49 protein-coding genes, 3 tRNA genes and 1 riboswitch (1 of these 53 running past the window's edge) are annotated in these 57,671 nt (G+C 57.8%); of the genes, 29 read left to right on the top strand and 23 right to left on the bottom strand.

Translation table 11 applies throughout. From position 1 onward, the window contains the following. Positions 1-93: 93 nt before the first annotated feature. Positions 94-169, top strand: a tRNA-Lys gene (locus tag J3352_RS07005). 156 nt (positions 170-325) lie between these two features. On the opposite strand, the gene J3352_RS07010 is transcribed toward J3352_RS07005, so the two are convergent. The 6 genes from J3352_RS07010 to J3352_RS07035 all read right to left on the bottom strand — a co-directional run bounded on the left by J3352_RS07010 (position 326) and on the right by J3352_RS07035 (position 6,228). Then, positions 326-799 carry a tyrosine-type recombinase/integrase gene (locus J3352_RS07010; RefSeq protein WP_005934843.1) on the bottom strand — a complete coding sequence of 158 codons (474 nt, stop codon included), beginning with the start codon at positions 797-799 and terminating at the stop codon, positions 326-328. A gap of 292 nt (positions 800-1,091) precedes the next feature. Then, positions 1,092-2,921, bottom strand: a complete 1,830-nt coding sequence (locus J3352_RS07015; protein ID WP_156066755.1) for an alpha-amylase family protein — start codon at positions 2,919-2,921, stop codon at positions 1,092-1,094. Positions 2,922-2,924: 3 nt separating this feature from the next. Then, complete coding sequence (locus J3352_RS07020; RefSeq protein ID WP_156066753.1) at positions 2,925-3,857, bottom strand: carbohydrate kinase; 933 nt, start codon at positions 3,855-3,857, stop codon at positions 2,925-2,927. A 43-nt stretch (positions 3,858-3,900) separates the two neighbouring features. Further along, positions 3,901-4,518 (bottom strand): hypothetical protein, encoded by a 618-nt coding sequence (locus J3352_RS07025; protein WP_015564179.1) that lies wholly within the window; start codon positions 4,516-4,518, stop codon positions 3,901-3,903. Further along, positions 4,505-5,155 (bottom strand): YesL family protein, encoded by a 651-nt coding sequence (locus tag J3352_RS07030; RefSeq protein ID WP_154277085.1) that lies wholly within the window; start codon positions 5,153-5,155, stop codon positions 4,505-4,507. Before J3352_RS07030 ends, J3352_RS07025 begins: the two co-directional genes overlap by 14 nt. A 17-nt stretch (positions 5,156-5,172) precedes the next feature. Then, positions 5,173-6,228 carry a LacI family DNA-binding transcriptional regulator gene (locus tag J3352_RS07035; protein WP_156066751.1) on the bottom strand — a complete coding sequence of 352 codons (1,056 nt, stop codon included), beginning with the start codon at positions 6,226-6,228 and terminating at the stop codon, positions 5,173-5,175. Positions 6,229-6,587: 359 nt separating this feature from the next. Between J3352_RS07035 and J3352_RS07040 the strand changes: the two genes are divergently transcribed. The 7 genes from J3352_RS07040 (at position 6,588) to J3352_RS07070 (ending at position 14,706) form a co-directional block, all read left to right on the top strand. After that, positions 6,588-7,535, top strand: a complete 948-nt coding sequence (locus J3352_RS07040; protein WP_154277086.1) for a sugar ABC transporter permease — start codon at positions 6,588-6,590, stop codon at positions 7,533-7,535. Further along, on the top strand, positions 7,519-8,454 hold the full coding sequence (locus J3352_RS07045; RefSeq protein ID WP_156066749.1) for a carbohydrate ABC transporter permease: 936 nt from the start codon (positions 7,519-7,521) through the stop codon (positions 8,452-8,454). The genes J3352_RS07040 and J3352_RS07045 overlap by 17 nt, the downstream gene beginning before the upstream one ends. Positions 8,455-8,530: 76 nt before the next feature. Continuing rightward, positions 8,531-10,204 carry an extracellular solute-binding protein gene (locus tag J3352_RS07050; RefSeq protein ID WP_156066747.1) on the top strand — a complete coding sequence of 558 codons (1,674 nt, stop codon included), beginning with the start codon at positions 8,531-8,533 and terminating at the stop codon, positions 10,202-10,204. A 24-nt stretch (positions 10,205-10,228) separates the two neighbouring features. Next, positions 10,229-11,704 (top strand): glycoside hydrolase family 32 protein, encoded by a 1,476-nt coding sequence (locus J3352_RS07055; protein ID WP_156066745.1) that lies wholly within the window; start codon positions 10,229-10,231, stop codon positions 11,702-11,704. Between the two features lie 318 nt (positions 11,705-12,022). Next, positions 12,023-13,222 (top strand): GTP-binding protein, encoded by a 1,200-nt coding sequence (locus tag J3352_RS07060; protein WP_005934830.1) that lies wholly within the window; start codon positions 12,023-12,025, stop codon positions 13,220-13,222. A 31-nt stretch (positions 13,223-13,253) separates the two neighbouring features. Beyond that, a complete protein-coding gene (locus J3352_RS07065) occupies positions 13,254-14,216 on the top strand; it encodes a GTP-binding protein (protein WP_005934829.1) in 963 nt (320 codons plus the stop codon). Between the two features lie 28 nt (positions 14,217-14,244). Beyond that, positions 14,245-14,706, top strand: a complete 462-nt coding sequence (locus J3352_RS07070; protein ID WP_097773149.1) for a hypothetical protein — start codon at positions 14,245-14,247, stop codon at positions 14,704-14,706. 56 nt (positions 14,707-14,762) lie between these two features. Here J3352_RS07070 and J3352_RS07075 read toward each other — a convergent pair whose 3' ends face one another. After that, positions 14,763-15,617, bottom strand: coding sequence for an NAD(P)/FAD-dependent oxidoreductase (locus J3352_RS07075; RefSeq protein ID WP_156066743.1), 855 nt, complete (start codon positions 15,615-15,617; stop codon positions 14,763-14,765). Positions 15,618-15,902: 285 nt separating this feature from the next. On the opposite strand from J3352_RS07075, the gene J3352_RS07080 reads away from it, so the two are divergent. From J3352_RS07080 to J3352_RS07090, 3 genes are all read left to right on the top strand, one after another. Further along, positions 15,903-16,910, top strand: coding sequence for an asparaginase (locus J3352_RS07080; protein ID WP_156066741.1), 1,008 nt, complete (start codon positions 15,903-15,905; stop codon positions 16,908-16,910). A 339-nt stretch (positions 16,911-17,249) separates the two neighbouring features. Beyond that, positions 17,250-18,767 carry a sodium/proline symporter gene (locus J3352_RS07085; RefSeq protein ID WP_156066739.1) on the top strand — a complete coding sequence of 506 codons (1,518 nt, stop codon included), beginning with the start codon at positions 17,250-17,252 and terminating at the stop codon, positions 18,765-18,767. Between the two features lie 376 nt (positions 18,768-19,143). Further along, a complete protein-coding gene (locus J3352_RS07090) occupies positions 19,144-20,517 on the top strand; it encodes an MFS transporter (RefSeq protein WP_242699908.1) in 1,374 nt (457 codons plus the stop codon). A gap of 99 nt (positions 20,518-20,616) precedes the next feature. On the opposite strand, the gene J3352_RS07095 is transcribed toward J3352_RS07090, so the two are convergent. Together J3352_RS07095 and pckA are read right to left on the bottom strand one after the other, a co-directional pair. Continuing rightward, entirely contained in the window at positions 20,617-21,279 is a 663-nt protein-coding gene (locus J3352_RS07095) for a helix-turn-helix domain-containing protein (protein ID WP_117535875.1), read from the bottom strand. A 170-nt stretch (positions 21,280-21,449) separates the two neighbouring features. Continuing rightward, positions 21,450-23,054 (bottom strand): phosphoenolpyruvate carboxykinase (ATP), encoded by a 1,605-nt coding sequence (pckA, locus tag J3352_RS07100; protein WP_156066735.1) that lies wholly within the window; start codon positions 23,052-23,054, stop codon positions 21,450-21,452. A gap of 448 nt (positions 23,055-23,502) precedes the next feature. On the opposite strand from pckA, the gene J3352_RS07105 reads away from it, so the two are divergent. The 4 genes from J3352_RS07105 to J3352_RS07120 all read left to right on the top strand — a co-directional run bounded on the left by J3352_RS07105 (position 23,503) and on the right by J3352_RS07120 (position 26,147). Then, positions 23,503-23,577, top strand: a tRNA-Glu gene (locus J3352_RS07105). Between the two features lie 41 nt (positions 23,578-23,618). After that, positions 23,619-23,695: transfer RNA gene (locus J3352_RS07110), tRNA-Asn, on the top strand. Between the two features lie 202 nt (positions 23,696-23,897). Further along, a complete protein-coding gene (trpS, locus tag J3352_RS07115) occupies positions 23,898-24,959 on the top strand; it encodes a tryptophan--tRNA ligase (protein WP_005934814.1) in 1,062 nt (353 codons plus the stop codon). 198 nt (positions 24,960-25,157) lie between these two features. Next, complete coding sequence (locus J3352_RS07120) at positions 25,158-26,147, top strand: helix-turn-helix domain-containing protein (RefSeq protein WP_156066731.1); 990 nt, start codon at positions 25,158-25,160, stop codon at positions 26,145-26,147. A 46-nt stretch (positions 26,148-26,193) separates the two neighbouring features. Here the strand turns inward: J3352_RS07120 and J3352_RS07125 are convergent, their stop codons facing one another. The 8 genes from J3352_RS07125 to J3352_RS07160 all read right to left on the bottom strand — a co-directional run bounded on the left by J3352_RS07125 (position 26,194) and on the right by J3352_RS07160 (position 35,045). Then, the gene (locus J3352_RS07125) at positions 26,194-26,346 is read right to left on the bottom strand and encodes a hypothetical protein (protein WP_197036539.1); all 153 of its coding nucleotides are present in this window, start codon (positions 26,344-26,346) and stop codon (positions 26,194-26,196) included. Then, positions 26,339-28,129 carry a threonine--tRNA ligase gene (gene thrS, locus J3352_RS07130; protein WP_156066729.1) on the bottom strand — a complete coding sequence of 597 codons (1,791 nt, stop codon included), beginning with the start codon at positions 28,127-28,129 and terminating at the stop codon, positions 26,339-26,341. The genes J3352_RS07125 and thrS overlap by 8 nt, the downstream gene beginning before the upstream one ends. A 368-nt stretch (positions 28,130-28,497) precedes the next feature. After that, on the bottom strand, positions 28,498-29,778 hold the full coding sequence (locus J3352_RS07135) for a chloride channel protein (protein ID WP_097773162.1): 1,281 nt from the start codon (positions 29,776-29,778) through the stop codon (positions 28,498-28,500). Positions 29,779-30,022: 244 nt separating this feature from the next. Then, entirely contained in the window at positions 30,023-31,765 is a 1,743-nt protein-coding gene (locus J3352_RS07140; protein WP_097773163.1) for an ammonium transporter, read from the bottom strand. Between the two features lie 245 nt (positions 31,766-32,010). Further along, positions 32,011-32,427: a DUF1622 domain-containing protein gene (locus J3352_RS07145; protein WP_035394646.1), complete on the bottom strand. Its 417-nt coding sequence runs from the start codon at positions 32,425-32,427 to the stop codon at positions 32,011-32,013. 174 nt (positions 32,428-32,601) lie between these two features. Beyond that, entirely contained in the window at positions 32,602-33,132 is a 531-nt protein-coding gene (locus tag J3352_RS07150; RefSeq protein ID WP_005934722.1) for a DUF697 domain-containing protein, read from the bottom strand. A 432-nt stretch (positions 33,133-33,564) separates the two neighbouring features. Beyond that, positions 33,565-34,200, bottom strand: coding sequence for an RpiB/LacA/LacB family sugar-phosphate isomerase (locus tag J3352_RS07155; RefSeq protein ID WP_005934719.1), 636 nt, complete (start codon positions 34,198-34,200; stop codon positions 33,565-33,567). Between the two features lie 68 nt (positions 34,201-34,268). Then, complete coding sequence (locus tag J3352_RS07160; RefSeq protein WP_242699909.1) at positions 34,269-35,045, bottom strand: SDR family oxidoreductase; 777 nt, start codon at positions 35,043-35,045, stop codon at positions 34,269-34,271. Positions 35,046-35,207: 162 nt separating this feature from the next. Here J3352_RS07160 and J3352_RS07165 point away from each other — a divergent pair, with 162 nt between their 5' ends. Then, positions 35,208-36,128: a sugar phosphate nucleotidyltransferase gene (locus tag J3352_RS07165; RefSeq protein WP_156066725.1), complete on the top strand. Its 921-nt coding sequence runs from the start codon at positions 35,208-35,210 to the stop codon at positions 36,126-36,128. Positions 36,129-36,888: 760 nt separating this feature from the next. Here J3352_RS07165 and J3352_RS14390 read toward each other — a convergent pair. The 4 genes from J3352_RS14390 to J3352_RS07185 all read right to left on the bottom strand — a co-directional run bounded on the left by J3352_RS14390 (position 36,889) and on the right by J3352_RS07185 (position 42,408). Then, on the bottom strand, positions 36,889-38,748 hold the full coding sequence (locus J3352_RS14390) for a leucine-rich repeat protein (protein ID WP_156066723.1): 1,860 nt from the start codon (positions 38,746-38,748) through the stop codon (positions 36,889-36,891). A 198-nt stretch (positions 38,749-38,946) separates the two neighbouring features. Beyond that, a riboswitch (cyclic di-GMP riboswitch) is annotated at positions 38,947-39,022 on the bottom strand. A 241-nt stretch (positions 39,023-39,263) separates the two neighbouring features. Next, on the bottom strand, positions 39,264-40,313 hold the full coding sequence (locus J3352_RS07175) for a putative ABC transporter permease (RefSeq protein ID WP_156066721.1): 1,050 nt from the start codon (positions 40,311-40,313) through the stop codon (positions 39,264-39,266). 1 nt (position 40,314) lies between these two features. Further along, positions 40,315-41,067, bottom strand: a complete 753-nt coding sequence (gene trmB / locus J3352_RS07180; RefSeq protein ID WP_156062267.1) for a tRNA (guanosine(46)-N7)-methyltransferase TrmB — start codon at positions 41,065-41,067, stop codon at positions 40,315-40,317. Positions 41,068-41,223: 156 nt separating this feature from the next. Beyond that, entirely contained in the window at positions 41,224-42,408 is a 1,185-nt protein-coding gene (locus tag J3352_RS07185) for an alanyl-tRNA editing protein (RefSeq protein ID WP_156066719.1), read from the bottom strand. A gap of 125 nt (positions 42,409-42,533) precedes the next feature. On the opposite strand from J3352_RS07185, the gene malQ reads away from it, so the two are divergent. The 3 genes from malQ to J3352_RS07200 all read left to right on the top strand — a co-directional run bounded on the left by malQ (position 42,534) and on the right by J3352_RS07200 (position 45,565). Then, complete coding sequence (gene malQ / locus J3352_RS07190; RefSeq protein ID WP_156066717.1) at positions 42,534-44,075, top strand: 4-alpha-glucanotransferase; 1,542 nt, start codon at positions 42,534-42,536, stop codon at positions 44,073-44,075. Positions 44,076-44,269: 194 nt separating this feature from the next. After that, positions 44,270-45,064 carry a diguanylate cyclase domain-containing protein gene (locus J3352_RS07195; protein WP_156066715.1) on the top strand — a complete coding sequence of 265 codons (795 nt, stop codon included), beginning with the start codon at positions 44,270-44,272 and terminating at the stop codon, positions 45,062-45,064. Between the two features lie 60 nt (positions 45,065-45,124). Continuing rightward, complete coding sequence (locus J3352_RS07200; protein WP_005934706.1) at positions 45,125-45,565, top strand: hypothetical protein; 441 nt, start codon at positions 45,125-45,127, stop codon at positions 45,563-45,565. A gap of 16 nt (positions 45,566-45,581) precedes the next feature. Here J3352_RS07200 and J3352_RS07205 read toward each other — a convergent pair whose 3' ends face one another. Together J3352_RS07205 and ychF are read right to left on the bottom strand one after the other, a co-directional pair. After that, positions 45,582-46,265 carry a 5'-methylthioadenosine/adenosylhomocysteine nucleosidase gene (locus J3352_RS07205; RefSeq protein ID WP_098924142.1) on the bottom strand — a complete coding sequence of 228 codons (684 nt, stop codon included), beginning with the start codon at positions 46,263-46,265 and terminating at the stop codon, positions 45,582-45,584. A gap of 67 nt (positions 46,266-46,332) precedes the next feature. Further along, positions 46,333-47,466, bottom strand: coding sequence for a redox-regulated ATPase YchF (gene ychF / locus J3352_RS07210; RefSeq protein WP_097771383.1), 1,134 nt, complete (start codon positions 47,464-47,466; stop codon positions 46,333-46,335). Positions 47,467-47,642: 176 nt separating this feature from the next. Between ychF and J3352_RS07215 the strand changes: the two genes are divergently transcribed. The 10 genes from J3352_RS07215 to J3352_RS07260 all read left to right on the top strand — a co-directional run. Further along, positions 47,643-48,923, top strand: a complete 1,281-nt coding sequence (locus J3352_RS07215) for a serine dehydratase subunit alpha family protein (protein ID WP_156058744.1) — start codon at positions 47,643-47,645, stop codon at positions 48,921-48,923. A gap of 136 nt (positions 48,924-49,059) precedes the next feature. Then, positions 49,060-49,758, top strand: coding sequence for a response regulator transcription factor (locus J3352_RS07220; RefSeq protein ID WP_005934701.1), 699 nt, complete (start codon positions 49,060-49,062; stop codon positions 49,756-49,758). Beyond that, positions 49,758-51,272, top strand: a complete 1,515-nt coding sequence (locus J3352_RS07225; RefSeq protein ID WP_097773171.1) for a HAMP domain-containing sensor histidine kinase — start codon at positions 49,758-49,760, stop codon at positions 51,270-51,272. Before J3352_RS07220 ends, J3352_RS07225 begins: the two co-directional genes overlap by 1 nt. 254 nt (positions 51,273-51,526) lie before the next feature. After that, the gene (gene rpe, locus J3352_RS07230; protein WP_005934699.1) at positions 51,527-52,177 is read left to right on the top strand and encodes a ribulose-phosphate 3-epimerase; all 651 of its coding nucleotides are present in this window, start codon (positions 51,527-51,529) and stop codon (positions 52,175-52,177) included. Positions 52,178-52,190: 13 nt separating this feature from the next. Further along, positions 52,191-53,195, top strand: coding sequence for an RnfABCDGE type electron transport complex subunit D (locus J3352_RS07235; RefSeq protein WP_156068762.1), 1,005 nt, complete (start codon positions 52,191-52,193; stop codon positions 53,193-53,195). Continuing rightward, entirely contained in the window at positions 53,192-53,911 is a 720-nt protein-coding gene (locus J3352_RS07240) for an Rnf-Nqr domain containing protein (RefSeq protein ID WP_097771378.1), read from the top strand. Before J3352_RS07235 ends, J3352_RS07240 begins: the two co-directional genes overlap by 4 nt. Continuing rightward, the gene (locus J3352_RS07245; protein WP_227610946.1) at positions 53,908-54,516 is read left to right on the top strand and encodes an electron transport complex protein RnfA; all 609 of its coding nucleotides are present in this window, start codon (positions 53,908-53,910) and stop codon (positions 54,514-54,516) included. Before J3352_RS07240 ends, J3352_RS07245 begins: the two co-directional genes overlap by 4 nt. Positions 54,517-54,542: 26 nt before the next feature. Beyond that, positions 54,543-55,652, top strand: coding sequence for a putative glycoside hydrolase (locus J3352_RS07250; RefSeq protein ID WP_156066711.1), 1,110 nt, complete (start codon positions 54,543-54,545; stop codon positions 55,650-55,652). A 33-nt stretch (positions 55,653-55,685) separates the two neighbouring features. After that, a complete protein-coding gene (locus J3352_RS07255; protein ID WP_156066709.1) occupies positions 55,686-56,984 on the top strand; it encodes a DUF1015 domain-containing protein in 1,299 nt (432 codons plus the stop codon). Beyond that, positions 56,981-57,671, top strand: the 5' end (the start) of a protein-coding gene (locus J3352_RS07260; protein WP_156066707.1) for a DEAD/DEAH box helicase. 1,244 nt of this gene lie beyond the right edge of the window; the window shows 691 of its 1,935 coding nt (coding positions 1-691); it begins with the start codon at positions 56,981-56,983; the stop codon falls past the right edge of the window. Before J3352_RS07255 ends, J3352_RS07260 begins: the two co-directional genes overlap by 4 nt.

Genomic DNA, 57,671 nt, shown 5'->3' on the forward strand with positions numbered 1-57,671 from the left:
TCGTGCCCAAGATAGTTCGCTGGAAACGGCGCGTGAAAATAGGTAGTCGCCGACTCAAATGTCGGGATGTTTGAAACCGCATCTCGACAATATGCACCTCTAGCTCAGTTGGTAGAGCAACTGACTCTTAATCAGTGGGCCCAGGGTTCGAGTCCCTGGAGGTGCACCAGATATTGAACGTCAAATCGTAAGATTTGGCGTTCTTTCTTTATGTGGGAAAGCGGCTGCACACTTTCTGCACACCGTTTACACATTTGCCCGAATCAAGGGCGTTTCTGCGCAAGGTTTGCACAGCCTGCTTTCCTTTGCATAAAAAGAAGAAATTTTAGGCGAACAAGGCTCTCGTCAATTCTCTGCGTTCGTCTGCGTCCATCAGCCGGATGGCTTCAAGGATCTCCCTACCGGAGATTTTTGTTGCCGCCGGCTTTTCGTTTTGCCGGGGCTGGGATGCTGCCGAGGTCAGGTCTTGGGAGTAGAAGTTTGCTTCGATCTTCTCGGTCAGCTCCAACCGGGGCTTGTCCTGCGTGTGAGCGTAGGCGTCCATCAGGACAGATGCCGTTGCATGACCTGTGTTGCCCTGCACCGACTTGAAGTCACCGTCCGACTGCAAGAGCTGGTAGGTGGCACTGGAGTGCCGCAGACCATGGAACACGATCTGCTCAAACTCCGGGTGCTCGGCTCTCCACAGGCGGTACCATTTCGTCAGCAGCTCCGGTGCAATGGGCAAGCCGTCCGGCAGCCGGAACAGCTGCCCGCAGTTGCTGTATTTCTCCGGGGTGTTCTGCTCGTCCTGCTTCAACTTTTCAAGCTATGCCAGCAGTTCTTCCTTTATCCCATGCAGACGGTCATGCGGTTGTCAAGGTACGGTGCTGAATTTGGCAATAAAAAAATCGCCACACAACAACCTGAACCTGACCATCCTTTCCGGGATGGCCTTGGCTCGGGTTCGTTATGTAGCGATCAGAAAGTTAAAAACTTGCTCCACTGCGCTGCGCAAACGCGCACTTTTGAAAACACGCCACTTTCGGCAGTTTGTAAGAAAAAACAAGGGAGGCTTTGGCGAAAAGAGAGAGCTGGATGACTCGTTTTACTTATTTGTTTTTTACCAACAGTGCCTGGTACGGCTCCAGCTCCACATCTGCCAGCCAGACGGAAATGCCCTCCGGGGTGTGATACTCGCCACCCAGAGCGTCCAGACTTGCCCCTGCCGGGTACTCGGTAAAGTTGAACAAGCCCACCAGCGTTTCTTCGCCGCGCTTGCGTACCAGTGCCAGCACGCCGGGGTTGTGGCTGTCCCAAGTTGTTACCCACGCATCCGGGGCAAAGCAGGGGTCTGCCCGCATTTTGCGCAGCTGCTCCATGCCCTGCCACAGCTGGTTTTGCAGCGTGCCCTTTTGGGTGCGCTGCTTGGCATCCTCCCAGTTGAATTTTGTACGGTGCAGGTTGCGGCTGTCCTCCACACGGTCGGGGTCGTTTTTGTAGTCCCAGCCATTGAGCTGTGCAATTTCATCGCCGCAGTTCAGCATGGGGAAGCCCTGCAAAAATGCCATAGCAGTGTGCAGCAAAAGGTCACGCTTCACGGCGTAGTCCAGTGCGGTTTTATCGCCTTTATCCAGTGCCTGCTCCACGCCGCACAGGCTGGCGGTGGTGCCGCAGCTGCGGGCGTCACCGGTGGCAGGGTCGTAGTTGTACAGCTCGCCCTTTGCCCAGCTGCCGGGGAAATTGCCCTCATAGAAGTGGTACAGATATTCTTTATGTTTCTGGGGGTCAATGCCCAGCCGGTTTTCCACCGCCTCGTCCAGACCCCAGCCGATGTCATCGTGGCAGCGCAGATAGTTCACGAACCAGCAGTTCTTCGGCAGAGCGTGGAGGGCATCCAGCTGGGCTTTCAGCAGCCGGGTGTCCCGGCTGGCAAGGGCACCCCACAGGTTGACCATGGTGGACACGTTGTAGAGCATATGGCATTCCGGCTTTTCCGGGGTGCCGAAATAAGCTGCCAGCTCCTTGGGAGCCATGACCACCTCGCCCTTGAGGATGACCGCCGGGCAGACGCATTCCAGCACCATGCGGAGCATCCGCACGATGGTGTGCACCTGCGGCAGATTGCGGCAGGTGGTGCCCAGCTGCTTCCAGATATAAGGCACTGCATCAATGCGGAACACTTCCACACCGAGATTTGCAAGGTGCAGAATACTCTTGGTCATGTCCACGAACACCGCCGGGTTTCCGTAGTTCAGGTCCCACTGGTAGTCGTGGAAGGTGGTCAGCACCCACTTGTGCATCTCCTCGCACCAGGTGAAGTTGCCGGGGGCGGTGTTGGGGAACACCTGCGGCACAGTCTGCTCGTACTGGTCGGGGATGGTGCGGTCGTCATAGAGATGGTAATACGCCTGAAACCACGGGTCGCCCGCCTTTGCCGCCATCGCCCAGCGGTGGGTGCTGGCGGTGTGGTTCATCACAAAATCCAGACACAGGCTGATGCCGGCTTTCCGCAGCTCCCGGGTCAGGTTTTCCAGATCTTTGTTGGTGCCAAGGGCCGGGTCTACGGTATCGAAATCCTCCACCGCATAGCCGCCATCGTTGTGGGGATGGGGCATCTGCAGAAGGGGCATCAGGTGCAGATAGGTCAGCTTCTGCTCCTTGAGGTAGGGCAGCTTCTTTACCAGCTCTTTTAAATTTCCGGCAAAGAGGTCGGTGTACATGGTCATGCCGAACATATTGCCCCGCTTGTACCACTCCGGGTCGGCAGAGCGCGCCTTGTCCAGTGCTTTCAGCTCGGCGCTGCGGGCGTTGTAGGCTTCTGCCATCTCCCGCTCCAGAACTTCCAGCCCGTCCCGGTTGTGGTACAGTTCCATGAACAGCCATTCCAGCTCGTCCTTGTGCTTGGCAAACCGGGACTCAAATTCCTGCTTTACTGCCATGGTTCAGCCCTCCACTTCTGCAAGGGTGGGCATGGCGGGGATAGCGCCGTGGCGGCTGGTGGTAATGCTTGCCGCCTTGTTGGCAAAGGCCAGAATGCCTTCCAGCTTGTCTACGGTTAGGGTGTCCAGCTCCTCCTTGCAAAGCTTGGAAAGTGCCGCACCAAAGAAGGTGTCGCCTGCGCCGTTGGTGTCGCCCACCTTGCAGGGCACGCCCGCCACATGGCCAGTTTTCTCCCCAAAGCGGTAGAATACGCCGTTTGCACCCAAGGTGACAAAAATCAGTCGGATACCGTTCTGTGCCAGCTGTGCCGTGCCGCTTTCGCAGTCGGTGGTGCCGGTGAGCAGGGGCAGCTCCTCATCGGAAACTTTCAGGATATCCACCAGCGGCAGGGGTGCTTTCATCTGAGCAATGGCATCCTCTTTGTTCTTCCAGAGGTTGGCACGGTAATTGGGGTCGTAGGTGATGGTAGCACCCAGCTTTTTGGCGCGGGCGGCAGCATCCAGCGTAGCGGTGCGGGAGGGGTCAGCGGTCAGGCTGACCGAGCCAAAGTGGACGATTTTGGCAGCTTTCAGAGCGCCCTCCGAAATGTCCTCTTTGCACAGCATCACGTCAGCGTTGGCGCTGCGGTAGAAGCTGAAATCCCGCTCGCCGGTGGCATCCACTGACACGACGGCCATGGTGGTGGGATGGTCTGCATCCACCGCCATGCCGGAAACGTCCACCTTGTTCTCTGCCAGAACCTCTTTCAGGTAGCGGCCAAAAGCATCCGCACCCACCTTGCCGATAAAGGCGGTCTGTGCGCCCAGCCGGGCGGCAGCCACAGCCAGATTTGCCGGGGCACCGCCGGGGTTTGCGGCAAATTGAGGGATGCCGCGGGCATCCTTGCCGGTCTGGGTCAGGTCGATCAAAACTTCACCAATCGTTAAAATGTCCATACGTTTTCTCCTTATTTTTATCCTATAAGCTAAAACCCAACGATCACCGCTGGAACAGATAATGAATGTAAGCGGCTGCACGCTCCGGGTGCGGTGCATTCTGCACTACTCCAAGATAGACCTTGCCAGAAAAACCTGCCTGCCTGACAAACGGCGTGTCCGAAATATCCAGCACGGTCCCACCGGCGTTCAGACCCGACAGTGCATGGAAAGACGCATCCAGTGTCCGCAGATCGAGAAAATAATCATCTGCCAACAGTCGATCCCGTGCATATTCGTCCATCAGAACAACATCTAACCGCTGGGCACTGACTGCACCCAGCAGCTTCATCTCTGAAGCATATACATACTGCTCCTCTGCGCGTTCGCTTTCGCTGAGCAGCAAGCCGGACAGCAGATCGACCTGTTGCTTTTTGGTCAGACCCTGCGCCTCGGCAAAGCCGGTGGTAAGCTGTTCCGTCAGATCAGACCCGGCAGTGATATTTACCAGACCAAGGTAAAGCACATCCTCTTTTTTCGTCACATGGCGGTAGGCTGCATAGCCAAGGATATAGACGACGATGAGCACGATCGCAATGGGCAGCTTGTAATATGCCCAGATGTGCTCCCACTTTTTGCGCCCATGGAGGGAGCGGAGCGTATCCCGGTCAGTTTTCGTCATGGTCGTATTCCTCGTGTACTGCATCAGGGTCTCCACCGATCAGATAGAGGATCCGAAGCATCAGAAAGGAGCAGAGCATGGCGCAGAAGCCCATGCCCAGCAGGAATGCAGGCGTGAACACAAACACTATGACGTACCCCATGATGCCATAGATTGCCGCCATCAGCAGGGTGCAAAACAGATACCGGACACCCACGAGAAACGCTGTTTTCAGGATGCCGAAGGTGGTGTTTTCAAACCGTGCCAGCAGAGGAAAGGCATACAGCAGAACGATGCCGTACAGAACTGCCGCACCAATAAGCACTGCAGTGAGCAGCGTCCAGAAAATGTTTTCGCTCCACATTCGGCGCAGCACAAAGCCATCCGCAGCCAGGAAGCTGCCGACTGCCAGCAGGATAAGCCAGAGTTTTGTGGCAGGCTTAAAATTTTCCCGGAACGCCTTAAAAAACATCCGGGTCAGACCATCGTCCCGATCTTCCGCCATTTTGAGCGTGACGTAGAACAAGGCGGTCGTAGAAGCCCCTATGGTAACGATGGGCAGGCTGCACACGAGCCATAAGATGTTCAGGTAAGCACTGTAAGTCAATTTCGTCAGCACAGCAAACAGCGGCTTGTCCGTATTGAACAGGTCACGCATGGGGGTTCTCCTTTCGCTCAATCTCCTGTGGATTCGCGCAGGATCAGGTTGGTTTCCGTATAGACGGTGCGATAGTTCAGCGATGGCTCTTCGATGCGGGTCATAAGCAGATTGGCAGCGGTGTAGCCCATGATCTGTCCATGGATATGGATCGAAGTCAGACGGGGGGCAAAGTAGGAAGCCTCCTGACTGTCATCGAAGCCGCAGACCCAGATATCATCGGGAACCGAATACCCCAGCTCATCCAATGCCTTGACCAGATCCATGGCAACAAAGTCATTGGCGCAGACAAAGGCATCCGGCATCGTTTTGAACCGACGGATGATTTCGTACAGGGATGCCGGATAGTTCTGCTGTCCAGATGGCATCGCACAGGTGCTCAGGCCCTCTGTCAGACCAAAGTGCTCCACTGCATCCCTATAAGCCATATAACGCTCAAAGAAGGACTGACAGTGGTTTTTATCCCCCGCAAAGCTGATGCGTTTTTTGCCGCGCTGGACCATGTGGGTCACCGCATTCTGGATCTCAATGCGGTTTTCCATATAAAGGCGGTCAGCTTTAAGAGGAGGACGCATATTCATCACAGGGCTGTCTACAAACAGCAGCGGAAGATCCAGATCGCACAGCATCTGTGCGTAGTCATAGTCGAATACTTCAAAGCAGATGATGCCGGCTGTGCGCTGGATGTTGAGAGAAGATGGAAGTTTTTTCTCTTTCAGCTCTATGGGAGAAATGCGATGAATGGTCATGCCGCTGTGCAGATGGTTGATTTCCGACTGGAAACGATCCAGCATCGTGGAGGAAAAGTGAGAGCTGCTCAGAAACTGGGTCGTCAGCATGGCGATCTCCCGTTTGTCACTCGGCAGAATGAAAGGCTCTGCTGCTTTTGCAGCGTCTTCCTGAAACAGCGGCAGATAGGCGAACTGCTTATAGCCCATTTCGGCGGCTTTGCGCAGGATCTTCTCCCGTGTGGCATCTGCCAGCACACCGGTGTTGTTGATGGCCTTTGAAACTGTGTTGCGGGAAAGCTGCAGTTCGTTTGCAATATCCTGAATGGTGACCTTGGTTGCCATAAGTCATCCTCTTTCTTTATAATATAGGAGCGGATGTTCCTTCTTTTATAGATAAAGTCTGGTGACGGATCTTGTTCTTTATGACTCCAGTATAGTGCAAATGCACAAATTAGTCAAACGTAAAAATGCAAATCATCATTTTGCATATTTGCGCACTTTCGAATTTGTGCATCTGTACAAATCCACAGTATTTCTTGATATATACTATGAATTATCGTTGACATTCGCTTGCTTGCGTGGTATAAATGAATTACAGAGTTTTACATTTGCACAATCGAAGTAAAAAGCGCAAGGTTCAAAGGTGCAAATGTAAAATGCAAATCAAGCGGCAAACAAATCAAAAAGGAGGAGAATGATTCATGAAAGCAAAGACAGCCTCGTCGGAAACGGCTGTGCTGGCAGCAGAACGCAAGCTGCACAACACATGGGTCTACATCAAACGGCATTGGCAGCTTTACCTGTTGTTCCTGCTGCCTGCCGTGGTGCTGACGCTGGTGTTCAAGTACGCTCCCATGGGCGGTGTGCTGATCGCGTTCCAGAAGTACAATCCCTTCAAAGGTATCTGGGGCAGCGAGTGGGTAGGCTTCAAAAACTTTACCCGCTTCATGTCCTCGCCGGACTTCCAGCGCTATCTGATCAACACCCTGAAGCTGAGCGTCTACGGCCTGCTGTGGGGCTTCCCGATCCCTATCCTGCTGGCATTCCTGCTCAACCGCATCGAGAGCAAGAAGATCAAGCAGAAGGTGCAGCTGGTGCTGTATATGCCCAACTTCATCTCGGTCATCGTGCTGTGCGGCATCGTCCGGGTGCTGCTGAGTGTCACCGGCCCGGTGAACGGCCTGCTTCACACCAGCATCAACTTCATGACGCTGCCGGAAGTGTTCCGCCCCATCTACATCATCAGCGGCATCTGGCAGGGTGCCGGCTGGGCATCCATCATGTACACCGCATCCCTTTCTAACGCCAGCAAAGATCTGAAGGAAGCTGCGATGATCGACGGCGCAAACCTGATCCAGCAGATCATGACGGTGGAGTGGCCCGCCATTAAGGATATGGTCGTTATTCAGTTTATCCTGCAGGCAGGCAACATCATGAGCATCGGTTTTGAAAAAGCCTATGCCCTGCAAACCGACCTGAACCTGAACACTGCAGAGATCATTGCAACGTACGTTTATAAAAAGGGCCTGTTGGACGGCGATTACAGCTTTTCCACGGCAGTCGGTCTGTTCAACACCGTTGTCAACGTCATCCTGCTGATCGCAGTGAACAAGATCGTTGCCAAAATGAACGATGGCAAGGGCTTGTAAGGAGGGGTTTACCATGGCAAAACAGAAAAAATCAAAAATGGCCCTCTACACCAGACAAGATAAGATCATCCTGTACTGCGGCTACGCACTTCTGGGCTTGTTCCTGCTGGCGATCATCGTTCCGATGATCTACATCGTCATCGCGTCCTTTATGGATCCGGTCACTCTGCAAAACAAGGGCATCTCCTTTGATTTCAGCAAGTGGAGTCTGGATGCTTACCAGCGTGTCGTTTCGGACAAGCAGATCTGGGTCGGCTTCAGGAACGCAGTACTTTACTCGATCATCTTCACCATCGTCTCGGTCGCTGTGACGATGCTTGCCGCTTATCCCATGTCGCTGCCGGACTTCAAAGGCAAAACGATCTTCAACACCTTGTTTGTGATCACGATGTTTTTCAGCGGCGGTCTGATCCCCACCTACCTGCTCATCAACAATCTGGGTCTGCTGGATTCCATGTGGGCGGTCATTCTGCCGGGAGCATTCAGTGTGTGGAACATGATCATTGCCCGTACCTATTATCAAGGCATCCCGCGTGAGCTGCGCGAAGCTGCGGATGTGGATGGAGCCAGCGAGATGCTTTACTTCTTCAAGATCCTGCTGCCCGTCTGTATGCCGGTGGTGGCAGTTCTGGCCCTGTGGCAGTTCGTGGCAATGTGGAACAGCTACTTTGATGCCATGATCTACCTGAACAGCGCATCGAAGCAGCCGCTGCAGCTGGTGCTGCGTTCCATCCTGATCCAGAGCCAGCCGGAATCCGGCATGATCGCAGATATCCAGAGCACTGCCGAACGTGCGAAGATGGCAGAGCTGCTCAAATATGCAACCATTATTATTTCCAGTCTGCCGCTGCTGGTAATGTATCCCTTCTTCCAGAAGTATTTTGATGCCGGCATCATGGCTGGTTCCATTAAAGGCTGAGGATATTCCAGAATTTTATGAGCCGGTTCGCTCATCTGCTACACGAAAAAAGAAACACGAAAAAGGAGAAAATACCATGAAAAAGCTGATCTCTCGCCGCAACTTCCTCAAGGTCTGTGCTCTGGCGGGCTCTGCCGCTGCTCTGTCTGCCTGTGGCGGCGGCAAATCCACCGGCAGCAGCAATTCTGCTGCCGCAGCTGTGGACACGACCGGTGCCGTTACATTTCCGCTGTCCGAAAAGGTCACCTTTACCGGTATGACCAGCTTCCCCGTGGGCAGCGAATCCGAGCCGAACAACCGCACCATCTTCAAGCGTCTGGAAGAGCAGACCAATGTGCACATCGACTGGACCGCCATCCAGTCCGACCAGTGGAACGATAAGATCACCCTGAATATGTCCAACCCCAACACCCTGACGGATTTTGTTTTTACTGCTGATTTTACCGACAGCAATCTGCTGCGCTACGCAGATCAGGGTGTCATCCTCAATCTGGAAGACTACATTGATAACAATATGCCGAATCTCCAGAAGGTCTTTGAGCAGTACCCGGAGTACCGCACCATGTGTACCGACAGCGATGGCCACATCTGGGCACTGCCCTGGATCGAGCAGCTCGGTGCAGAAAAGACCGCCATCCAGACCATTGGCAACATGAGCTTCATCAATACCAAGTGGCTGAACTTCCTCGGTCTGTCGATGCCCACCACCGTGGACGAGTTTGAGCAGGTGCTGATGGCATTCCGTGATAACGCCGCTTCTATCAAGGCAGAGTATGGCATTGACGGCGACATCATCCCCATGTCCTGCATCGTCAACAACGGCGATCAGGACCCCAGCATCCTCATCAATGGCTTTGGCGAAGGCTACGGCGATGCAGACAAAGACCGCCATATCGCTGTTACCAACGACCGGAAAGTCATCTGTGCCGCCACCCAGCAGGGCTACCGTGATGGTCTGGATTGGCTGCACAAGCTGTATGCCGAAAAGCTCATTGACCCGGAGTGCTTCACGCAGGAGTGGTCCACCTATGTTTCCAAGGGCAAGGCTGGCCGTTATGGTGTCTGCTTCAGCTGGGATGTTGCCAACATTGACAACCTGACCGACTGGGAGCCGCTGCCTGCCCTGACCGCTGATACCCGGAATATCACTCCGCAGAACGGCTCTTTCACCAGCGGCTTTGCCCGCGGCAGATGCGTTGTCACCGCAAAGGCGGATAACCCCGCATTGGTTTGTGCATGGCTGGATCAGATGTACGCGCCCCTCCAGTCTCCTCAGAACAACTGGGGTACCTACGGCGATGCGGAAGGCTTTAACATTTTTGAACTGTCCACCAACGATAAGGGCGAGCCCATGCTGAAGCACGCTCCTCTGGGCGATGCTTCTCCCGTGGAAGTCCGTGAAGCGCAGTGTGTCAGCGGACCTCTGGCGGTTCTGGATGATTACTATGGTGTATACGTTACCTGCCCGGACGATGCACAGTACCGTCTGGACTGGATCAAGGAGATCTACACCCCGGATATGAACAACGATTATGTTTATCCCAATGTCTTTATGAGCAGCGAGGACACCGAGCAGGTCTCTAACCTGCAGGCAGATCTGCAGACCTACATGAATACGCAGAAGGCCGACTGGATCATGAACGGCACTACGGATGCAGAGTGGAACGACTATCTGAGCAAGCTGGAAGCCTACGGCCTGTCCGACTATCTGGGCATTATGCAGAAGTATCTGGATGCTTACTACGCATAAGAATTCTTTCCTTTGGAGGATTCCATGAACGATTTGACTTTACAAAAAGCCCGTGCCTACGAGGCCGAGCACGGCGCTGCCATTTCCCCGGCGGAACGTCCTGCTTACCACATGACCCCCTATGTGGGCTGGATGAACGACCCCAACGGCTTCTCCTACTATAAGGGGCAGTATCATCTGTTCTATCAGTATAATCCCTACGATGTGCGGTGGGCGCCCATGCACTGGGGTCACGCCGTCAGCACCGACCTGCTGCACTGGGAGTATCTGCCCTGTGCGCTTGCCCCGGATTCCCCGGCAGACAATGGCCCCGGCTGTTTCTCCGGCTCTGCCACCGAGATGGATGACGGCAGGCAGCTGCTGATGTACACCAGTGTGGTGGCAGAAAAGCAGCCCAATGGGGAGATGCGGGACATCCAGACCCAGAGCATTGCCATCGGTGACGGTCTCAACTACGAAAAGCCTGCCTGCAACCCGGTGCTGACCCAGAAAGACCTGCCGGAAGGCTTCAGCAGGTTCGACTTCCGGGACCCCAAGATCTGGCGTGAGGCCGACGGCACCTACTCTGCCGTCACCGTCTGCCTGACCGAGGACGGCAGCGGCGCAGCAGCACTGTTCCAGAGCAAGGACGGCTTCGACTGGCACTTTGTCACGGTGCTGGAACGCTGCAACAATCAGTACGGCAAAATGTGGGAGTGCCCGGACTTCTTCCCGCTGGATGGCAAGCAGGTCTTGATGCTGGGACCCATGGAGATGCTGCCCAAGGGCGAGTTCCACAATGGTCACAACGTGATTGCCTTCATCGGCAGCTACGACCAAGCCACCCACACCTTCACCAAGGAAAATGTGCAGCTGATGGACGGCGGCATCGACTTCTACGCCACCCAGACCACCCTTGCCCCGGATGGCCGCCGGATCATGACGGCATGGCTGCAGACCTGGTCGGACACCGAGGATAAGCCCCAGGGCTGCAAGTGGTTCGGGCAGACCATCTGCCCCCGGGAGCTGCATATCAAGGACGGACGCATTCTTCAGACCCCCGTGCGGGAGCTGGATGCCGTCCATGGCAAGCGCACCTTCCACGAAAATGTGACGGTGCAAAGCGAAACTTCTCTGGAAGGCATCAAGGGCCGTGTGGCGGACTTGACCGTCACGGTGCAGCCCGGCGAATACCGCTCCTTTACCCTGAAACTGGCCGCCGATGCAGATCATCACACTAGCCTGACCTACGATCCCTACACTTCCGAGCTGACGCTGGATCGCAGCTATGCCGGTTCCCGTGCCGACATCGTTCACCGCCGCAGTTGCAAGGTGCGCAGCCAGAACGGTGCACTCAAGCTCCGCATCCTGTTGGATAAGAACAGCATCGAAGTTTTCGCCAACGACGGTGAGCAGACCATGACCGCATGGATCTACACCCCCCAGTCTGCCGATGGCATCACCTTTGCCGCCGATGGCAAAGCAACTGTTACGGCGGAACAGTTTGAACTGAATCTGTAACCTGATATTCCCATCATTTCTCCTTCATTGAATACAGCCCCGCTTTGGCTTCTCCTTCGCCAAAGTGGGGCTGTGTTTTTGTATGGGTTCTATGCTTTCTGCCCCCGTTCCGGGGGCTTTTTTGTGTCCGGGAGGCAGCGTTTTCTGAAAACGCAGCCAAACTGCAAAAAAAGTTACAATTTTCTCATCAAAAAAGGCGGTTTCCCATTGACAGCCTTGTTATAATAGGAGTGTAAGATTTTTGAGCCAGCACTCTGCGGCTCTGATTGCTGAACGGCCCTTGCGGGCTTTTGGAAAAAGAAAGAGGCATACAGCATTATGACGAATATCGATATTTTCTCCGGCTTCCTGGGTGCCGGCAAGACGACTCTGATCAAGAAGCTCATCAAGGAATCCTTTGCGGGCCAGAAGGTGGTCCTGATCGAGAACGAGTTTGGTGAGATCGGCATCGACGGCGGCTTCCTGAAGGAGTCCGGCATCCAGATCAACGAGCTGAACGCAGGCTGCATCTGCTGCTCTCTGGTGGGCGATTTCCGTGCCGCTCTGCAGCAGGTGGTGGAGCAGTACCACCCCGACCGCATCGTCATTGAGCCCTCCGGTGTGGGCAAGCTGAGCGATGTCACCCGCGCTGTGGAGGGTGTGGCTGAGCATCTGGATGTGAAGCTGAACAGCTTTGTCACCGTGGCCGATGTCAACAAGGTCAAGATGTATATGAAGAACTTCGGTGAGTTCTATGATGATCAGATCAGCCACGCAAGCTGCATCATCCTGAGCCGCACCCAGACCGCCAGCGAGGAGAAGATCGCCGCTGCGGTTGCCATGCTGCGCGAGAAGAATCCCACCGCTACCATCGTGACCACCGCATGGGATTCCCTGACCGGCGAACAGATCCTGAAGGCCATGTCCTCCAAGGACGATTTCAAGGCAGAGCTGATCGCCATGGCTGCCAAGGCCAATGAGAAGCACGCCGAGGAGGACGAGGAAGAAGAGCACGAGCATCATCACCATCATTACGATGAGAACGGTGTGTGCAGCTGCGGCCATCACCACCATGATCACGATGACGATGACGACGATGATGAGGACGAGCACGAGCATCACCACGACCACGAGGACCACTGCTGCCACCACCATCACGACCACGACCATGAGGATGACCATGATGAGCATGAGCATCATCACCACGATGAGGACGGCCACTGCTGCTGCGGCCATCACCACCACCATCACCACGATCACGATGCCGATGAGGTGTTCACCAGCTGGGGTGTCGAGACGGCCAAGAAGTTCAGCAAGGCAGACATCGAGCATGCACTGACCGAGCTGGACGGCGGCAAGTACGGCATGATCCTGCGCTCCAAGGGCATCGTGGACGGCGGTGCCGACGGCTGGCTGGAGTTCGATTACGTCCCCGGCGAGTGGGAAGTGCGTCAGCGCGGTGCCGACGTGGGCGGCAAGCTGGTCGTCATCGGCTCCAAGCTGGACGAAAAGGCCATTGCCGCACTGTTTGGCTGCTGAGCTGCAAGTTGTGTAAGGAGAAAAACCGATTATGGCAAACGAGATCCCGGTTTACCTGTTTGTGGGCTTCCTCGAAAGCGGCAAGACCAAGTTCATTCAGGAGACCTTTGAAGACCCCAATTTCGACTCCGGCGACAAGACCCTGCTGCTGGTCTGCGAAGAGGGTGAGGAAGAATATAACGAAAAGAAGTTCGCCTTCCCCGGCGTGACCCTGAAGGTCCTCGAGGATAAGGCGGAGCTGAACCCCCAGAATCTGGCCAAGCTCGAAAAAGAATCCGGCGCAGGCCGTGTGGTCATTGAGTACAACGGCATGTGGCTGCTGCAGGATCTGGCCAACAACCTGCCCGAGAACTGGATCGTCTACCAGTGCATTGCCACGGCCGACGGCACCACGGCTCTGACCTACGCCCGCGACAACTCCATGCGCTCTCTGCTGCTGGACAAGATCGCCCGCAGTGAGCTGATCGTGTTCAACCGCGCCGAGGCCGTGAACAACGATGCCGCCCGTCAGGAGCTGCACAAGCTGGTGCGTCAGGCCTCCCGCAAGTGCGATATCGCCTATGAGTTCGCCGACGGCAGCGTGGCATATGATGACATCCCCGACCCGCTGCCCTTCGATCTGAACGCCCCGATCGTTGAGATCGGCGAGGACGATTTCGGCATCTGGTATATGGACTGCCAGGACGAGCCCCAGAAGTACGTGGGCAAGACCGTCCGGTTCCTGGCGCAGGTCTGCCAGACCAACCGCGCGGGCAAAAACAGCTTTGTGCCCGGCCGTTTTGCAATGACCTGCTGCGTGCAGGATATCCAGTTCGTGGGCTTCCCCTGCAGCTATGATGGCTACAAGGCACTGGAGCAGCGCGCCTGGGTCACTGTGACCGCCAAGGTCAATTACAAGTTCCACAACATCTACCGCGGCAAGGGCCCGGTGCTGACCGCCATTTCGGTGGAGCCCGCCGAAAAGCCGCAGAACGATGTCGTAACATTCTCTTAATCCTAACTTATACAGGGAGGACTTCACCATGAAAACTCTGTTCCGTGTTTTGGGTGCCGCTGCCGCTGTGGCTGTTACCGGTGCCGCCATCGTCGTGCTGGACAAAGTTCTGAACGACAAGGACCCGCTCCACGTCGAAAACGTGGAGTTCCCCGAGGAAGCTGAAAAGGACCCCGCCGAGGCCGAAAAGACTGCCGAAGCCTACGCCGAGGGCGAGGCCAAGGAGACCGCTCCCGGTGACGCATGGCCCCCTGCCTTTGAAAAGGCTCCTGCCGAGCCCGAGACTGCTCCTGCAGCCCCGGTGGTGGAAGCTGCCCGGGCAGAGGAGACTGCCGAGGAAAAGCCTGCGGCAGAGGAAACGACCGTGAATCCTGTGGAGGCAGGCCCTGCCGTTGCCCCCAAGGATGAGAACGGCAAGTTCGATACCACCAAGATCGCGGAGGCCAGCGATTTCACCGGCATCGAAGAGGAATCCGGCTGCAAGAGCTGAGCAAAGCAATAAAAGGACGCTGTGCCGCAGGGCACAGCGTCCTTTTTCTGTCTGGGTCATCTCCGCAGGGCTTTGGCGGCTTCGGTGCCCGCCACTGCACCCTCGTACACGGCCTTGGCGACCTGCAGCAGCCCGCCGGTGCAGTCTCCGGCGGCATACAGGCCGGGCAGGGTGGTCTGCATGTGGTCGTCCACCACGATCCGGCTGCCGTTCACCTCGGCCCCCAGCTTGCGGGCCAGGGCGGTGCTGCCTGCCACGCCCAGCGCCACGAACACGCCGGAGACTTCCAGCGTCCCGCCGTCTTTCAGCTGCACGCCGGTGACCCGCTCTTCGCCGAGAATGGCTTCCACGGCTTCCGTCCGCACGGCCACTTCCGGCGGGAACTGTGCCGTCAGCGGGGCCCCGCCCGTGAGCAGGGTGACGCTGTGAGCCACGGGCAGCAGGGCCTGTACCTCATGCAGGGCGTACTCTCCACTGCCCAGCACGGCCACATCCCTGCCGCGGTAGAAAAAGGCATCGCAGGTGGCGCAGTAGCTCACGCCGCGGCCCTCCAGCCCGGCAAGACCCGGAATGCGGGGCGCTGCCCGGGAAGCCCCCGTGGCCAGAATGACAGCATCGGCAGGGAAATCCCCGGCCAGCGTCTCCACGGTCAGCTTGTCGGTGTAGGTCAGGCCCACGGCCTCGGTGGTGACGAACTCCACCCCCACGGCCTTGGCACCCTCGATGCCCCGGCGTTCCAGCTCGGCACCGGCGATGGGTTCGGCAAAGCCGTAGTAGTTCTGGATGAGCTCGGCCCGGTCCAGTGCGCCGGGGCCCTTGGTCAGAACGGTGGTCTGCACCCCGGCGCGTGCGGCATACAATGCCGCCGAAACACCTGCGGGGCCGGAGCCGATGATCACAATGTTAGACATGGCAGTTTCTCCTTGTGGTAGGTTTGCTTTTGTCCAACCTCTCAGTCTCGCATCCGCTCGACAGCTCCCCTAGTAGGGGAACCATTGGCATTGCGTAAAGCCTTGCCTCTTTGCCAAGGCCTCTCCTACTAGGAGAGGTGGCATTGCGTAGCAATGACGGAGAGGTTGAGGACTGTTTGATCTTATGATAACTATTATACCTCAACTCCCCGCACTTTTCATCTCCGATGAACTGTGCTATACTGAAAATATCGCAAAAATCGACACCATGGAGGGGAAAAACCTATGTCCAAGCAGCGCCTGCTTTTTATCACCACCGGCGGCACCATTGCCAGCGTGCGCACCGCACAGGGACTCAAGCCTGTTCTGACCAGCGAGGAGCTGCTGGCCCATCTGCCGGAATTGCAGCAGCTCTGCTGCCCGGAAACGCTCAACCTGTGCAGCATCGACAGCACCGACCTTGGCCCGGAGCACTGGCTGATGATGGCCAAGGCCGTGCAGGAAAACTATGCGCTTTACGATGGCTTTATCATCTGCCACGGCACCGATACGCTGGCCTACTCGGCGGCGGCGCTGTCCTACCTTATTCAGAATGCGGACAAGCCCATCATCCTCACGGGTGCCCAGCAGCCCATTTCCAACGAGATCACCGATGCCAAGAAGAACCTGCGGGACAGCGTGATCTGCGCCCTTGACCCGGGCAGCCGGGGTGTGATGGTGGTGTTTGGCGGGCACGTCATTGCGGGCACCCGCGCCAAGAAGAACAAGACCATCAGCTACGATGCCTTTGCGTCGGTCAACTTCCCGGCGCTGGCGCTGGTGCAGGGCGACCGGCTGGTACGGTATGTGGCTTCGCCCTGGCCCACCGGCCCTGTGGAGTTTGGCCGGGCGCTGAACCCCAAAGTGTTCCTGCTCAAGCTGACCCCCGGCCTTGGGCCGGAGCTTATCCCGGCCATCTTTCAACAATATGACTGTGTCATTGTGGAAAGCTTTGGCGTGGGCGGTATTCCCCAGCGGCTCATGGATGCCTTTGCCGAGGAGCTGGGCGACTACGACAAGACCCACAAGATCCTGATCCTGACCACGCAGGTCACTTATGAGGGCAGCGATGCGGGCATTTACGAGGTGGGCAAGCGGGTCAAGAACCGCTTCCGCTTCCTGGAGGCCCACGATATGACCATTGAGGCCGTTGTCACCAAGGTCATGTGGCTGCTGGCCCAGAACTGCGAGAACTTTGACCAGCTCCAGCAGCGGTTCTACCGGCAGATCAATTTTGATACATTCTATCATTGAAACAAACGGGAGATGCCCCACCGGCACCTCCCGTTTCTGTTATGCGAACACCAGCTGCACCAACAGCACATAACACACCGGAGCCCGGTACAGCTTGTATGGTTTTGGATTCTTTCATGTACACTAACCCCCTGGATTAGTAGTATAACAGATTTCCGGGATTTTGCAAGAAAAATCCCGGGGCCGGATGTTTCCTGTCAATTTGAAAACTTTTTGTCCGTCACTCGTGGACTTTTGGCGAATCAGGACAAAGTTTTTTCAAAAGACTTGCACTTTGATGCTTTACTGTGGTAAAATCAAAGCGTACTTTCATTTGGAAAGACAAGGGGGAAAAAGTATATGACCAACATCTGCATCATCGCCACCATCATCATCTATCTGGTGGCAATGCTGTTGGTTGGGTTTGCATACAGCAAGTCCAACAACGACAGCACCGATTTCTACCTCGGCGGCCGCAAAATGGGCCCGCTGGTCACGGCCATGAGCGCCGAAGCCAGCGATATGTCCAGCTGGCTGCTGATGGGAATGCCGGGCCTTGCCTACCTCACCGGCATCGCCTCGCCCGGCTGGACCGCCATCGGCCTGGCGCTGGGCACCTGGCTGAACTGGCTCATCGTGGCCCGGCGGCTGCGGCGGTATTCGGCCAATCTGGAAGCCATCACCGTGCCGCAGTTCCTGTCCCTGCGCTTCCACGACCAGCGCAATCTGCTCAACGCACTGGGCGCGGTGATCATCATCGTGTTCTTTGTGCCCTACACGGCTTCGGGCTTTGCCGCCTGCGGTAAGCTGTTCCACAGCCTGTTCGGCGTGGATTACATGGCGGCCATGGTGGTCTCGGCCTGTGTCATCGTGGGCTATACCATCACGGGCGGCTTCCGCGCCGTTACCACCACCGACCTCATCCAGTCCATCGTGATGAGTCTGGCCCTTGTGGCTGTGCTGGTGTACGGCATTGGCGCGGCAGGCGGCTGGGATGCCGTTGTGGCCAACGCCAAGAGCCTGCCCGGCTACCTGACCATGATGGCCAGCCATAACGCCGCCGAGGGTACGGCCACCTCGTACAGCCTGCTGGACATCGTCTCCACCATGGCGTGGGGCCTGGGCTACTTCGGAATGCCCCACATCCTGCTCCGCTTCATGGCCATTGAGGAGGAAAAGAAGCTGGTACTCAGCCGCCGCATTGCCAGCGTGTGGGTCGTCATTGCCATGACAGCCTCCATCATCATCGGCATGGTGGGCCTTGGCATGACCAAGGCAGGCGCGCTGGAGTACCTGAGCGGCTCCTCCAGCGAGACGGTCATCGTCCGCATTGCAAACCTCATTGCACAGCACGGCATTCTGGCAGCCGTGCTGGCGGGCCTGATCCTGGCGGGCATCCTTGCCGCCACCATGTCTACCGCCGACAGCCAGATGCTTGCCGCCGCGTCCAGCGTCTCCCAGAACATCCTGCAGGAGTTCGGCCACATGAAGCTGACCGAACGCCAGAGCCTGTTTGCTGCCCGCCTGACCATTATCTGCGTCAGCGTGGTGGGCGTGGTGCTGGCCCGTGACCCCAATTCCAGCGTGTTCGGCATCGTCAGCTTTGCATGGGCCGGTTTCGGCGGCGCGTATGGTGCCGTGATGCTCTGCGCCCTGTTCTGGAAGCGCTGCAACTGGCAGGGTGCGCTGGCCGGGATGCTCGCTGGCGGCCTGATGGTCTTTGTCTGGAAGTACCTCATCAGTCCGCTGGGCGGCGTGTTCAGCATCTATGAGCTGCTGCCCGCCTTCCTGACCTCGCTGCTGGTCTGCGTGGTGGTCAGCCTGGTCACCCCCGCCCCCTCGAAGGAGATCGAAGCCGAGTTTGAGGCGGCGAAATAAGAAACAATAGAAAGCAAGGGCCATTGCACAGATTCTCGTGCAATGGCCCTTGCTTTATGCTCGGCGCACAACGCCGTTCTCAACAAAAAAAGATTCGGCTAAGAAAAAATATTTTGCATACAAAAAAAGAAAAGATTGCTTGTGCAGAATCACGAAAATGCTGCACGGATTAAAGAATACAACAAGAAATACTTTTAAATCGTAAATTCTTCAGGCGGAATCGTAAAAAAATTCTAACATTTTGGAAAGAGATGCCGTATCATGGATTTATAAATATGCATACGGCTTGCGGGCGGTGTGCCAAAATTGTCCGGAAAGTTCAGAAAGGAGTATTTTCATGGGGAAATCAACAGTGGATGCGTCTGCAGGGTTTGGATTGCGTGATAAACTTGCATACGCAGCGGGTGACTTTGGCTGCAATATGAGTTTTGCACTCAAAGGCTACCTGACGATTTATTGGACGCAGTTTATGGGGATCGACAACTACCTGATGGCATCCCTTCTGCTGATCGTGCAGATCTGGGACGCAATCAACGATCCGATTATCGGAGCAATGGTAGATGCGGATACGCGCAAATACCGCCGGAACAAGTTCCTTGCCTATATCTGGTTCGGTGCGATCGGACTGACCGTGGCCGGTGCACTTTGCTATCTGCCGTTCCCGCAGGCTCCCGGTATGGTCAAGAACATTCTGTTTGTGGCAGGCTATATGATCTGGGATGCTTTCTACACCGTTGCAAATGTGCCGTATGGCTCGATGCTGTCTCTGATCTCGGATGACCCGATCCAGCGTGCACAGCTGTCTACCTTCCGCTCCATTGGTTCTATGGGCGGTGCGCTTCTGACCGGTATGCTGATCCCGGTGATCATTTATGATAACCAGAACAACCTGCGCGGTGAGCAGATGTTTGTCATTGCTCTGATCATGGGTTTGATCGGTCTGGTCTGCTTCCGCTTTATGGTCACGAACACAAAGGTGCGTGTGGACACCACGATCACTCTGAAAGAGGATGCACCAAAGTTCAACATCATGAAGGCGTTCAACAACTTTATCCATAATCGCCCGGCTGTGGGCGCAACGCTGGCACCTATCGCAACGTTTATTGGTATGTATGGTGCCTCTACTGCAGGTCAGATCCTGTTCCAGGCTTATTTCAAGAATGCAAAGATCTCCGGCATTGTGGGTATGATCTCCTACTTTGGCGTTTTCATCTTCAGTCCTTTTGTGAGCCGTATCGTCAAGCGCTTTGGCAAGAAAGAAGCCGTGACCTTTGGTTCAGTCGTCTGTGCGCTGGCGTACGTCCTGATGCTGGTTCTGCCCATCACACCGGACGGCCGGGGCCTCAGTCTTTATGTCCTGTGTCAGGTCATTGCAATGCTGGGCGGCGGCATCGGAAGCTGCCTGAGCTGGTCTCTGATGGCAGATGCGATCGATTATAACGAGTGGAAATTTGGTGTGCGAGAAGAAGGCACTACCTATGCACTGCACTCCTTCTTCCGTAAGCTTGCACAGGGCATCGGACCTTCTCTGGGCCTTGTTCTGGCAACCAAACTGGGCTATGATGCATCTCTGAAGGCTGCACAGACGATCGAAGTGGCAACCCGGATGCGCTATCTGGTGCCGGTCATGTATCTGGGAAGCTATATCGTGATGATCATTGCGTACGGCGTGGTGTTCAATCTGGATAAAAAGACCCTGGCGCAGATGGAAAGCGATCTGAAAGAACGCCGTGCAAAGAACGAAAAGTAAAGGATCTTAAAATCAGAGGAATATAAGAACGGAAACCTTCTGATAAGATGATAGAAAGCCCTCCTTTCGCCTGAGTGCGACAGGAGGGCTTTCTTTTTTTCAGTTGATCAGAATCGCCATCATCTCAGCGCAGGGGACCACGAAGCCGAACCCGAAGAAGAACAGCAGGTCGAGCACAAACTTCCAGAGCCGGACAGTAGGGGAGCAGAAGTTCATGGAGCGGGTGACGGAGGCACCTATCTCACCCCAGTGTCGGTAGTAGCCGGTCTGCTCAAAGTTGTTCCAGAGCTCCAGCGAGAGAAATTCTATCCCGACGAACAATGGAAAAAACACCCAGGAGGGAAGCCAGCCGTCTGCCTGCAGGTTCCCATTGCTCAGGGTACGCCAGTGGACGGCCATCCGGCCCGGGCAGGCGAGGATGCCCCAGATGGCCAGTGCGGCACTGAGCCAAAACAAAACTGCCCGTACCGAGCGCCAGTCAATGGATTGTTGACGGCGCAGCAGGGTAAAGAAATCTTCCAGCGGGACTTCCGGTGCAATATCTGCCTCCTGCGGGTCGCGGCAGTGCATCAGGTCGGCAAGGGTCAGCCCCAGCGCGTCGGCCAGTGGTTCCAGCGTGTTGATGTCCGGCAGGCCGACCCCGCGTTCCCATCGGCTGACAGCCTTATCTGTTACATGCAGCTGCTGGGCCAGCTCTGCCTGTGTTAATCCTTGTGACTTGCGCATCCGGGCGAGAAATGCCCCGAACGTTTTCGCATCCATTGTGCTCACATCCTTTGGAAAAAGGATAGCATACCACGCACCAAAAGGCAATCGACGCTTCGTTTACAGACGCTGAAACGCAAAAACTCCCCACCCTGTGCTCGGTCAATGAGCACAGGGTGGGGAGCTTCTTTATATGGAGTTCAGAAGAAAAATGCTGGGATCAGAGCTTACAGCTGGGGGCCGGCAGAGACCAGAGCCTTGCCGTGCTCGTTACCCTCGTACTTCTTGAAGTTCTTGATGAAGCGGCCAGCCAGATCCTTGGCCTTCTCCTCCCACTGGGAAGCGTCGGCGTAGGTATCGCGGGGATCCAGGATGCCGGTGTCAACACCGTTCAGGACGGTGGGAACCTCGAAGTCGAAGTAGGGGATCTTCTTGGTGGGCACGTTGTTGATATCGCCGTTCAGGATAGCATCGATGATGCCACGGGTGTCCTTGATGGAGATGCGCTTGCCGGTGCCGTTCCAGCCGGTGTTGACCAGGTAAGCCTTAGCGCCGCTCATCTTCATCTTCTTGACCAGCTCCTCAGCGTACTTGGTGGGGTGCAGCTCCAGGAAAGCCTGGCCGAAGCAAGCGGAGAAGGTGGGGGTGGGCTCGGTGATGCCGCGCTCAGTGCCGGCCAGCTTGGCGGTGAAGCCGGACAGGAAGTAGTACTGGGTCTGCTCGGGGCTCAGGATAGAGACGGGAGGCAGAACACCGAATGCGTCAGCAGACAGGAAGATGACATTCTTTGCAGCAGGTGCAGAAGAGACGGGGCGGACGATGTTCTGGATGTGGTTGATGGGGTAGGACACACGGGTGTTCTCGGTGACAGACTTGTCAGCGAAGTCGATGTGGCCCTCAGCATCCAGAGTGACGTTCTCCAGCAGAGCGTTGCGCTTGATGGCGTTGTAGATATCAGGCTCGGAGTCCTTATCCAGGTTGATGACCTTTGCGTAGCAGCCGCCCTCGAAGTTGAACACGCCGTTGTCGTCCCAGCCGTGCTCGTCATCGCCGATCAGCAGACGCTTGGGATCGGTGGACAGGGTGGTCTTGCCGGTGCCGGACAGACCGAAGAAGATGGCAGTGTTCTCGCCGTTCAGGTCGGTGTTGGCGGAGCAGTGCATGGAAGCAATGCCCTTCAGCGGCAGGAAGTAGTTCATCATGGAGAACATGCCCTTCTTCATCTCGCCGCCGTACCAGGTGTTGACGATGACCTGCTCCTTGCTGGTGATGTTGAACATAACAGCAGTCTCGGAGTTCAGGCCCAGCTCCTTGTAGTTCTCGACCTTGGCCTTGGAAGCGTTGTAAACAACGAAATCAGGCTCAAAGTTCTCCAGCTCCTCAGCGGTGGGCTTGATGAACATGTTGGTGACGAAGTGTGCCTGCCAGGCCACTTCCATGATGAAACGGACAGCCATGCGGGTGTCCTTGTTTGCGCCGCAGAAAGCATCCACAACGTACAGGCGCTTGTTGGACAGCTCCTTCTTTGCGATCTCCTTCACGGCAGCCCAGGCTTCCTCAGAAGCGGGGTGGTTGTCGTTCTTGTACTCGTCGCTGGTCCACCAAACGGTGTTCTTGGAGTTCTCGTCCATCACGATGAACTTGTCCTTGGGGGAACGGCCGGTGTAGATGCCGGTCATAACGTTCACAGCGCCCAGCTCGCTGACCTTGCCCACTTCGTAGCCTTCCAGGCCGGGCTTGGTCTCTTCCTCGAACAGCTGCTCGTAAGAGGGGTTATACACGACCTCGGTCGTGCCGGTAATGCCGTACTTGCTCAGATCTACCTTTGCCATAATACTTATACCTCTTCTTTCGTTCAGATCAATTCTGATCGCGCGACGCACATGCCCTTAGCCAATGGGCAGCGCGGGCGATGAAGAAATACAGATGCGTATTCTCCTGTTTATCATTATACATAAAATCGTTCCAAAATCAACCAGAGGGAACAAAAGGTTCTTATAAATGTAACAAATTTTATTCAGAATCTTAGCTGTTTGAAGTGATTTCATAAGAAGAAAGGGGAACCGCGGCGAACAAAATAAAGAAAAGAGACCCAAAACACAACTTTGATAATATTTTGTCGATTCTGGATGCAAGCGGGTATCCCAGAGCGGAAAAACCGGGGCGGGAGGCCCGCAGCACAAATTTCTGAAAAACTTGAAATTTCCTGTTGACAAAGTACGACTGCTATGCTAAAATAATCGAGTCGGGAGCGAAACCCCGATGCGAAAATGGACGTATGGCCCGTTGGTCAAGCGGTTAAGACAGAGGCCTCTCACGCCTTTAACATCGGTTCGATTCCGGTACGGGTCACCATTTTATAGTAGTAAAACGGCTGTATGCCGTTTTATATAGATGCCTCTTTAGCTCAGTCGGTTAGAGCACCTGACTGTTAATCAGGGTGTCGCCTGTTCGAGTCAGGCAAGAGGCGCCAGCAAAGCGATGGAAATGTTCCATCGCTTTTTTCTTTTTGTTGACAGCGAATGCGGCGGGGGATATACTTATAAATAACGATTAAACCTCTCAGTCCGCCTGGCGGCGGCCAGCTCCCCTGGTAGGGGAGCCCTTGGCAGAAGCAGAACGTTTTTCGGAAAAGGCAAGGCGGAGCAAGGAGACTTTTGAGGAGAAGAATTACAATGAAACAGATCATTCTGACCGGCGACCGTCCCACGGGCCGCCTGCATGTTGGCCACTACGTTGGCTCTTTAAAGGAGCGCGTGCGCCTGCAGAACACCGGCAAGTTCGACGAGATCTATATTATGATCGCTGACGCGCAGGCCCTGACGGACAATGCCGATAACCCGGAGAAGGTCCGCCAGAACATCCTGCAGGTGGCACTGGACTATCTGGCCTGCGGTCTGGACCCCAACAAGGTCCACATCTTCATCCAGTCCATGGTGCCGCAGCTGACGGAGCTGAGCTTCTATTATATGAATCTGGTCACGGTGAGCCGCCTGCAGCGCAACCCCACCGTGAAGAGCGAGATCCAGATGCGGAACTTCGAGACCAGCATCCCGGTGGGCTTCTTCACCTACCCCATCAGCCAGGCAGCGGATATCACGGCGTTCGGTGCCACCACTGTGCCGGCCGGTGAGGATCAGATGCCCATGCTGGAGCAGTGCCGCGAGATCGTGCACAAGTTCAACGCCGTCTACGGCGAGACCCTGACCATGCCTGAGATCATGCTGCCCCAGAATGCCGCCTGCCTGCGCCTGCCCGGCATCGATGGCAAGGCTAAGATGAGTAAGAGCCTGGGCAACTGCATCTACCTGTCGGATGAGCCCGAGGACATCAAGAAGAAGATCATGTCCATGTACACCGACCCCAACCACCTGCGGGTGCAGGACCCCGGCAAGGTGGAGGGTAACCCCGTGTTCATCTATCTGGACGCTTTCAGCCGCCCTGAGCACTTCGCCGAGTTCCTGCCGGAGTACCAGAACCTCGATGAGCTCAAGGCCCACTATCAGCGTGGCGGTCTGGGCGACGTGAAGATCAAGAAGTTCCTCAACGCCGTCATGCAGGCCGAGCTGGAGCCCATCCGCAACCGCCGCAAGGAGTGGGAGCAGCGCCTGCCCGAGGTCGTGGAGATCCTGAAGGAAGGCAGCGCCGTGGCCGAAAAGACCGCTGCCGCCACCCTGGCCAATGTCCGCAAAGCCATGCGCATTGACTACTTCGCGGATAATAACCTGCTGAAGTAACAAATGGTAGAAACAAAACCGCCTGTGCCCATGCGATTATGCTGGGTGCAGGCGGTTTTTGCGTGGCTGCAACCGCTGGTTGACAAATTTCAAGCCGCAATTGGTGGTTGTCAACTGGAAAATCTGCTATGATAACAGCATAGAGGACGTCCGCCGGAATCCATTGATACGCCGCCCTGCGGCAGAAAAGAGAACACTATGATCTTAGCAGAAAAAATTGCCCTTCTCCGCCGCCAGAATGGATGGAGCCAGGAGGAACTGGCCAATCAGCTGAATGTCTCGCGCCAGGCGGTCTCGAAGTGGGAGGGCGGAACGTCCATCCCCGACTTGGATAAAATACTGAAGCTGAGTGCTCTGTTTGAAGTGAGCACCGACTACTTATTAAAAGATGAGCTGGAACAGCCCGATGCCACGGCCCCGCTGCCGAAGGAAGAGCGGGTGACAGAACCCTGCCGCACCGTCTCATTTGACGAGGCAAACGCATATCTCAGCACGGTGCAGGCCGTGCATGGGAAGGTGGCGGCGGGTGTGGGCTTGTGCATCCTCAGCCCCATCGCGCTGCTTGTTCTGGGCGCATGGAGCGATGGTACACCCAGCGAAGAGCGGATGGCAGGGCTCGGTGTCATCTTCCTGCTGCTCTTCGTTGCGCTGGGGCTGCTGCTCATCCTGCCCGCCGCCATCCGGCTGGAAGCGTTTGAATATCTGGAAAAAGAGCAGATCGCCCTTGCCTATGGTGTGGAGGGCATCGTGGAGCGGCAGAAACAGGAGTATGCGCCCACCTACCGCCGCAGCATGACCCAGGGCGTGGTGCTCTGTGTGCTGGCCGTGGTGCCGATCCTGGGTACGGCCATGCTGGGAGTACCAGACTTCTGGGTCGCTGCCGCAGTCGGCCTGCTGCTGGCCATTGTGGCCGGTGCAGTACAGTTGTTCATCCGGGCCGGGATGACCCAGGGCAGCTTTGATAAGCTGCTGCAAACGGGGGAATACACCGTCCGCGAAAAGTGGACGAACCGCCGCGTCGGTTGGTTTGCCGGGGCCTACTGGTGCCTTGTAACGGCGGTGTACCTCGCTGTCAGCTTCTGGAACAACAACTGGGAAAAGAGCTGGATCATCTGGGCCGTGGCCGGGCTTGTCTTCGCCGCCCTCTACTCGGCCGTCCGTGCGTGGGCAGACCGAAAAAATCAGTAAACGAACAGCGCCGCTCTCCCGGTCATGGGAAAGCGGCGCTGTTCATTTAACGTTTCAAATCTGCAAATAGTTCATCCAAATCCGTATCATGCTTTACATTGGGGTCTCGCGCAATGCGCTCGGCTTCCAACATGGCAGCAATGGTTTCTTCGTTTGGATGCTCTTCACTTTGCAGCTCTATTTTTACAATATCAGGCATTGTAGCTGCGGGTCTTGATCTCCTCGGTGACCTTTGCGATGAATTCATCCACTTCCATCGTGGTGGTCTCGCCCTTGCGGTCACGGACAGAAAGGTTGCCGGCCTCGGCTTCCTTTGCACCCAGAACCAGCATGTAGGGCACACGGTCCACCTGCTGTGCGGCACGGATCTTGTAGCCGATCTTCTGGTTGTCATCGTCCAGAGCCACGCGGACACCGGCCTCCACCAGCTTCTCGGTGATGCTCTCCGCATACTCGAGGGTCTTTTCGGAAACGGGCAGGACCTTGACCTGAACAGGTGCCAGCCAGGTGGGGAACTTGCCCTTGGTCTCCTCGATCAGGTAGGCCATGAAGCGGTCCAGGGAGCCCAGGATCGCACGGTGCAGAACAACGGGGGTCTTTTCGGAACCGTCCTTGTCCACATAGGTCAGGTGGAACTTTGCGGGCAGGCAGAAGTCCAGCTGGCAGGTGGACAGAGTATACTCAGCACCCACGGCGGGCTTGACGTTCACGTCCAGCTTGGGGCCGTAGAAGGCGGCCTCGCCGATCTCCTCGGTGAAGTGGATGCCCAGCTCGGTCAGCACCTCGCGCAGAGCGTTTTCGGCGTGGTTCCACATGGCATCGTCGTCGTGGTACTTCTTCTTGTCGGCGGGGTCACGCAGGGACAGAACGCAGCGGTAATCGGTGATCTTGAAGTCCTTGTAGGTCTCGAAGATCAGGTTGCAGACATCGGCGACCTCGCTCTTGATCTGCTCCGGAGTGCAGAACAGGTGGGCATCGTTCTGGCAGAAGTGGCGGCCGCGCTCAATGCCCTTCAGGGTGCCGGAGGACTCGTAGCGGAAATCGTGTGCGATCTCACCGATGCGCATGGGCAGGTCACGGTAAGAGTGGGGACGATTTGCGTAGATCATCATGTGGTGAGGGCAGTTCATCGGGCGCAGGACGTAGCTTTCACCCTCCATCTCCATGGCGGGGAACATGTTCTCGCGGTAGTGATCCCAGTGGCCGGAGGTCTTGTACAGGTTCACGGTACCGATGCAGGGGGTCATCACGTGCAGGTAGCCGCGTGCACGCTCCTTCTCCTTGATATAGTTCTCCAGCTCCTGCCAGACGGTGTAGCCTGCGGGCAGGAACATGGGCAGGCCGCGGCCCACCAGGTCGTCAGTCATAAACAGGCCCATCTCCTTGCCGATCTTGCGGTGATCGCGCTCACGGGCCTCCTGCTGCTCCTTCTCCCAGGCTTCCAGCTCTTCCTGGTTGTGGAATGCCACACCGTTGATACGGGTCAGCATCTTGTTTTCTTTGTCGTTCTTCCAGTATGCGCCGGACTGCTGGGTGATCTTGAAGGCCTTCAGCGCCTTGGTGTAGGTCAGGTGGGGTCCGATGCACATGTCAACGTACTCGCCCTGCTGGAAGAAGCTGAACTCGGTCTCGTCGGCCAGATCAGCCATGTGCTCGATCTTGTAGTGCTCCTGGCGCTCCTCCATCAGCTTCACAGCCTCGTCACGGGGCAGGATGAAGGGCTTGATGGCCAGATTTTCCTTGCAGATCTTGCGCATCTCTTTTTCGATGTTGGCCAGATCGTCATCGGTGAGCTTGGTGTCGCCCAGATCGACATCGTAGTAGAAGCCGTTCTCAGTGGCGGGGCCAAAGGCAAAGTCAGCCTCGGGGTACAGGCGCTTGATAGCCTGCGCCATGATGTGAGCAGCGGTGTGGCGGATAACATGCAGTTCCTGGTCCTGCGGGCACTCGTCCACATGGCCGTCTTTGTAGATGATCTTCATAGTGGTTCTCCTTTTGATGAAAGTTAAAACAAAAAAGCGCTCCATCCCGCTCAAATTTACGGGATGAAGCGCCTGAAGATTTCACGCGTTCCACGGTTCCACCCGAATTGCGTGCCCTTGAGAACACGCCACTCGCTGTGCTGTAACGGGCGCACCCGGCAGAGGTTCTCCTCTGCGCTCTGCGGTGGTAGAAGCCCGATGCACGGCAGGCTGCTTGCAGCACCCGGTATCCGGGGCAGCCCTCTCTGCGTCATGGGGAACGAGCTTCGGTTTGTCCGCATCATCGCTTTGGTCAGGATGAAACTACGCTGATTGTAGCACGATGGCGGCAAAAAATCAAGCTCTCCACGGCGAAAATCTGCGAAAAATCATTCTTCTTTTTTCTTCAGCTTGATCTGCCACTTGTGGGAGGCGTACTCCGGCCGCAGCTTGTTGGTGACAAAGGTCTGGCTGATGTAGAGGCCGTGGTGGCCCGAGAGCATGTAGCACACGCCGCAGCCCAGCGCAATAAGCTCCAGCCCCTGCCCGCCAAACAGCTCGAATCCCAGCAGGATGGAGGGGATCAGGGCGTTTGTGGCTCCGCAGAACACGCAGACCAGACCGATGGCACCGGCAAACCCGGCGGGCAGGCCCAGCCATGGCCCGGCGATGCAGCCAAAGGTCGCCCCGATGTAGAAACTTGGGACCACCTCGCCGCCTTTGAAGCCCACCGCCAGCGTCAGCGCGGTCAGGAAGATCTTGCACAGAAAATCCCAGGGCAGCGCGGCTCCCTGCTCCACGGCATCGGCAATGACGGCCATTCCGGCCCCGTTGTACCGCCCGACACCGAACAGATACGAGAACGCTACCACGGCTGCACCGCCCGCAAAAGCCCGCAGCCAGGGGTTGGGCATCCGCCTGGGCAGCTGGTGTTCCAGGGTGTGAAGCGTCCAGCAGAACAGCCGGGTCACGGCGGCACAGGCAATGCCCAGCAGGGCGGTCTGAAGCGCGGTTTCCAGCGTCAGGTGCGGGATGGAATTGAGCACAAAATTGGTCGGGGCGATCCCGAAGAACAGGGATACGCCGTAAGCAATGAGGGCCGACGTGAACGCGGGCATAAAGGCCGAGGTGAACGTCAGCCCCACGTCCTCCACCATCATGGCGAAGAGGGCGGCGGTCAGCGGGGTGCCGAACAGGGCGGAGAAGAACGCGGCCATGCCGCTGATGGTGGCAGTGCGGCGGACGTAGTCGCTCAGATGCAGCAGTTTGCCCACGTTCCAGCCGATGCTGCCGCCCATCTGCAAAGCGGCACCCTCGCGGCCGGCAGAACCGCCGCACAGGTGGGTGAGCACCGTGCCCAGAAAGATGGCGGGCACCAGCAGCGGGCTGACCGGCTCGCCGCTCTGCACGGCGCGGATGACATTGTTGGTGCCCACGCCTTCGCACTTTGTGACCTTGTAGAGTGCCACGATGGCAAGGCCCGCCAGCGGCAGGCAGAGCAGCAGCCAGCTCTGCGCGGCCCGCAGCTCGGTGACGTACTCCACGCTCAGGTGGAACGCTGTGCCGACTACGCCGCAGACCAGACCCGTGGGCACGGCCAGCAGCAGCCATTGCAGGACCACCCACAGGGCGGCTTTGGCCTCGCGGTTAAAATCATTCAAGTTGCTCATAGAAACTCCTGATACAAAAAAACTGAAAATTTTACACCCCAAAATAACACGCCCGCACAGGGATGTCAACCCGGAACCATTGCAGGGGGGCTCACATCGTGATGACAACGACAAACCCCTGCTTCCTTGTGCGGAGGAAGCAGGGGTTCTGCCGAATGGATTTCAGAAAAAGGAAAAGGAGAACAAGGAGAACAAATATCGTCACGCTTTCAAAGCGGGACAGCGGTTGAAATTGTGCGGAGCGTTACTCCACATCCTGCAGGGCGGCGAAGTCCTCTTCGCCGGTGCGGATCTTGACCACGCGGGTCACGTTGTAGACAAAGATCTTGCCATCGCCGATGTGGCCGGTGTACAGGGCCTTCTTGGCGGCATCCACCACAGCGTCCACGCTGATCTTGGAAACGATGACCTCGACCTTGATCTTGGGCAGCAAGGTGCTGTCCACAGGCACGCCGCGGTATTTCTCGGTGGTGCCCTTCTGGATGCCGCAGCCCATCACCTGGGTCACGGTCATGCCGGTCACGCCCAGATCGTTCAGCGCGGTCTTGAGCTGATCGAACTTGGAGAGCTTTGCAATGATGGACACTTTGTGCATACCGGTGTCGTAGATGCCATCGTGGATGACGGCAGGCTCCTTGACCACAGGCACGGCAGCGTTCATCTGCACGGCGCTTGCCTTGGAGGCATCATCCTCGCCCAGATCGGTGTTCTCGTTGGGCACCATGGCAGCGGCGTTGGCATCGGAGATGGAGAAACCGGCGTAAGCGGAAGCCAGGCCGTGCTCGTGGATATCCAGGCCGTCGATCTCCACCTCGGCGGGGACGCGCAGGCCGATGGTTTTGTCGATGATCTTGAAGATGATGAACATCACGACCACAACGTACACATCAACGGTGATAAGGCCCAGCAGCTGGGTGCCCAGCTGTGCAAAGCCGCCGCCGTAGAACAGGCCCTTGCCCACGCCGTCGCCGCCGTTGGAGAACAGGCCCACGGCAATGGTGCCCCACACGCCGTTTGCAAAGTGAACGGAGACAGCGCCCACGGGGTCATCGATCTTTGCGATCTTATCAAAGAATTCAACGCTCAGGACCACAAGGATGCCGGCCACGAAGCCGATGATAAAGGCACCGAAGGGAGAGACCGCGTCGCAGCCTGCGGTGATGGCGACCAGACCGGCCAGAGAGCCGTTCAGGGTCATGGAGACATCGGGCTTGCCGTAGCGCAGCCAGGTGAAGATCATGGTCACGCAGGTGGCAACGGCAGCGGCCAGGTTGGTGTTGAAGCAGACAAGACCCGTCAGGGTCATGGCCTCGTCGGTGGCAAGGCTCAGGGAAGAGCCGCCGTTGAAGCCGAACCAGCAGAACCACAGGATGAACACGCCCAGCGCACCGGCGGTCAGGTTGTGGCCGGGAATGGCGTGGGGGTTGCCGTCCTTATCGTACTTGCCGATGCGGGGGCCGAGCATTGCGGCACCCAGCAGGGCAATCACGCCGCCCACATTGTGAACGGCTGCGGAACCGGCAAAATCATGGAAGCCCATGCTCTGCAGCCAGCCGCCGCCCCACATCCAGTGGCCGCAGATGGGGTAGACCACCAGCGAAATGGCAGCGGAATAAACGCAGTAAGCCTTGAAGTTGGTGCGCTCGGCCATGGAGCCGGACACGATGGTGGCTGCCGTGGCACAGAACACGGTCTGGAACACGATGTACACCCACAGCGGGATATCAAGCCCCAGGTGGCTGTAATCGCCCTGAATGAACGGATCGAACCCGCCGATCAACGCGCTTGTGCCGCCGAACATCAGGCCGAAGCCGATGACCCAGTAGCACGGTGTGCCGATGCAGAAGTCCATCATGTTTTTCATCAGGATGTTGCCGGTGTTTTTGGCGCGGGTAAAGCCCGCCTCACACAGCGCAAAACCGGCCTGCATAAAGTAGACCAGGAATGCCGCAACCAGCACCCAACAGGTGTTTATGGAACTGAACATTATAATACCTCCCCGGTTTGTAATGCGCTCCCCGCACCGAATGTGCGCGGGAGCCTTGTTCAGGAGGCCCTCTATTCCTCCCGAGCAATATCCAGCGAAAACACAAAAGGCGCTGGCGGAATCACTTCCGTCAGCGCCTTTGCTTTCGATGGCACGAGTATAGCCCCTTTGTGCAAAACTGTCAAGAGCCGGGGCACGATTTTTACGTTTTACACAACCCAGAACCGAGAAAAAAGAGGGAAACTTTATAAGTCATTCTTTTTCTCAGCCTCACCGGCGGGCGTTTCTTCCTTTTTGCGGCCGGAGCGGTGCCCGCCCTCCATCTCCCAGTGGAGCATCAGGCTCATCATGGCCCGCAGGGCAAAGGTGGCCGCCAGCGGCACCACCGATTCCAGATTCTGCAACAGGAAGGTCTTGGCGATCTCCGCCGACATCAGGAACTCCAGCGCCGTGGTCAGGCCGCTGGACATCTCGTGGAGGAAATCGTGCTGGCCATGGAAAAAGGTGACCCGCACATAGTGGTAGGTGGCCTTGACAAGGCTGGTGACGATGATGAACAGGCCGATGATCTCAGCCAACCCGGAGATCAGCGGCACCGCCGTCTCCAGAAACCCCTCCATGCCGTGGGTGACGATCTGATTGAAATGGTATAACCATGCCATATTAGACTTCCTCGTGTTTCGTATCATAAACCGCCCTTTTCAGGGTGAGCAGGATGTGTTTGGATAGGATTAGTGTATCCGGTTTCCGGGGAAAAGTCAATTGAAGAAAAATTAAGCCAAAAAAGCCGTAACACAATCGAAACTGCGTTACGGCTTTTTACTTATAGGATGTACTTAGAAGAAGCGCTTTTTGGTCTTTTTTGCAGTGGCGGCAGCGTTTGCCGCAGCAGATGCACGAGCCTGAGAATTTACGCTTCCGGTAAAGTCATTGAAACCGTTCATAACTGTATTGGCCGTATCGAGAACACTCTCTGCTGTCGGATCGAGGCTCTTTTTATAGAAATCCTCCGCAACGATCCAGCCAAGGGTCTCGGTCAATGCAACAGAAGTGCCAGCACTGATGACACCGCCCACAACGGTTCCGACACCGGGAATGCCTTTGATAATGCCAGAAAATACAGCACGCCCGGTCTGGCTTGCCATTGTACCACCCAAAATGGATTTGGCTGCCGTTTCGGAAAGAGAAATATCGAAGATATGCCCCAAGCCGATAATCATGGTAATCTGAGCGGCAGTAATGGGAATGGTGTCAGCCATAGGAATCGGGATAATACCTGCAGCGGCGGCAGCTGTTGTGGCAGTGTGAATGACAGCGGCGCACTTGCTCTTCAGGTCATCCGGCATTGTAACTTTGGTTTTAGCCATTTTTTCCTCCTTTGAAGGTTGCGCCGCAGTTTGTGCAGCACTTCCTTCCACCCTGATTTTGTACAGTCAGTTTTCCGCAGTTGGGGCAACGTTCGCCGCGGCCCTTGCTTTGGATCGGAACGACCATTTTGTACCCACATTTGGTGCACTCACGGTTTTCACCAACTGTTTTGAAAAATGTGAATTGTTTGCAGTTCGGGCAGAGCTTTCCGGCCATTGGCTTCACCTCCATGAAGCAGCAAAAGAGTGTCGAAACTCGATGAATTTTGTCTATAACCATTATATATATATATATATATCGTCAATTGTTGAAATCGACAAAATTTCAATTGAGAAATGTAAAAAATGACAAAAAACACCCGGAAAGCCTTCTCAAAAAAGAAAAGGCTCTTCGGGTGCAAAGCGCTTGAAAATATATCCTGCTGCTTCCGCTTACAGCAGGGTCTTGATGTAGGTGGCCAGCTGCTCGTCCTTGCAGGAGGCGAAGAACAGCTTGCTGAACTTCTCGCCTGCAATGGCTCCCTTGAGCAGGTCCTGGTCGATGCTCTGCAGGCACTCGATCAGGGGCTTGAAGGTGGCGGCGCGCACATCATCCAGAATGGCCTTGTTCCGCATCTCGGGCACAACGCGCTCCTTGGGGTAGCCCTGACCGTGGCCAAAGCCGAACAGCTTCTCGAAGCAGTACTCGAGGTTCAGCTCGCCGCCCCAGCCAAAGCCCTTAGCAAAGGGCATGGAAACGGCGTTGCCGTCGTTGACGTGGGCAAAGGTGTAAGCGTCCACGGGGTCCTCCACATGGCCGCAGATCACGCCGGGGAAGCTGTTCAGGGCCAGCATGGCACCCTCGCCGGTGCCGCAGCCGGTGATGACGTAGTCGGCCGCGCCGCTGTTCAGCAGGATGGCGGCCAGAATGCCGCACTGAACATAAGTCAGCTGGGCGGCATCCTCTGCGGTGTACATGCCGTAGTTGACCACCTCGTGGCCCATGGGCTCCACCACCTTTTTCAGGGCGGCTTCAATGATGCCGTTTTTGGCGGCCTGGCTGTTTTCGTTGATGAGTGCAATTTTCATGGGACATTCCTCCCGTTTTTTCGGATACCTCTAAGATACATGAGCGGCGGTGCGCTGTCAAGCGGCCATCAGCCCAGCTTTTTCTTCTGCTGGTGGGCCAGGATGGGCATGAGCAGGGGCGTGGGAACGAGCTTCTGGGCCGTGGTGGCAAGGCGCATCAGGGGGCTGGGCACGATGATGGTCTTGCGGCGGAGCATCCCGCGCATGGCTTCCTCCACGCAGAGCTCCGGGGTGATGCCCTTGAGGGCGAACACCACGTCGGCGCGGTCGTTGAACTCGGTGTCCACGGGGCCGGGGCAGAGGGCACAGACATAGACCGGGCTGTGCTGCTCCCGCAGCTCCTCAGCCACGCCGCGGGTCAGGCTGACAACGTATGCCTTGGAGGCGTAGTAGCCCGCCATATAGGGCCCGCCCGGCAGCAGGCCCGCCGAGGATGCCACGTTCAGGATGGTGCCGAAGCCCTGGGCTTCCATCTTGCGCAGGGTGAACTTGAACAGCCGGTGCATGGCCAGCACGTTCACCCGCAGCATGGAAAGCTCCTTGCCCGCGTCCGTCTCGGAAAAGGCACCGCAGGCACCAAAGCCCGCGTTGTTGATGAACAGGTCGATGCGTTCGTCTGCCAGTGCTTCGCACAGGGCGGTGACCTGCGCATCCTGCGCAAGGTCGGCGGGTACGATGCGGCAGAGGGTGCCGTGTTTCGTCCGGAGCTCAGCGGCAAGGGTCTCCAGCCGGTCGCGGCGGCGGGCGGTCAGAATGAGCCGGAAGCCCAGCCGGGCATAGCGGCGGGCAAACTCCCGCCCGATGCCGGAGGACGCGCCGGTGATCCAGACAGTTTTGGTTGACATAAGCATTCTCCTTTTCTGCGGAAACTCCATTGCCTCTATTCTATCACGGCAGCGGGTGAGAATCCATGCAAAAATTCAAGGAAAAGCTGTCCCTTGTTGCCCGGGAAATTTTGGAGTATAATAGATTCAAAGAACAGCGCACTGACGCAGGAGGAAAGAAAAATGAACAAACCGGTATTGGTGGTCATGGCTGCCGGCATGGGCAGCCGTTACGGCGGCATGAAGCAGATCGACCCGGTGGGCCCCAAGGGTCAGCCCATTGTGGAGTACTCCCTGTATGATGCCCACCGCGCAGGCTTTGAGACCGTGATCTTTGTCATCAAGCACGAGATCGAGGATGCCTTCAAAGCCGCCATCGGTGACCGCGTCTCTCAGGGCATGAACGTGAAATACGCTTTCCAGCAGCTGGATGAGCTGCCCGCAGGCTTCACCATCCCCGAGGGCCGTGTCAAGCCCTGGGGCACCTGCCACGCCGTGCTGGCCGCAAAAGACCTCATTGATGGCCCCTTCGCCGTCATCAACGCGGACGACTACTACGGCCCCGAGGCCTTCAAGGTCATCTATGAGTATCTGTCCACCCATCAGGACGGCGCAGTTTACGATTACTGCATGGTGAGCTACCTGCTCAAAAATACCGTCTCCGAGAACGGCACCGTCTCCCGCGGTGTCTGCGTGGTGAACCCGGACGGCACCCTGCACAGCGTGACCGAGCGCACCGGCATCGAGACCTATGAGGGCGGCATCCGCTGCACCTCCCTCACCGGTGAGGGCACGGATGACCTGCCGGTGGAAGCGCCTGTCAGCATGAACCTGTGGGGCTTCGGCAAGAGCTTCCTGGACGAGGCCGACCGCCGCTTTGCAGGCTGGCTGCGTGAGAATCTGCCCAAGAACCCCCTCAAATGCGAGTATTTCCTGCCCACCGTGGCCAGCGAGCTCATCGATGAGGGCAAGGCAGCAGTCACCGTGCTCAAGAGCACCGATAAGTGGTACGGTGTGACCTACCGCGAGGATAAGCCCACCGTGGTGGCCGCCATCGCCCAGAAGACCCAGGAGGGCCTGTACCCCGAGGATCTGTGGGCGTGAGCAAAACAAAATCTGCTTGACTTTTTGAGCGATACAGCATATAATAAAGCTGTAAAAGAGATTGGTTGCAGTTCATAAAACTCACCAAGTAGCAACAAGAAGCCCCCGCGGTAGTGCGAATACCGAGGGGGCTTCCTGCTTGCTAAGGATTAGTGCTTACCGGCCTTGAACTGGTCGTCAAGCCACTTGCAGATGTAATAGCTGACTACACCCGCTGCGACGGACAGTGTAAAAGAGATTATAAAGTTCATAAAACTCACCCCCTTCCTCTTATAGATCGAGGTCGGAAGGCCGACAAGTACAGTATAACAGAAAATTCGACTCATTACAACGTAGAAGCACTGATATCCCAAGGGGCTGTGGGTATACGAAAAACGCTTGACTTTTGGCATTCCAACGCATATAATAGGAATGCGAAAGAGAATAAGGTGATATCCATAGGATCACCAAAGCAACAAGAAGCCCCCTTGACATTGCGACTGTCAAAGGGGCTTCCTGCTTGCTAAGGGTTAGTGCTTACCGGCCTTGAACTGTTCCTCAAGCCACTTGCAGATGTAGTAGCTGACCACACCCGCTGCGACGGACAGGATGAAAGAGAATAAAATATCCATAGGAATCACCCCCTTCCTCTTATAGATCGAGGTCGGAAGGCCGACAGGTACAGTATAACAGAAAATTCGACACATTACAACGCAGAAGCGCCCCATCCGGTGAGGGATGAGGCGCTTCTACGTATATTTGGGAATATTCGGGGATGGCGTTAGTTGTTCTTGAGCTCCTGTGCCTTCTGCCATGCATTCAGCACATCAAGCTTGCTTACTGGATTGGCCGGGAAGAATTTCATCTCTTCCGGAGCCGTGCCCTCATCGTTCAGGTCAGGGATAAGCTCGTTTTCCATGGCCCAGCGGGCGGCGTGCTGCAGGTCCATATCCTGCTCTTCCTGCCCGACATCGGGGTAGAGCAGTTCGGATTCGGGCATGGGTTTGCCTGCATCCTCCCACAGCATCATGGCAAGGGCGCTGCGGTTGCTGGGGAAGTAGGGCAGAGCCATCAGCTTGCCTGCAAATTCAGCGCCCAGAGAATAGGCCTGATAGCCCAGCACTGCGGTACCCACAGCGGCAGTACCAATGATCGCGGCAGTGCCCAGCACATTGGGCCCATCATCTTCAATGGTGGCATCCTTGGGCATGGCTTCAATGGTCACGCCCTCTTTGGGCATCACAAAGGTAAAGGTCTTGCCGGGGTTGACGATTTCCTCGCCGTTTTCGTCCAGCAGTTTTGCTTTGGACTGGATATCCCAGTGGTCAAAGCTCAGGCCGCTGTCCTTCCACAGCTGGTTGTTTTCGTCGAAGGTCACGGTAACAAGAGCACCCTCGTAAACATTGCCCTTGTCGCTGGCGGCGTTGTCATCGTAGGTAAAGGTGCCGACTTTCACAGTCAATTCATGGTCGGGGATGGCTTCCCACTTGGCGTACAGGGTGGTATCGCCGGAAACGGTATCGTTTTCAACATCAAATGCTTTGGTCAGTTCTTTGTCGGTGTACCAGCCGCCAAACGTATACCCGGCGGCGGTGGGTTCTGCAACTTTTGCAAGCTTGTCGCCAGTGTAAATAGTCTGAGCTACGGGTGCGGTGCCGTGGCCGTTCATTTCAAAAGTGACGGTGCAAAGATATTTCAGCACAGTAGGATTTTTGAAATTTCCATTATCCGTTTGTTCAAAGTTCGAACTGTTAATTAAATTATCCCATTGGTCAGCAGTACCTTTATAAACGACATTTTCTAAGGAAGAACATTTCAAAAATGCCTTTTGAACAACTTTTTTCACACTATTTGGAACAGTAACTGTTTTTAATTTTGAACATTCAGCAAACATTGCTCGCTCAATACTTTCAACGCCATCAGGAATGACAAATTCATCAAGGCTACTGCATTGATAAAATGCATGATGGTCAATATTAGTTACGCTTGAAGGAAGGGTGAGGCTCTGTAAACTAGAATTGCAATGGAATGCGTTCCCACCAATACTTTTTAGTCTTGAGCCTTCTTGAAAAGTGAATTTTTTAATACACCAATCATCATAGAATGCGTTTTCGCCAATAGTTTCTACCTCACGGGGAAGTTCAAATTCTCTAATTGCACAGCAATTTGCGAATGCGTCATGGTCAATCAATTTCAACTGACTTTCACTATCAAAAATAACATTAACAAGACCGGAGTTAGTGTGCAAGTCACCACACTGGCGAAATGCGTATGCCCCAATTCTTGTTATAGTTTTTGGTATTTTTATACTAACAAAATTTGGCTTTCCAACATAATCTTTATAGGGAGTGCTGTCTACCAGTCGGCAATCAAATGCACGGTCACCGATTTCTGTAACGGTATATGTTGTACCATTATTTACAACTGTTTCAGGAATTACTCTCTCCGTCTGTACTTCCACAGGCCCCACAACGGAGACAGTGGAACTGCTCAGTTTCTTATATCGCAAACCTTGATAATCAAATTCATCTTCTCCACGAGCGGGAATATCTGCCGCAAATGCCGTGACTGCCGACAGGGGCAGCATGGTGATCATCATGCAGACCGCAACCAATAAGCTGATCAAACGCTTAGGTCTCATAATTCTTTACTCCTTTTCAATGATTTTCCCAAAACTCTCTTTATTTCAGCCAAAACAAAAGAGCGCCGCACCGGCCAAACGGCTGGTACGACGCTCTGAACCCTTGTAGGCCCGCTGTGCGCTCGCTCTCCTGAAGGGAAGCCGACGCATCTTCACAAGGAGGTGCAAGGTTTCGTATTACCTTACCCGGAGAGAATAACGTGCAGCTGGCTGCCATGTTACAGGCCCTGTAGCTTTGCGTCGCAGCCTTTCGACTGGTTTGCCGATTCTTCAGTTTTAGCGGAAATGGCATTTTGCACAGAACAAGATACGCTTTTCTTTTTTTTTTGTCAATATGACGAAAGAAAGTTTGGAGAAGTATACAAAAGAAGTGTACAATGTGAAAAACATAAAGAAAACAAAATCGTGCAGCAGAACAAGATCTGCCTGACTTTATGGAGAATGCAGTGCAAGAAAAATGCCCCTGACCGAAAGAAGCCGGTCAGGGGCATTTGGGGTTGCTGCAGCGGGCAGGGTCAGTGCCTGCGCTCGTACTTCAGGCGCTCCCGCAGCTCGTCCAGAGAGCGGTGCTTTTCGCCGTGGCGCAGCTTGGGGTAAGCGCGGAGCATACGGCCCTTGCCAAAGTACTTGGAGCTCCGGGTGCGGGCGCGCATCTCCTCGCTGCGGGCCTGCAGCTCTTCGGCCAGCTGTTCCAGACGGAGCAGCTCTGCCGTGCGCTCTGCGGTGCCCTTGGCAGCCAGCTTGACGGCAGTGGCGGCCTCAGAGGCATTGAGCCGGGCCTCCTGGGAGGACTTGCGGGCAGCCTCCATGGCCTCGTCGGCCTTGGCGCGCAGGGCGGCAGCGGCATCCCGGGGGCTCAGTTTGGCGGCATTGTCCCGGGCCTCGGCAGCCGCCAGCTTGAGCTGCAGGCGGCTCTCGTCCATCTTCTGGTCCACATCCATGGCGGTGGTGCCCAGCAGCTCGGTCATGGCATCGGACACGGCGTGCATACTGTCGGCCACCTTTTCCAGGGCATCCAGCTCACGGGCCAGGTCAGAGGCCGCAAAGGCGGTCACCACCACGTCGGCGGCGTAGCAGGCGTACAGGATGCACATGAGGACAAAGCCCACCATCTGGGGGACCATCGCCACAAAGCCCGCGATCACGGGGTGAACGGCCTTCATCACCACAACGGTGCCCACGCCCCACAAAAGGGAGAACTCCAGGCAGATATATCCGCCGATGTTGAAGGGGAAGTCGCTGTAATCCCACCACCGGGTGTGGTAGAGCTTGTAGAGCGCCCAGCCGCCCACCAGCTCCAGCACGCTGGGCAGGATCACGCCGCCGATATAGAGCAGCAGCAGGTTGTCTGCCAGCGGCGAAAGGGTGAACAGCACGATGATCATGCCAAAGCCGTAGATGGGGCAGACCGGGCCGTTCAGAAAGCCGCGGTTCACCAGCTGGCCGGTGGAAACGGCGGCATAGATGACCTCCAAACACCAGCCCAGGCAGGAGTAGATCAGGAAAAACGCCAGGATCTGATACAGCGAAAAGCCGCAGACCATGGTGTTGACAAAAAAGGACATCTTACTCCTCCTTTGCGGCGGCAGCGGCTTCCTCCGCAGCCTTCCTCTTTTTCAGGACCTTGGGCTCGATCCAGGTCACGGCGGCATCGCCGGGCAGCTTTTTGGCGATCAGGGCCTTGATCTTGATGCCCATCTCGGTGAACATCCCCTCGTGCTCGGTGCGGATGTTCCACTCCGGCTCGTTTTCGTGCAGGTCAAAGGTCTTCCAGGTGATCTCGTAGCCGGAAGCGGGGAAGTACTCCAGGCTGTCGCGGAACAGGTCGTCGTCATCGGTCTTGAAGTAGATCTCGCCGCCGTCCTTCAGGAATTCGCGGTACTGGATGAGCTGGCGGGGATAGGTGAGCCGGTGCTTGTTGGAGGAAGCGTTCTTGCTCCACGGGTTGCAGAAGTTGATATAGATGCGGCTGACGGTATCCTGGGCGGTGAGCACGCCTTTGATGCGCTCGATGTCGGTGCTCATGATCTTCACGTTATCGATGGGGCGGCCTGCCTCGGTGTAAGCGGCCTCGATCTTGCGCTTGGCAAGGATCAGCACCTTGTCGGTGATGTCGATGCCCAGATAGTTGTTTTCCGGGTGGGCGCAGGCCAGCTGGGAGAGGAAGCCGCCCTTGCCGCAGCCCAGTTCCAGCACAAAGGGCTGCTCCGGGCGGGCATACTGTGCGTGCCACTTGCCGCCCCAGATCAGGGGCTCGTGGACGTGGAAATCGGCGGCCATCAGCTCATCGTGGGCGTAGGGTTTGAAACGCATTCTCATAGTTTGTAATTCTCCTTGATGTTGTGTGACTCCTTCAGCCGCCTTCGGCGGCAGCTCCCTCAGCGAGGGAGCCACCGGCGAAGAGGGAAAGCTTTCCGTACAGCCAAAGCCTCCCTCATTGAGGGAGGTGGCATCGCGCAGCGATGACGGAAGGAGTTATTTCGTCTTTCTCAAAAATTCTTCCACTTGTTCCGGTGCAGCGGCGCAGCTTCCCTGACAGATGCCGGGTTTGCCGCCGCCGCGGCCATTGAGGGCGGCGTTCAGGGTTTTGGTCAGGGCACGGACATCGCCGCCCGCCTGGGCAAGGCAGTAGCCGGTGCCCTTTTCGTTGGGGGTCAGGGCCGCGCACAGGCCGGTGGTGGCTTCGGTCAGGCGGACAGCCAGCCGGTGCAGGCCGTCCGGGTCCAGCCCCGGCACGATGCGGATGGCATCCGCACCGGGTGTTACCTGCGCGGCCAGCGCGTCAAAGAGCTGGCTGCACAGCCCGAAGTGGGTGAATTTCAGGGCGGTGTACTCGTCATACACCCGGTGCACGGCGTTGGCCGTCTCGCTGGCCTTGGCGCTGAGCAGGGCACCGATCTCTGCCTGCCGTGCCCGCATGGCCTGCGCGGCTTCCAGCGCGCGCCCGCCGCAGACGACGCTCAGGCGCACGCCGCCCTTATAGTTTTCGGCGGCCAGGATCTTGATCTGGCCCACCGCGCCGGTAAAGGCGGTGTGGGTGCCGCAGCAGGCACAGACATCCGCCCCGGGGATGGTCACGATCCGCACCTGCCCCTCGATCTCCTTTTTGGAGCGGTAGGTCAGGGCGGCCAGCTCCTCCCGGGTGGGGTAGGTGATGTTCACCGGCACATTCTCCCAGATGATGCGGTTGGCGGCAGTCTCGGCTGCTTTCAGCCCCTCGGCGGAGATGGGGATGTTCGTGTCCATCCGCACGGCATCGGAGCCGATGTGGAAGCCCACGTTCTCGGCCCCGAACATGCTGTGCAGGATGCCGGAGAGGATGTGCTCGCCGGTGTGCTGCTGCATCTTGTCAAAACGCCATGCCCAGTCGATGGCCTGTGCGGCTTCGGCCCCGGGCACCGCCCCGGCGGGCAGGGAAGTGACCATGTGCCAGATGACACCCGCCTGCTCGTGGACATCGGTGACGGTCAGCACCGTGCCGTCGGCAAGGGTCAGGGTGCCCCGGTCGGCAGGCTGGCCGCCGCCCTCGGGGTAAAACACCGTGCCGTCCAGCGCGATGCGCCCGCCGCCGGTCCGGCTGTCCGGCTCTGCGGCTAGAATATGCCCCACCGCCTCCCGGCGGTAGGCATCGTGTTCATAGTATTTTTCGGTTGGCTGCATAAGCACCTCCTAATATAAAAACAAGTATACCACGTTTTTTGCCTGTGGAAAATAGTCTGCGGTTATGTTATGATAGAAAACAGACAAGCCCCAGCAAAAAAGTTTGAGACGAGGAAGGATTTACAATGCGTGAAAGTGGTATTCTGATGCCGGTGTCCAGCCTGCCCGGCCCCTACGGGATCGGCTGCTTTGGCAAAAAGGCAGAAAAATTTGTGGATTTCCTTGCGGCGGCAGGCCAGAAGATCTGGCAGATCCTGCCCCTGAGCCCCACGGGCTATGGGGACAGCCCCTACCAGAGCTGCTCTGCCTTTGCGGGCAACCCTTATTTCATTGATCTGGATGCTCTGAAAGCCGAGGGGCTGCTGACAGCCGCCCAGCTCAAGGCCGAGCCTTGGGGCAAGGACCCGCTGAACGTGGATTACGGCACCCTGTACACCAGCCGCTACAAGATCCTGCGTGCCGCCTATGCCGCCTGGCGCAGGCAGTGTGCAGGCCAGCACGGCTGTGCCCATTACTATCCGGATGCGTACTATGCCTTCACGCTGGAAAACGAGGGCTGGCTGGAGGATTATGCCCTCTACATGGCCCTCAAGACCGCCAACGGCATGAAGAGCTGGACCCAGTGGCCCCGGGAGTACCGCAAGCGGGAGCCGCAGGCGCTGGAAGCTTTTAAGGCAGAGAACGAGGAAGAGATCGGCTTCTGGAAGTTTCTGCAGTACGAGTTCAGCATCCAGTGGAAGAAGCTGAAAGCCTACGCCAACGCCAACAACGTGCAGATCCTGGGCGATATCCCCATCTATGTCTCGGCAGATTCCGTGGATGCCTGGATGGGCGGCCCGCTGTTTGAGCTGGATGCAGACGGCGGCTTTGCCCGGGTGGCAGGCTGCCCGCCGGATTACTTCTCGGCAGACGGCCAGCTCTGGGGCAACCCGCTGTACAACTGGCCCTACCATAAGCAGACCGGCTATGCCTGGTGGATCCAGCGTGTCCGCCATGCGCTGGGCATCTATGACCTGCTCCGCATCGACCACTTCCGCGGTTTTGATACCTACTGGGCCATCCCGGCAGACAGCACTACCGCCAAGACCGGCAAGTGGGAGACCGGCCCCCGGATGGAGCTGTTCAACGCGCTGGAAGGTGCGCTGGGCAAGCTGCCCATCATCGCCGAGGATCTGGGTGAGCTCTTCCCCAGTGTGCGGGAGCTGCTGGCAGACAGCACTTTCCCGGGCATGAAGGTGCTGCAGTTCGCGTTCGGCGGCGGGGACAGCGAGTACCTGCCCCACAACCACGTCAAGAACAGCGTGGTCTACCCCGGTACACACGACAACACGACGCTGACCGCCTGGTGGGACGAGAGCGCATCGGCCAAGGAGAAGGCTGTGGCCGCCGCCTACCTGCATCTGACCGGCTGTCAGCCCACCGCAAAGGAGGTGGCCGCTGTCAAAACAGAGGCGGCCCGCACCGCGCTGCTCCGGGCTGCGCTGGGCTCTGTGGCCGACCGTGCCATCATCCCCATGGCCGACTGGCTGGGCCTGGGCGAGGAAGCCCACCTGAACAGCCCCGGCAAGCTGGGAGGAAACTGGAGCTGGCGCGCCGCCGATGGGTTCGACACTGCCGCGCTGGCAAAGCGCATTCTGGCGGAGTGCGCCGTGTACTGCCGTACATAACCGGGCCGGAAACCCGGAGTGTGTTTAGCAGTTTGACGAAAATGTAAAAAATTACGTTAAAGTTTGTGCGTTTTGCTGGAAACGCCTGGCACAAGATGGTATAATTCCGGTAATGGGGCTGCGCTTTCAGCGGCCGTGTGGCAAAGCTGTGCCGGGAGGGAGAGAGTCCGGCACCGGATAATGGGGAAAAACGCATGAAAAAAGAATGGACGGAACAGGATCTGCGCACCTTTGCAGAAAACGCACAGACCGCCTTTGAGGACGTGACCCTGACGGAAGCCGATGAGGAGGCCGCGGACACCTGGCAGGACGATGGCCTGCAGGTGGATTATGTCCTGCGCAATGGGCAGGTGGACTGCGTGCTGCGCCGCCTGATCGAGGCGGACGGCAAGCTCTGGCAGCTGCAGATGACGGCTCCGCTGGCGGGCAGCGACCTGCCGGAGGATCGGATGACCGCGCGGGAGCGGGAGCTCTGCCGGGACGATATGAATCACGATTTCCTGACCGGCGTGTTTAACCGCCGCTATTTTGAAACGGAGTTCTGCACCCGGCTGGATGAGTGGACGGATGCTCACCGCTGTGCTTCGCTGGCGCTGGTGGCGCTGGACGATGAGGACGGGATGCGCACCCGGCAGGGCGATGCCGTGATGAACCAGCTGGTCTGTTTTGTGGCCAACCAGTGGAAAAAGTATTACGACCGCCCTGCAGAGCGGGTGGTCTGCCGCCTGACGGACACGCTGTTCGCCATCGGCTGCGCGGATAAGAACTGCGCAGAGCTGGCCGAGGAGCTGAACGGCATTTATGCCGAGATGCCCCGCGCGTGCGTGGCATCGATGGGCCTGATGCGCCGGGTGCCCTTTACCCAGTCCATCGGCTGCGCCTGCACCGGCGAGGTGCGGGGCAAAAACTGGGACGCACTGTATCAGCTGTGTGAGCAGCGCCTGAAGGCGGCCCAGACCGCCGGCGGCGACCAGATCTGCAGCAAATAAACCGAATGCATAAAATCCCCCTTTGCGGTACAAGCTAGTGCCACAAAGGGGGATTTTTGTATGGAAAATCAGAAAAATGATAACCTGAATCTGCTGGAAGCGGTGGTGCAGAACACGGAGATGGGCAAGAACACGCTGGAACAGATTGTGCCCATGACCGAGGACCCTGCCTTCCGGGCCGAGCTTCTGCGGGAGCGGAACCTCTACCGGGAACTGAATCAGGAGGCCCACACCGCCATCGAGGCCTGCGGCGGCACGGCTCAGGGTCAGAGCATCATGGCAAAGCTCAACACCAAAATGGGCATCGGCATGAAAACGCTCACCGACAGATCCACCCGCAATCTGGCCGAAATGCTCAGCGAGGGAAGCAGTCAGGGCGTGATGGACTGCATCAAGAGCCAGAAAGATTATCCTGATGCGGCCCCCGGCTCCAAGCGCCTGATGCAGAAGCTGCAGGATCTGGAGGAAGAGAACCGGCTGAAACTGGAGCAGTTTCTGTAAAGGCTGCTCCGGCTGCTCAGAGTGCTTCCACCATGGCCGCCACGATCCGGGTGGCGGTAGCCACGTACTCGGCGATGCTGAATTTCTTCACCACCAGCACCTCGTGGCCGTCCTCGTCGGCGTTGTCGCTCATGGCACGCAGGATGACGCAGGGCACATCGTTCTTGGCGGCGATCTGGCTCACAGCAGCACCCTCCATCTCAACGCAGTCGGGGGCGCACTTGGCCTCAATGGCGGCCTTGGTCTCGCTGTCACCCACGAACAGGTCGCCGGTGGCGATCTTGCCGGTCAGGGCCTTGACCCCGGCCTCGGCGCAGGCTTTTTCAGCGGCGGCGATGAGGGCCGGGTCACCGGCGTACTCCTTCAGGTAGGGCGGGTTCTGGCAGATCATGTCCAGCTGGGCATCGTGGTAGAGCACCGTCTTGCCAATGACCACATCACCAATGCCGATCTTGCTGGTCATGTTGCCTGCAATGCCGGAGAAGATGATCTTCTCGGCACCATATCGGGTGATGAGCACCTGAGTGGTGGCGGCGGCATTGGCCTTGCCCATGCCTGCACAGCAGACCACCACCTGCTTGCCTGCCAGCGTGCCCCTGTGGTACTCCACGCCGCCGTAGGGCTCCACGGTGACGTTTTCCAGTTTTGCACACAGCTGATCGACTTCATCGGGCATTGCGCCCATAATTCCGATAATCATATAGATGTCCTTTCTCCTGGGCAAAAGTGTCTCCCGCGCGCCGCGTGGGAGACACTTTTATCATACATCAGACGTTGAACAGGAACTCGATCACGTCGCCGTCCTTCACGACGTACTCCTTGCCCTCGGTGCGCTGCAGGCCCTTGGCCTTGACAGCGGCATAATCGAAGTTGTTGGCTTCCAGGTCGCCATAGCCGATGACGCTGGCGCGGATGAAGCCGCGCTCGAAATCGCTGTGGATCTTACCGGCGGCCTGAGGTGCCTTGGTGCCCTTGCGGATGGTCCAGGCGCGGCACTCCTTTTTGCCGTCGGTCAGGAAGGAGATGAGGCCCAGCAGGTCGTAGCTGGCAGTGATCAGGTTGTCCAGGCCGCTGGCCTCGATGCCCATCTCGGCCAGGAAAGCCTTCTTCTCCTCGGGGGAGTAGTCGGCAATGTCCTCTTCGGTCTTGGCGCAGATGGGAATGTAGCGGGCCCCCTCCTCGGCGGCGCGGGCGGCCACCAGCGGGACATAGCGGTTGTTCTCAATGCCCTCCATCAGATCATCCTCGCCCACGTTGCAGGCGTAGAGCACGGGCTTGGAGCTCAGCAGGCCCATCTCGTGCAGCACGGCCTGCTGCTCGGCATCCCCCTCGTCAAAGTCAAAGCTGCGGGCGGGCTTGCCTGCGCTCAGGTGGTCGGCCAGCTTCTGCAGCCAGGCGGCTTCAGCGGCAGCGCCCTTGTTGTTGCCGCTCTTGGCAGCCTTGGCCATCCGGCCTGCGCGGTTCTGAACGACCTCGAGGTCAGAGAGGATCAGCTCGTAGTCAATGGCATCGATGTCAGCGATGGGGTCCACGGCCTCGGCCTTGGTCACGTCCTCCACCACATGGATGATGTTGTCGTCATCAAAGCAGCGCACCACGTGCACGATGGCATCACACTCGCGGATGTGGCCAAGGAACTTGTTGCCCAGGCCTGCACCCTGGCTGGCACCCTTGACCAGACCGGCGATGTCTACAAACTCAACGATGGCAGGTGTTTTTTTGTTGGTCTGCCAGATCTCGGCCAGCTTGTCCAGCCGCTTGTCCGGCACGGCCACGATGCCGCTGTTGGGCTCAATGGTGCAGAAGGGGTAGTTGGCGGCTTCCGCGTTCTTGGTGGAAGTGATGGCGTTGAACAGAGTGGACTTGCCGACGTTCGGCAGACCGACGATACCTAACTTCATATAAAATACGCTCCTTACACGTTTTTTGGCATAACGATACAACTATCATTATACGCGATGAAAACCCGGAGCGCAAGGGGATGGGCGCAAAACAACAGATTTACACGGCGGGAGTTCTATATTATACTGTTCTTAAAATACGAACCGATTTCCGGAAGGAAAGGCAGGAGGATGTTATGGAACGCAACGACCCGCGCTATCAGGCTTATGTGGAGATCCTGAAGGAGGAGCTGATCCCGGCGATGGGCTGCACCGAGCCCATCGCACTGGCCTATGCGGCGGCAAAAGCCCGCGAGGTGCTGGGGGTGCTGCCGGACAGCGTGCAGCTGCAGGTGAGCGGCAGCATCATCAAGAACGTGAAAAGCGTCATCGTGCCCAACACCGGGCACCTGAAGGGCATGGAGGCGGCGGTGGCGGCAGGCATCATCGCCGGTTCCGCCGAGAAGGAGCTGGAGGTCATCTCGGAGGTCAGCGAGGAAAAGAAGTCTGCCATCCGGGACTATCTGCAGACGGTGCCCATCACCATCGAGCACACCGAGCAGGGGCATGTGTTTGACATCGTCGTCACCGAGCGCTGCGGGCAGGACTACGCCCGGGTGCGCATCGCGGACTACCACACCAACATCTGCCGCATCGAGAAGAACGGCACGGTGCTGTACGAGGTGCCCCTGCTGGACGAGACTGTGCAGGAGAATGCCCGCGCCGACCGCAGCCTGCTGAACATGCAGGACATCTGGGACTTTGCCGAGACCGCCGACCTGCGGGACGTGGCAGACCTGCTGGAACGGCAGATCCGCTACAACAACGCCATTGCAGAAGAGGGCCTGCTGGGCGACTACGGTGCCAACATCGGGCGGGTGCTGCTGACCACTTACGGCAACGATGTTTCCAACCGCGCAAAAGCCAAGGCCGCCGCCGGCTCCGATGCCCGCATGAACGGCTGTGAACTGCCGGTCATCATCAACTCCGGCAGCGGCAATCAGGGCATCACCTGCTCGGTGCCCCTCATCGAGTACGCCAAGGAGCTGCACAGCGGCAAGGAAAAGCTCTACCGCGCCCTCATCATCTCCAATCTGGTGGCCATCCACGAAAAGACCGGCATCGGCACCCTGTCTGCCTACTGCGGCGCGGTCAGCGCGGGTGCGGGTGCAGGCGCAGGTATCGTGTACCTGTGCGGCGACGGCTATCAGGCTGCCATCCACACGGTGGTCAACGCCCTTGCCATCGTGTCCGGCATCGTGTGCGACGGAGCCAAGGCTTCCTGCGCTGCAAAGATCGCATCTTCGGTGGATGCGGCGCTGCTGGGCTACAACATGTACAAGTGCAATCAGGAGTTCAAGGGCGGCGACGGCATCGTGATGAAGGACATCGAGACCACCATCAAGGGCATCGGACGTCTGGGCAAGGACGGGATGCGGCAGACCAATGAGGAGATCATCCGGCTGATGATGAGCTGAGCGGCGGAGCCTGCGTCCCAAAAATCATACAAAACCTTCTTTATTTTGTCATAACTCTTCCGTATAATAAGAAGTGGAATACTTTGTCACAAGGCCCGAAAGGGCCGGAACATACAGAATTGGGGAGGAAACCACTATGGCCAACGAAAAGATCCTCGTCGTGGACGACGATACCAACATCTGCGAGCTGCTGCGGCTTTATCTGACCAAGGAGGGCTATCAGGTCACCACTGCGAACGACGGCGAAGAAGGTCTGGACAAGTTCAATCAGGTCAAGCCCGATATGGTGCTGCTGGATGTGATGATGCCCAAGATGGATGGCCTGGAGGTCTGCCGCCGCATCCGCAAGCTGGGCAACACCCCCGTGATGATGCTGACCGCCAAGGGCGAGACTTTTGACAAGGTGCTGGGCCTGGAGCTGGGCGCGGACGATTACATGGTCAAACCCTTTGACACCAAGGAAGTCGTGGCCCGCATCAAGGCGGTGCTGCGCCGCTGCACCACCACCACCGCCCAGACCGAGAGCACTGAGGGTGTGATCGAGTTCGACAACCTGCGGCTGGACATGAACAGCTACGAGCTGCGGGTCAAGGGCAAGGTGGTGGAGGCTCCCCCAAAGGAGCTGGAGCTGCTGAACTGCCTGGCCTCCCACCCCAACCGCGTTTACACCCGCGACCAGCTGCTGGACGAGGTGTGGGGTTTTGAGTACTACGGCGACAGCCGCACCATCGATGTCCATGTCAAGCGCCTGCGCGAAAAGCTGGCGGGCGCTTCCGACAAGTGGGAGCTCAAGACCGTCTGGGGCGTGGGCTATAAGTTCGAGGTGCGTCAGTAATGCGCAAAAGTATTTCGGTCACCTTCTTTTCGATGGTGGCCACCCTGCTGGTGCTGGGCACAGCGGTGCTGGGCTGCTCCGAATGGCTGCTGTTCAGCCGCTATTTTGCCCAGGAGCGGTACGACACGCTGGACAGCGTGGCGGATGTGACCCAGCGCGCGGCGGATTATATCGTGCAGCAGGCGGCTCTGCCCAAGGGGGCCGAGCTGGATGCCCTGAACACCAAGCTGGAGATCATCGGCGAGAGTGCCGAGGCCTACCTGTTTTTCACCGATGAAGAGGGCAGGATCCTCATTGCCTCCAACCCCGAGATGGTGGGAACAGATATTGTGGGGCCGGAGCTTATGAAAAAAGTTGCCGGGGATCAGCCCTACCACACCCTGAGCACGCTGGACGGTGTGCTGACCGAGAAGAGCTATGTCTCGGTGCGGCACATGCAGGATGCACGGGGCAACAACAGCGGCTATCTCTTCCTCTGCTCCTCCGGTGCGCGGCTGACCGACTTCAAGGAGGAGTTCTGGTCGAACTTCTTCTTCTCGGCCTGTGTCATGCTGCTCTGCGCCAGCGTGCTGACCTCCTTCCTGATGCGGAAGCTGACCGACCCGCTCCAGAAAATCACCGATGCCGCCCAGCGGTTTGGCGGCGGGGACTTCTCTGTCCGTGTTGAGGGCGTGGAAGGTGAGGGCGAAGTGGTGGATCTGGCCCACACCTTCAACCAGATGGCGGAGAACATCCAGTCCAACGACAATTCCCGCGGCCAGTTCATGGGCAACATCGCCCACGAGCTGCGCACCCCCATGACCACCATCAAGGGCTTTGTGGACGGCATTCTGGACGGTACCATCCCGCCCGATATGCAGAACCACTACCTGCAGCTGGTCAGCGAGGAGACCGGCCGCCTGGCCCGGCTCATCCAGAACATGCTCGATCTCTCCAAGCTGGAAAGCGGCGAGTATCAGGTGAACGCCCGGATGTTCAACATCTGGGAGACGCTCACCGGTGTGGCCCTTTCGGCGGAGCAGCGCATCAACGACGGCATGATCGATCTGGAAGGCCTGACCATGGATGAAAAGGTGCTGGTCTACGCGGACCCCGACCTCATCCATCAGGTGGCTTATAACATTCTGGACAATGCCATCAAGTTTACCCCGGCGGGCGGCACCATCAAGTTCCATGTGGAGAAGCTGGGCCCCGAGGTGGAGATCTCGATCTGGAATTCCGGTCAGGGCATCAGCCCCGAGGCGCTGCCCTATGTGTTCCAGCGCTTCTACAAAGAGGACAGGTCCCGCGGCCTGCACGCCCGGGGGGCTGGTCTTGGCCTGAATATCTGCAAGGTGCTGGTCAACCTTTCCGGAGGCCAGATCCGTGTGGAGAGCCAGCAGGGCGAGTGGTGTCAGTTCGTGTTCACCCTGCCCGCCACGCCCCCCAACCCCAGCGGCATGAAGCGCCTGCCGGACGAATCCGGTCAGCCCGTGCCGGTGGAGGACCCCGCCAGCATGAAGCCTGTCAACTGAATCCGCGGCCAGACTGTCCCCCTGAAACGGGCGGGGCGGTCTGGTCGTTTTTGGTTTTGAAATGGATTTTGGATGGATCCGGGGGCAGGTTTGAGACTTTTCCGTGAAAAACACGGCTCCGGGTTTGATTTTTTGCGTGTTTTCATGTAAACTAAGAGTAACCATGCCCGCCCTGCATTCCGGCCCCAAAACAGGTGCTCTGGCAGAACGGATGGTGTAATCTTTCTGAAAAATAACGGAGAGTATAAAACACAATGACGATCATTAGTCCTTCGATCCTTTCGGCTGATTTCAATCAGCTTGGCGCAGACTGCCGCATGGTGCTGGATGCCGGTGCGCAGATGCTGCATTATGACGTGATGGACGGCCACTTTGTGCCCAACATCAGCTTTGGCGTGCCGGTGCTGAAAAGCCTGCACAAGGGGATGCCCGCAGCATTCTACGATGTCCACCTGATGATCAGCCACCCGCTGCAGTATGCAGAGCCTTTCATCAAGGCGGGTGCCAGCCTGTACAACTTCCACCTCGAGTGCGAGGACGACATCCAGCAGACCATCGATGCGGTCAAGGCACTGGGCTGCAAGGTGGGCCTGACCATCAAGCCCGGTACTGCGCCGGAGGCGCTGGCCCCGTATCTTGACCAGCTGGATCTGGTGCTGGTGATGAGCGTGGAGCCCGGCTTCGGCGGGCAGAAGTTCATGCCCTCGGCGCTGGAAAAGCTGCGCTGGCTCAAGGAAGAGCGGGCAAAGCGGAGCGCCCGCTACCTGCTGGAAGTGGATGGCGGTGTGGACGACACCACCGCCCCCCTGTGTGTGGAGGCGGGTGCCGATATTCTGGTGGCGGGCAGTGCCGTGTTCGGCGCAGCCGACCCGGCTGCGGCGGTGCGCCGTCTGGCCGCCCTGTGAGAGGTGCCTTACCATGGATGAACGTTTGATCCAGCAGCAGGAGCAGGAGCTTGCAAAGACGGGGCGGTACTATCTGCACGTCTGCTTTATGACCATCCCGCTGCTCTGCATGGCCTGCTTCCTGTACGGTCTGCGGCCCCTGCTGCTCTGCGGCGCGGCGCTGCTCACCGGCAATCTGTGTGACCGCTTGGTCTCCCTGCTGCGCCGCCGCGTGTATCGGGCCGGGGATTTCTCCAACGAGAGCTTTGCCCTCATCATCGCCCTGCTCATGCCCGCCACGGTGGACTGGTATGTGGTCATTATGGCGGTGCTGGCCGGTGTCCTCATCGGCAAGGAGGTGTTCGGCGGCTACGGCAGCTATCCCTTCAACCCCGCTGCTGTGGGCTACGCCGTGGCGGCGGTGTCCTGGCCGGAGCAGGTGTTCCGCTACCCCCAGCCCTATACCAACATCCCCCTGTGGGATGCCACCGGCGTGCCGGTGTCCAGCACCATCTCGGATACCCTGCGCAGCGGCGGCAGCCTGAACATCGGCGCAATTTCGCTGGTGCTGGGCGAGTATGCCGCCCCCATGGGCACCGGTGCCGCCCTCATCCTTCTGGCCTGCGGGCTTTTCCTCTGGCTGCAAAAGGATATCCGTCTGGGCGCTTCTGTCAGCTTTGTGGTCACCTGTGCCCTCATTGCCTTCCTCTTCCCCCGTCAGGTAGGGGTGAACGGCGTGGACATCGCCCTGCGCCTGCAGTGCGTGCGGGACGAGCTGCTGACCGGTGCCATGCTGTTCAGCGCGGTGTTCCTGCTCAACGAGCCCTACACCTGCGCCCACCACCATCTGGGCCGCATCCTGTACGGTGTGCTGGTGGGTGCGATCACCATGGGCTTCCGGTATTACGGCGTGTACGAGACGGGTGTCTGCTTTGCCCTGCTCACGGTCAACAGCATTTCCGGCTGGATGGACCGCACCGAGAGCCGCCTGTACCAGCTGATGCACCGCCCTGCGGCCGGAAAGGAGGGTGCTGAATGAAACGTTCCATTGCAGAACTGATCACCCGTGATCCTGAAAAGTTTGCCCACCATGACCGGGTGTTCAAAAATAACCCCGTTGTCATGCAGGGCATGGGTCTGGCTCCGCTGGTGGTGCTTGCCACCACGGGCAAAAATGCTTTGATGCTGGCCGTGGCTGTGGCCCTGCTGCTCACGCCTTCCCGGATGCTGGCCTGCCTGGTCAGCCGCCTGTTCCCCCTGCGGGACGAGCAGCCTGCCCCGGAAGAGCTGGAGAAAAAGCTGCTGCCCCGGGCGCTGGTGTACAGCGGCAGTGCGGCGGTGGTCTACCTTGCCGCTTATCCCATCCTGAACGCCGTGTTCGGCACCGACCTGCTGATGCTGGGCATCTACCTGCCCATGCTGGTGGTGGAGCCCTTGCTGACCTACCGCTTTGGCCGCGTGCAGGAATCTATGCACAAGGCTGTCTCCAAGGGTCTGCGCATCACGGTGGGCTACGCGCTCATCCTGTTCATCGTGGGCTGCCTGCGGGAGTGGCTGGCGCTGGGCAGTGTGTTTGGGATCCAGCTCAGCCGCTCTGTCCTGCCCATGGCTTCCATGCCGGCAGGCGGTTTCATCGTGCTGGGCGTGGTGTGTGCCGTCTGGCGCGCGCTGGCCCGCAAACACAAGGAATACCTGAAAACTGAGGCGCGCGGCACTCTGGCTGCGCACCCCCGGAAGGAGGTGCAGGATCAGTGAGTGCTGTGATGAATACCATCGGTGTGGCCTTTGCCTACGCCGTGCTGGCCCTGTTTGCCCAGAACGCCATCTTTACCCGTGGTCTGGGCGTGTCGCGCCTGATCCAGCTGGTGGGTGACGAGCGCACCAGCAGCTGGTGGTTTGCCCTGCTGCTCTGTGTTACCCAGACGCTGGTGGCTCCGCTGGCGTATTTTGCGGGTAGCCAGATCGTGGATCTGCCCTACCGTGCCCAGCTCCGCCCGCTGCTCTACCTGGCCTGTGTGGCGGTGGTCTGCATCTTTGAGCACGCCATCCTGCGGGCGGTCAAGGGCCCCCGCAGCGGCCTGCTCATCCGCATCCTGCCCATTGCCGCCGTGAACAGCGGCGTGCTGGGCACCGTGCTGGTGGAGCGCACCCAGAGCTTTACGCTGGCGCAGTCCATCGGCTTTGGCCTGGGCAGCGGCCTGGGCTACCTGCTGGCTGTGATGCTGGTGACCGAGGCGGGCAACCGCCTGCGCAGCAAGGCCATCCCCGAAGCATTCCGCGGCCTGCCCATCACCCTGATCTATATCGGTGTGCTGGCGCTGGCCATCTACGGCTTTACCGGCCATTCCGTGATCCTGTAAGTTGACCCCAAGGAGGGTGGTTGATTATGGCAAGATATCCCAAACGCCAGAAGGTCAAGCGCTACCGGCGCAGCTTTTACACCCGCGAGATGCGGCTGAAAAAGGGCATCGGCATTGCGGTGCTGGTGGTGGCCGTGCTGGCAGCGGCCTGGGTGGCCGCGCCCCATGTGCTGGACTGGGCCACCCATACCTGGTATACCGTGGTGCGGGATCGTGACCTCTCCGCATCCAGTGCTGTCAGCGAGAGTGCATCCTCCGGGGCACAGAGCACCGCTGCCAGCGAACCGGCAGCTTCCTCGGTGCCGGAAAAAGAGCCGGAGCCCGAGGTCAAGGGCACTGATATTGTGACTGGCCTGTGGGCAGAGGTGGATGTGACCACCCTGACCGACGAGGCCGCCATCCGCTCCGCCGCCCGGCAGCTCAAGGCACAGGGCATGACCTATGCCATCCTGACCCTGAAGGACACCGCCGGGCAGGTGTATTACGCCTCCCAGACGGCGGTGGGTGCCGCCAATGCAGCCCCCACGCAGGACGAGCTGACGAGTGTGGCATCCATCTTCAAGGAGGAGGGGCTGGTGCCGGTGGCTGCGCTGACTGCCTTCCGTGACCCTGCCGGTGCCCGGGCCGACCACGCTCTGGCCATCCGGTATCAGGGGCAGGAGTACCTCTGGCTGGACAACAAGGCTTCCGCCGGAGGCAACCCCTGGCTGAACCCCTACGCTGCGGAGACCGTGCAGTATATCGGCGATCTGATCGCTGAAGTACACGCCGCCGGGTTTGATCAGGTGCTGCTGGAAAATGTCCAGTTCCCTTCGTCCACCAGCGCCAAGCAGGACTATGGCACCACCAACGGTGTGGATCGTGCCGGGCAGCTGACTGCGGATATCGCCGCCTGGCAGGCCCGCTTCGGAGATACGGTGACGCTCTGGTATGGTTATTCGCTGGCCGAGGTGACCGGCTCCTCCAGCCAGCTGGGAGCCCCTGCGGCCCAGCTGGGCGTGAAGAACCTGCTGGTGAAGGTCCCGTCCTCCTCTACGCTGGATGCAGCGGCCCGGGAGGAGATGGCCCTCTCCCTGACCGAGGCAGGTGTGGAGCATGTGGTCATCCGGGACGATGCCGCCAGCTATTTTGAGTGATCCCTGCGTTTTTGTGAGAGGGAGGGAAGTATTATGAACAAAACACCCTGTTTTTCCCCGGCGCACATCCTGCTGCCGTCGGAACAGATCCCGGTGGGGCAGTGGGGCTGTGTGGCCTGCGATCAGTTCACCAGTGACCGTTCCTATTGGGAAAAGGCTGCGCAGGCCGCCGCAGGCGGTCCCAGCACACTGGACCTGATGCTGCCGGAGGTCTATCTGGAAGAGGATGACGTGGATGCAAGGATCAGCGCCATCCATGCGGCCATGGACGATTATACCCGGAACGTGCTGACCCGCGCGGTGGACGGCTTCATTTATGTGGAGCGCACTGAGCAGAGCGGCCGGGTGCGGCAGGGCCTTGTGGGCAGGATCGACCTGGAGGCATACAGCTATGCCGAGGGCGCGGTGCCTGCCATCCGCCCCAGTGAGCACACCGTGGAAAGCCGCATCCCGCCCCGCATGGCGGTGCGCCGGGGGGCAAGGCTGGAAACGCCCCATATTATGATGCTGGCCGATGATCCCGGCTGCACCCTTATCGAGCCCATCGGCGAGAAAAAGGAGCAGCTGCGCAAGGTCTACGAGGGCGACCTGATGCTGAACGGCGGCCACATTGCCGGCTGGGCAGTGGAAGATCCCGCCCTGCTGGCTCAGATCGACAGCGCCCTGAACGCTCTGGGCAGCCAGGAGGCCTTTGATGCCCGGTATCCCCAGGCAAAGGGCGGCGCGCCCCTGACGCTGGCCGTGGGCGACGGCAACCATTCGCTGGCTTCCGCCAAGGCCTGCTGGGAGGAACTGAAAAAGACCCTGACCCCGGAGCAGCAGCTGACCCACCCGGCCCGCTGGTGCCTGGCTGAGGTCTGCAATGTCCACTCTCCGGCCATTGAGATCGAGCCCATCCACCGCGTCCTTTTCAATGTGGACTGCGGTGCCGTGCTGCTGGCCCTCATCGCGTGGAGCGATTCCCACGCGGCAGGCATCTGCTTCGGCGATGCAAAACAGCAGTCCTTTACGCTGGCAGGCCCCCATGTGGCCAATGTGCTCAGCTTTGAACATCCCGTTGCCCCGCTGACCGTGGGCACCATTGACGCATTCATTGAGTATTTCATGGCCCGCCACATCGAGGCCCGGGTGGATTATGTCCACGATGAGCCCGCTGTCCGCGCCCTGTGCAGGCAGGGGGGTGTAGCTTTCCTGATGCCGCCCTTTGAGAAGAGCGATCTGTTCAAGGGCATCGTTATGGGCGGTGTGCTGCCCCGCAAGACCTTCAGCATGGGGCACGCAGAGGAAAAGCGCTATTATATGGAATGCAGAAACATTTTAGGTGAAGAATGACATTTAACGAACTGAATCTTTCCGCGCCTGTGCTGCGTGCTGTGGCACAGGCGGGCTATGAATCCCCCTCGCCCATTCAGGCAGCGGCCATTCCGCCGGTGCTGGCCGGGAGGGACTTGATGGGCTGCGCCCAGACGGGTACCGGCAAGACGGCTGCCTTTGCGCTGCCCATGCTCGACCGCCTGACTGCCAGCGCACCCCGCAAAAAGGGTGCTATCCGCGCCCTGATCCTGACCCCTACCCGGGAGCTGGCTTTGCAGATCGGCGAGAGCTTTGAAGCCTACGGCAAGTATCTGACCCTGCGCAGCACCGTCATCTTTGGCGGTGTGGGTCAGGCTCCGCAGGTCGCAGCCCTGAAAAAGGGCGTGGACATCCTCATTGCCTGCCCGGGCCGCTTGAACGACCTGGTGGGGCAGGGGCTGCTGGACCTTTCCAACATTGAGATCTTTGTTCTGGACGAAGCCGACCGGATGCTGGATATGGGCTTTGTCCACGATGTGAAAAAGGTGATCGCCAAGCTGCCCAGGCAGCGCCAGAACCTGATGTTCAGCGCCACCATGCCCAAGGAGATCGAGCAGCTGGCCGCAGGCATCCTGCATGACCCGGCCTTTGTCAAGGTGGACCCGGTGTCCAGCACGGTGGACCGCATCCAGCAGAGCCTGTATTTTGTGGAGAAGGGCAACAAGA

The sequence above is a fragment of the Faecalibacterium sp. Marseille-Q4164 genome, assembly GCF_017377545.1.
GTDB classification, from domain to species: Bacteria; Bacillota; Clostridia; order Oscillospirales; family Ruminococcaceae; genus Faecalibacterium; species Faecalibacterium duncaniae.

Excerpts from the sequence above, each read along its gene's own strand:
- J3352_RS07015 (WP_156066755.1), bottom strand. The coding sequence starts at position 2,921 with ATGGCAGTAAAGCAGGAATTTGAGTCCCGGTTTGCCAAGCACAAGGAC.
- J3352_RS07020 (WP_156066753.1), bottom strand. The coding sequence starts at position 3,857 with ATGGACATTTTAACGATTGGTGAAGTTTTGATCGACCTGACCCAGACC.
- J3352_RS07025 (WP_015564179.1), bottom strand. The coding sequence starts at position 4,518 with ATGACGAAAACTGACCGGGATACGCTCCGCTCCCTCCATGGGCGCAAA.
- J3352_RS07030 (WP_154277085.1), bottom strand. The coding sequence starts at position 5,155 with ATGCGTGACCTGTTCAATACGGACAAGCCGCTGTTTGCTGTGCTGACG.
- J3352_RS07035 (WP_156066751.1), bottom strand. The coding sequence starts at position 6,228 with ATGGCAACCAAGGTCACCATTCAGGATATTGCAAACGAACTGCAGCTT.
- J3352_RS07040 (WP_154277086.1), top strand. The coding sequence starts at position 6,588 with ATGAAAGCAAAGACAGCCTCGTCGGAAACGGCTGTGCTGGCAGCAGAA.
- J3352_RS07045 (WP_156066749.1), top strand. The coding sequence starts at position 7,519 with ATGGCAAGGGCTTGTAAGGAGGGGTTTACCATGGCAAAACAGAAAAAA.
- J3352_RS07050 (WP_156066747.1), top strand. The coding sequence starts at position 8,531 with ATGAAAAAGCTGATCTCTCGCCGCAACTTCCTCAAGGTCTGTGCTCTG.
- J3352_RS07055 (WP_156066745.1), top strand. The coding sequence starts at position 10,229 with ATGAACGATTTGACTTTACAAAAAGCCCGTGCCTACGAGGCCGAGCAC.
- J3352_RS07060 (WP_005934830.1), top strand. The coding sequence starts at position 12,023 with ATGACGAATATCGATATTTTCTCCGGCTTCCTGGGTGCCGGCAAGACG.
- J3352_RS07065 (WP_005934829.1), top strand. The coding sequence starts at position 13,254 with ATGGCAAACGAGATCCCGGTTTACCTGTTTGTGGGCTTCCTCGAAAGC.
- J3352_RS07070 (WP_097773149.1), top strand. The coding sequence starts at position 14,245 with ATGAAAACTCTGTTCCGTGTTTTGGGTGCCGCTGCCGCTGTGGCTGTT.
- J3352_RS07075 (WP_156066743.1), bottom strand. The coding sequence starts at position 15,617 with ATGTCTAACATTGTGATCATCGGCTCCGGCCCCGCAGGTGTTTCGGCG.
- J3352_RS07080 (WP_156066741.1), top strand. The coding sequence starts at position 15,903 with ATGTCCAAGCAGCGCCTGCTTTTTATCACCACCGGCGGCACCATTGCC.
- J3352_RS07085 (WP_156066739.1), top strand. The coding sequence starts at position 17,250 with ATGACCAACATCTGCATCATCGCCACCATCATCATCTATCTGGTGGCA.
- J3352_RS07095 (WP_117535875.1), bottom strand. The coding sequence starts at position 21,279 with ATGGATGCGAAAACGTTCGGGGCATTTCTCGCCCGGATGCGCAAGTCA.
- pckA (WP_156066735.1), bottom strand. The coding sequence starts at position 23,054 with ATGGCAAAGGTAGATCTGAGCAAGTACGGCATTACCGGCACGACCGAG.
- trpS (WP_005934814.1), top strand. The coding sequence starts at position 23,898 with ATGAAACAGATCATTCTGACCGGCGACCGTCCCACGGGCCGCCTGCAT.
- J3352_RS07120 (WP_156066731.1), top strand. The coding sequence starts at position 25,158 with ATGATCTTAGCAGAAAAAATTGCCCTTCTCCGCCGCCAGAATGGATGG.
- J3352_RS07125 (WP_197036539.1), bottom strand. The coding sequence starts at position 26,346 with ATGCCTGATATTGTAAAAATAGAGCTGCAAAGTGAAGAGCATCCAAAC.
- thrS (WP_156066729.1), bottom strand. The coding sequence starts at position 28,129 with ATGAAGATCATCTACAAAGACGGCCATGTGGACGAGTGCCCGCAGGAC.
- J3352_RS07135 (WP_097773162.1), bottom strand. The coding sequence starts at position 29,778 with ATGAGCAACTTGAATGATTTTAACCGCGAGGCCAAAGCCGCCCTGTGG.
- J3352_RS07140 (WP_097773163.1), bottom strand. The coding sequence starts at position 31,765 with ATGTTCAGTTCCATAAACACCTGTTGGGTGCTGGTTGCGGCATTCCTG.
- J3352_RS07145 (WP_035394646.1), bottom strand. The coding sequence starts at position 32,427 with ATGGCATGGTTATACCATTTCAATCAGATCGTCACCCACGGCATGGAG.
- J3352_RS07150 (WP_005934722.1), bottom strand. The coding sequence starts at position 33,132 with ATGGCTAAAACCAAAGTTACAATGCCGGATGACCTGAAGAGCAAGTGC.
- J3352_RS07155 (WP_005934719.1), bottom strand. The coding sequence starts at position 34,200 with ATGAAAATTGCACTCATCAACGAAAACAGCCAGGCCGCCAAAAACGGC.
- J3352_RS07160 (WP_242699909.1), bottom strand. The coding sequence starts at position 35,045 with ATGTCAACCAAAACTGTCTGGATCACCGGCGCGTCCTCCGGCATCGGG.
- J3352_RS07165 (WP_156066725.1), top strand. The coding sequence starts at position 35,208 with ATGAACAAACCGGTATTGGTGGTCATGGCTGCCGGCATGGGCAGCCGT.
- J3352_RS14390 (WP_156066723.1), bottom strand. The coding sequence starts at position 38,748 with ATGAGACCTAAGCGTTTGATCAGCTTATTGGTTGCGGTCTGCATGATG.
- J3352_RS07175 (WP_156066721.1), bottom strand. The coding sequence starts at position 40,313 with ATGTCCTTTTTTGTCAACACCATGGTCTGCGGCTTTTCGCTGTATCAG.
- trmB (WP_156062267.1), bottom strand. The coding sequence starts at position 41,067 with ATGAGAATGCGTTTCAAACCCTACGCCCACGATGAGCTGATGGCCGCC.
- J3352_RS07185 (WP_156066719.1), bottom strand. The coding sequence starts at position 42,408 with ATGCAGCCAACCGAAAAATACTATGAACACGATGCCTACCGCCGGGAG.
- malQ (WP_156066717.1), top strand. The coding sequence starts at position 42,534 with ATGCGTGAAAGTGGTATTCTGATGCCGGTGTCCAGCCTGCCCGGCCCC.
- J3352_RS07195 (WP_156066715.1), top strand. The coding sequence starts at position 44,270 with ATGAAAAAAGAATGGACGGAACAGGATCTGCGCACCTTTGCAGAAAAC.
- J3352_RS07200 (WP_005934706.1), top strand. The coding sequence starts at position 45,125 with ATGGAAAATCAGAAAAATGATAACCTGAATCTGCTGGAAGCGGTGGTG.
- J3352_RS07205 (WP_098924142.1), bottom strand. The coding sequence starts at position 46,265 with ATGATTATCGGAATTATGGGCGCAATGCCCGATGAAGTCGATCAGCTG.
- ychF (WP_097771383.1), bottom strand. The coding sequence starts at position 47,466 with ATGAAGTTAGGTATCGTCGGTCTGCCGAACGTCGGCAAGTCCACTCTG.
- J3352_RS07215 (WP_156058744.1), top strand. The coding sequence starts at position 47,643 with ATGGAACGCAACGACCCGCGCTATCAGGCTTATGTGGAGATCCTGAAG.
- J3352_RS07220 (WP_005934701.1), top strand. The coding sequence starts at position 49,060 with ATGGCCAACGAAAAGATCCTCGTCGTGGACGACGATACCAACATCTGC.
- J3352_RS07225 (WP_097773171.1), top strand. The coding sequence starts at position 49,758 with ATGCGCAAAAGTATTTCGGTCACCTTCTTTTCGATGGTGGCCACCCTG.
- rpe (WP_005934699.1), top strand. The coding sequence starts at position 51,527 with ATGACGATCATTAGTCCTTCGATCCTTTCGGCTGATTTCAATCAGCTT.
- J3352_RS07235 (WP_156068762.1), top strand. The coding sequence starts at position 52,191 with ATGGATGAACGTTTGATCCAGCAGCAGGAGCAGGAGCTTGCAAAGACG.
- J3352_RS07240 (WP_097771378.1), top strand. The coding sequence starts at position 53,192 with ATGAAACGTTCCATTGCAGAACTGATCACCCGTGATCCTGAAAAGTTT.
- J3352_RS07250 (WP_156066711.1), top strand. The coding sequence starts at position 54,543 with ATGGCAAGATATCCCAAACGCCAGAAGGTCAAGCGCTACCGGCGCAGC.
- J3352_RS07255 (WP_156066709.1), top strand. The coding sequence starts at position 55,686 with ATGAACAAAACACCCTGTTTTTCCCCGGCGCACATCCTGCTGCCGTCG.